Raw genomic sequence first — 57,671 nt, 5'->3', positions numbered from 1 at the left:
TTGACGCCCGAAAGCAGAAATTGGAGCTTGCTAAGCAGTATTAATAATTAAGTTTCGGATTCTTCATCGAAAAGTTGGTTGTAGTGTAAGATGCGAGACTCCTCGAAAATGAACTTCACATTTTCTTCGTGCGATGTCTCGCTGCCGAAGTGTTCCTTGTCCTGCAGGAAATGCGGGACAGGTGAGACCAGGTAGGCGTTTACGCCGGTCACAGGCTCACCGCACGCCCCGAGGAAAGCGAGCAGCCACTAACTTCAATAGCTTCGAAGAAATCAGATGAAAGGGGTGGAATAAGATGATTACAACAACACGATTGGTTCCTATGAAAGAAATGCTGGAGACAGCGAAAAAAGAACACTACGCAGTGGGACAATTCAACATCAACAGCTTTCAATGGGCGGAAGCGATGCTCGAAGCGGCGGAAGAAGAACAATCTCCTATTATCGTAGCCTCGTCCGACAGACTCGTCGATTATTTGGGTGGATTCAAAACCATAGCCACCATGATTAATAGAATCGTAGAGGAAAAGAACATCTCTGTACCGGTTGCGCTGCATCTGGACCATGGAAAAAGTGTGGAACGGTGTAAGGAAGCTATTGATGCTGGATACACATCTGTGATGATCGATGGTTCGCATTTTTCGATCGAGGAAAACATCGAGATGACGAAGCAGGTTGCCGATTATGCCCGCAAGTATGGCGTTTCCGTGGAAGCGGAAGTCGGTACTGTGGGCGGCAATGAGGATGGACTGATCGGCGGCATCAACTATGCCGATCCGCAGGAATGCTTAAGGCTGGTTCAGGAAACAGGCGTTGATGCGCTGGCAGCGGCACTTGGTTCTGTTCACGGCCCTTACCAGGGAGAGCCAAAACTGGGATTTGACGAAATGCTTGAGATATCAGAGCTGACCAATGTTCCGCTTGTCTTGCATGGCGGTTCAGGCATCCCATTGCATCAAATCCATAAAGCCATTGATTTGGGCCACGCCAAAATCAATGTGAACACAGAATGTCTCCAAGCATGGACAAAGGCCGTTCGTCAGGTGCTTGATAATGATAAAGAACTCTATGATGCCAAGGCCATCCTTACACCGGGGAAAGAAGCCGTGAAAGAAACGGTAAAGACCAAGATCAGGGAATTTAAGTCAGACCAGAAAGTATAAATTACTTACTTTGTTCAATCGAAATAAAAACAGATTCTAAGCAGAAAGAAGGCATTGCTATGGGAAACCAAAGTATCTCATGGGGAATCGCTCCTATTGGCTGGCGGAATGACGACATTCCTGAAATCGGCGCAGAAAACACATTGTCTCATTTGCTTAGCGATATCGTAGTGGCGGGTTTTGAGGGAACCGAAGTGGGCGGTTTTTTCCCGGAAGCTCACGTGTTGAACAAGGAACTTCAGCTTCGTAATCTAAGAATCGCTGGGCAGTGGTTCAGCAGTTATATCGTTCGTGATGGGGTGGAGGAAGTGTCACAGGCTTTCCATAAACATTGTGAATATCTAAAGGAAGTTCATGCAACTGTTGCGATTGTATCCGAGCAAACATACAGCATCCAGGGTACAGGGAAAAATGTTTTTACTGAGAAACCCAGCTTTACAGATAAAGAATGGAATCATTTATGTCAGGGGCTCAATGAACTGGGTAAAATTGCAGAGCAATATGATTTGAAACTGGTGTTTCACCATCATATGGGGACCGGTGTCCAAACCCTAGCTGAAGTGAATAGGTTAATGGAAAACACGGATTCCAATTATGTGCATTTGCTTTATGATACAGGCCATATCTACGTATCTGACAGAGATTATATGTCGCTGTTGAATAAACATATGGATCGTATTAAACATGTTCATTTTAAAGATGTCCGGCAAACGGTTAGAGATCAATGCCATCAAGTTGGAAGGTCATTCTTACAATCCTTTTTAGCAGGAATGTTTACCGTGCCAGGTGATGGTTGCATTGATTTTACAAAAGTATATAACAAGCTGCTTGAATCCGATTATTCGGGATGGATTGTTATTGAAGCAGAGCAGGATCCCTCAATCGCACATCCGTTGGAATATGCGTTAAAAGCCCGTAAGTATATAGATAAAGAGTTGCTTCCTTTAAATATGTTATTAATTGAGCCGTAAAAAAGTCTACATATTAAATTTTTACTATTCTTACAATAGGATTAAACCTACAAAAGGGAGGTAGATTTCACGTGAGCTTAAGATTTGGTGTAGTAGGAACAGGGGCTATTGGCAGAGAGCACATTAATCGAATTACCAATAGACTATCCGGTGGAAAGATTGTTGCGGTAACTGATGTGAATCAAGAATCTGCTAAACAAACGGTAGAAACTTATCAACTGGATGCTGTCATCTATCCTGATGATCAGGCACTGATTGCGGATGAGAATGTGGATGCTGTGCTTGTTACCAGTTGGGGTCCTGCCCATGAAGCAACTGTGGTAGCAGCTGTAGAGGCTGGTAAATATGTGTTTTGCGAAAAACCGCTGGCTACGACTGCTGCAGGCTGTATGCGGATTGTGAAAGCAGAAATGAAACAAGGAAAAAAACTCGTTCAAGTGGGCTTCATGCGCCGGTATGATAGCGGATATATTCAATTGAAACAAGTCATTGAAAATAATGAAATCGGTGAGCCATTAATGATTCACGCAGCACATCGCAATCAGGCAGCAGGTGAAAATTACGTTACAGAAACGGCTGTACAAGATACATTGATTCACGAAATCGATGTGCTTCACTGGTTGGTAAATGATGATTATAAAACGGTTCAAGTAACATTTCCGCGTAAAACCAAAAATGCACATGAAAAGCTGCGGGACCCGCAATTATTTACTATTGAAACAAATAATGGAATCGTCATGAATGTCGAAGTGTTTGTGAATTGTAAATACGGCTATGACATCCAGTGCGAAGTTGTGGGTGAAGACGGAATTGCAAAACTACCGGAGTTTCCAAGTGTGGTCATGCGAAAAAGTGAGCGGCTAAGCACCAACATATTAAATGATTGGAAATACCGCTTTATGGATGCTTACAATGTGGAGATCCAGGACTTTATCGATTCCATCGCCAAGTCTGGTGAGCCTCAGGGACCAACGTCATGGGATGGTTATATTGCGGCGGTAACCTCTGATGCCTGTGTGAAAGCCCAGCAAACAGGAGAAAAAGAACCAATTCGTCTTCAGGAACGCCCAGCTTTTTATAGCGAGGAAATTTTGCAAAACAATTAAAGAACATTCTAATCAGGAACTAAAGTAATGAAAGCTGCCACTTAATTGGGCGGCTTTTTGTGTTTTAAGTGCAGAAAGAAAAGGAAATGAGATAACAGTGCCGAAAAAAAGACGAATCGTTGAATAGGAGGCAATATTGATGAGCTTAATCAAGGGGAAACTTGGAATTGGTACAGCTCCGCTTGGAAATATGTTCAGGGACGTTCCGGAGGACGAAGCGAGACAAACGCTGGAAACGGCATGGGACTTGGGAATCCGTTATTTTGATACCGCCCCGTTATATGGAGCCGGATTAGCAGAATTGCGCGTGGGAGAGTTTTTATCCCAACATAATCGTGATGACTATTTCCTGTCAACGAAGGTGGGCAGGGTGATTGAAGATGAAACAGAGGAAAAAGAGGGCATGTTTCAATATGGCCGTAAAAATAAAGTGACGACCGATTACAGTGAAGATGCCATTAAGAGATCGGTCGAGCAAAGTCTTGAACGATTAAAGACGGATCGCCTGGACTTTGTGTATGTGCATGATGTTTCACCCGACTATCACGGTGATGATTGGGTCACACAGTTTGATATTGCGCGAAAAGGGGCATTTCGTGTACTGTCCCGGCTTCGTGAAGAAGGAGTCATTAAGAAGTGGGGGCTGGGAGTCAACCGGACGGAACCGATCGAACTGGCCATGGAGCTGGAAGAAGCTCATCCGGATATCAGCCTGCAAGCGACTCATTATACGCTTTTAAACCATGATCACGCATTGCTTAAGCTCATGCCACGGGCTCTCGAGAAAGATATGAAAATTGTTGTTGGAGCACCGTTTAACTCAGGCGTATTGGTTGGAGGAAGTCATTTCGATTATGGAGATATTCCTGAAGAAATCGCTTCAAAAGCCAACCGAATCAAACAGATCGCCGAAAAGCATGGGGTAAGCGTAAAAGCGGCTGCCCTGCAATTTTCAATGGCACATCCTGCAGTAGCCGCTGTTATTCCCGGCTCTACCCGACCGGAACATATCAAGGAGGATGTAGCTGCATCCAAGGAAGACATTCCTTCTGACTTTTGGGACGAGTTAAGGGACCAAAATCTTGTTTCTCCACGTGCCCCGCTGCCGATTGATCAAAAGGTATAAGTATCTATCAAAAAAGCTTCTCCCAATGAAGAAGGAGAAGCTTTTTTCTGTTAATCTTCCACTTTTTCAGCAAAAGCCTCTGGAATCATTGTAAAGCCTTCGACGACGGTATCCTCTTCTACTTCGATCATGAGATAACGTTTGCCGCTGAGCTCGACTTGTTTGACGTACCTTAGATCCTGCGGGCTAATTGAAATGTTGGCGACTTTTGTATTAATTTTAATGGATTTTGAATTATACTTCGGAACAACGTTGCTTGCTTTAATTTCATAGTTTTGATCATCAATTATGTTTTTAAAGGCTGATTCTACTTTTTCCGAGCTAACGTCTTCCAGGCCGCTCATTGTGAGAACCCGCTCCACATCCTTCGTGTCCAATTTTGGCTGTTCTTCTTCTTCATTTTCTTCAATCATCCGGTGAATTTCCTCGTACACATTGGAGAGGGTGGAGGTATTCAATTGATCACTGGTTACATGTTTGATGATTTCTTCAAAAACGGCTTTGTCATCCTTTGCCGTCATCGTTTCTTCCCCGTTTAATACGTCCTCTATGAAAGAATAATCTGGTTCATGTACTTTCCCTGACGAATACAGAATATGGTTCACATCTGCTGCATTGTCGGTAAAGCAAGGGAATAGGAATCCACCCATTGGTGCGTTGAGATTGATAACGGGATCCAGCACGAAGTTGTACTTGAACTCTTTTTCTACATAGTCAAAAAGCAGTTCTTTTTTTGGTTCCTGAGTGTTATTGATACTGCAAAGAATAAAGGGATGGGAGTAAACTGTATCGTTTGCACTCTCCTCCGCATCAGCCCCACGGCGTTTGCTTGGTTTGAAGTATTCTCCGCGAATAAACGTAATAACAATATCTTTCTCATATTGCCGGTTTAACAGCATTTTGCCTACGATTTGCAGCATGCGCTCTTTCCAGTCTTCCACCTCACTGCTGAGCAAGCCTTGATGCAAGATGAGCTGACTGCTGTTTTCGGCATTCCGCTGAAATTTTAGTTCAAAGAGCTTCTCATCAAGGTTGCCGCCGAGTAATTTCTTGAAGTTAATTAAAAACAGCTCTTGCTGGTCCGGATCCAGCATTTCAAACGGCTGATTCTGATGATGATAAATTTCACTTGTTTCCTTCATAATATAAACATTAAAAATGTTGGAGATCTTGAGAGAATGATTATCTTTTTTAAATTGTTTCCGAATCTGAGCAATATCTTTTTTGTTCATAAATAAAAAACACTCCTAAGCTGCCCTGATTTTCAATTGGAAGGCAGACAGGGCTGTCCACCTTGCGTTCGAATCAGCATTAATTTTAACATAAATTGCTACAGACGAAGGAAAGTGTGGAGGGGATTTTCTCCCGATGGTGACTGAAGTTTCTTTTGTGATACGATAGGATGAATAACTATTACTACTATAATAAGTGCGGTGATGAAAGAATGGAAGATAACAATAGGGACTACTCGACCAATGCCGGTTGTCCTGTAACCAATACATTGGAAATCATCGGAGGACGATGGAAAGGGGTTATTCTCTATTATTTAACCTCAGGACCGAAACGCTTTAACGAACTGCGCCGGCTGGTTCCCAAGATTACAACGCGGATGCTCACGCTTCAGCTTCGTGAACTGGAGAACCATGGCGTCGTCCATCGGGAATTTTATGAACAGATTCCGCCAAAAGTGGAGTATTCACTGACGGAGTTCGGATTAACCTTAAATCCAATTATCTTTGCTTTACGTGATTGGGGAGAGCGTTATAAGGATGAAGTCAGAAGTGTTTCTAAAAAGAACAAGCACCAGACTGCTGAAGAAAGTACAAATAAATAAACGCAAGCATAAACTCCCTGCCAACCGTGCGGGGATTTTTTGGTGGAGAAGTAGGTATAAAAAAGGGTTCTATAACACAAAAATGTGCGTACTTGTTTGGAGTGTATTTATGAATTAATATTGTCACTTATAGAGGGAATTATTGAATGGAAAGGGTGGATCGATATGATCGCTGTACAGGAAAAAAAGAAAGAAATCATAGAGGCATTTCAATTCCGACATGCCACCAAAGCGTTTGATCCAACGAAGAAAATTTCAGAGGAAGATTTTCAATTTATTTTAGAAACAGGCAGACTATCTCCAAGTTCAGTAGGTTATGAGCCGTGGAAGTTCCTGGTGGTTCAAAATCAAGAGCTCCGTGAGAAAATCAGAGCGGTCAGTTTTGGAGCGCAAGGACAGCTGCCAACTGCAAGTCACTTCGTCATTCTTCTAGCACGAAAAAACGCACGGTATGATTCAGCGTATGTCCAGCAACTGCTTAGAGATGTGAAGGAAATACCAGAAGAGACCCTTGCACAAATGAATGGGGCATATAGAAGTTTTCAGGAAAATGATTTAAATTTGTTTGAAAGTGAGCGGGCGCTATTTGACTGGGCGAGTAAACAAACCTACATTGCCCTTGGAAATATGATGACATCTGCTGCTCAAATTGGCATCGATTCTTGTCCGATAGAAGGGTTTAATCTAGAAAAGGTGACCAAAATTCTTGAGAACGAAGGCTTGCTGGAAGATGGTGCATTTGGTGTATCAGTCATGGCGGCATTTGGCTACCGTGCCCAAGAACCTAATCGTGCTAAGATCAGGCAGAGTGCCGAGTCGGTTACTAAATGGATCTATTAATCCAATATCTTTTGAAAGCCTATCACGAAGATAGGCTTTTTCTTTTACTTAGTTGTATTTGTATCGCCAGGCGATATAATTACTCGTCAAAAAAACATTTTATTTAACGAAATGATATAATTGAATAGGTAGATGTCTTTTTAAAAAAGTGCTTCAGTTTTGCGTATCGCTGGGCGATATATCAGGCGATAAGCAAACTTACATAATAACCGACATTTCAAATAGAAAAGGAGGCCCGATATGCGACGCGATATACAACCGAATGAACGTGCTTTCTCCTCCAAGGAAGTCGCGGAAACTGTGGGGATAGCGACTCCCACTGTGCGAAAGTATGGACAAGTCCTGGAGAGGAACGGATACGAGTTTCTAAAGGACGGCGAACGCCGAATCTTTGTTCAATCTGATATCGAAGCGCTTGTAGCGCTGCGCGATACGCCCAACTCTCTGGACGATACAGCCAAAGCGCTTGTGGAGTTGCAGAAAGAAAGATTAAAAGAATCCAATCAAACTGAACTTGCAATAAGTGATACATATGAAACATTACCCCACGATCCCAATCAACTAAAAGAAGCCTTAATGATTGTTTTCAAGGAACTCGCAGCCACCCGTGAAATGAATGTTCAACTGACCAACGATATGTCCCAGCTCAAAACAACCATTTCCCGACTCCAGCAGGACCACCATATTATCAGTTCCACTATTGGAAATGCAGCACAAAAAACGAACGCTAAAATCCAAAAATTAACCGAACAGCAAACGAATCATTATGAATCATTGCTGCAGCAGGAAAAACAAAAAACTGAACAATTAAAACAAGAGATACAATCAATGAGGGACGAACAAAAAAGAGAATGGAATTCCCAAACCGATTTTAATCAACGGTTGGAAGAAGCGCTGCAACAGCGTAAAGGAAAATGGGGGAAGCTTTTTTCTCTATTCGGAAAGTAAGGGTTCTAGGCATATTACCTATTTCCCGAGAAATATCTACAAATTGTGAGTAAATGTCGGCACATATTGACTCCTTTCGAGGAGAACAGAGAAATTTATGCTTCTCATTACGAGAAGCTTTTTCACTTCTAGGAAATAATAGTTGATATTTGTAATTTTTAACAGTACGATTATATTATCCTTAAATCTTAACGTTTATGGGAGAGTAGAAGAAATTGACTAAAGAAGACTTGAAAAAAGAAATAAAAACCGTACGTCAATCGCTATACTTGATTGCTAAAAAAAGTGAAGTTTATTCAAGCAATGAGTTAGTTGAAAAAAGCCAGGAATTAGATAAATTGATTTTTATGTATCAAACGCTTTAATGATGTCTGCCTCCTCAGGGGTGGCTTATTTTTTTTGAGAAGGCATAATAAGATGCCTAGTTGACAGGGGATAAGTAAAAACATTTATTCACAGGATCTACCAATAACTGATGCGGTTTTTGTTCCAGCTGTTCATCTATAGATTTAGGAATGGCTAATTCACCTTTTTTATACACCTTTGCAGGCTTAGTAAACTCTGTTTCCAAGACTGAATCAGGACTAATAATAATTTCGTTCTCATTTAATCCAATTAACACATGATCTTCTACATCGATATTAAATTCCTCTCGCCACGCGATTGGTAATAATATAACTCGTCGTTTATTAGGAATGTAATATTTTTCTGTCTCAATGATCAATGCAGGTCCCCTCCAAGATGTTCGTGTATATGAAATACTACCTTTTATGTATTCATATAAAACTGTAAAAAGGATACAATTTACATAAATGTTTTATATACCTAAAGAACCAAACTTTGTCTATTTTACAGAATTATATCTTTTTTTTCAATTGACTATTTCGCGTATATGAGTTTTAAGTAGGAAAATGGCCGCTTGTTTGATTTTATTAGATCAATTAGAAAGAGCATAAATAGCTAAAAACACAACATTTATCATATAAAAACATTAAGTTTAGAAGTCGATAAGTAAAGGGTAACATTCCGTATATTTGTAATCGGGTTAGGGGTGGAGTTATGGACAACAAGATTATTGATTTATCAAGAGCCATGATGGAAAGGGATTTATCTGATCTTGAATGGCAGCAGCTTGTAGTGGAAGCTATGGGATCAGAAGTAACCAAAGAACAATTTAGTCAGTTTTTGGATAGGAAAAGAGCTTTAAAAAGAAAACCTTTGGGGAAGTGAACGTGAAGAAATAAGAAAATTGAAAAGCAATGTAAAGAAGACCCAAAAAGGGTCTTTTTTTGTGAAATCAAATCAAGCGACGGTTACTTATAGATTTTTTTTGTTGTCCTTTGCTTCTGCTACTCGCTTAACCCAATGGAGTTTGTTATCCCAATTTGCGGCTAGATTTGCCATCCACTCTGCCGTATCGGATAGTTGACTCGGGCATACGCTATAACGCATTTCCCTACCAATGCGGTCACCGGCTACAAGTCCGGCTTTATTAAGAACGTTTAAGTGTTTGACTACCGCTTGTCGGGAGACGGTTACTATAGACGACAATATTGTGGCGGTGGCCTGGCCCCTTTCCGCAATGAGGTTAAGCAGTTCCCTGCGGGTTGGATCTGCCATGGCATTCAACACAATTTCGAAATGCTCATCTGTGGACAGCATCTTATTGCTCCGCACGCTTTCGCAAAACTTCCAGCTGATATACCCATCCTTCAACATTTCCATCAAAGAATTTACGCTGTTCCTCCTGAGCCACGTTAAGGCTGGAAAAGCCACTTTCAATGACACTTAGCATGGTTCCGCTATCCTTTTCCGTCAACATGAACTCAACTAAGGTTGAATTTCCTTCCCGAGGTTCTTTGCCTGGAAATGAACTTGCCCATCGGCAGGCGAGATAATTTGGCGGATCCACTTGTTCTATGATTACTGGAAACTTCCCGTACTTGGTATCAGCCACCACACGTGATCCATCTACATGCACCTTGTCGGGACCTGGTGCGTCACCAACCCACCATGCAGGTTCGTTAACAATTTCCCAGACGGTTTGAATCGAGGCATTTATGAAAATATTTCGTTCAATTCGGTCGTTTGCCATTTTGAGCCCTCCTAGAGGATAATGTTTCGTGCAACCATAAGGTAGCACATATTTATTTGAGGTGCAACTAATAAGTTGCACTTCAAACAAATAAATAACCCATTAAATCAGTTAACTGACTCTAATGGGCTTTTCGTTCTGATCTACCTTTGTAGAGGAATGTTTACCCACTGCCAACAGGAAAATCATGCCGATAATACAAGCCGTGCCCATCCATTGGAAAAATCCAAAGGGTTCTTTTAGCCAAAAGACCGTTGTGAGAACAGCCGCCAGCGGTTCAATGCTCCCCAGCAGACTGGATTCCTTGGGAGTAAGGCTTTGAAGACTTTCAATGTAAAACCAAAAGGCAATCATCGTTCCGAAGATAATCACGAAAACCAAATTTAAAAAGGTTTCAAAAGTGAAGGAGTCTATCTCCATTTGCCAGGGCGGATGGATGAAACTTAATGCAAAGCCGCCGATAATCATGGCCCAGCCCACGATCACGAGTGAATCATATTGCTTCAGCAAGGGGACAGCATATAACGTATAAAAGGCCAGCGATACTCCGGATAAAATACCCCAGACGATGGCTGGTAGCGGCACGGAAAGTTGCGAGATCGAGCCATTGGTTAATAAGAAAAAGCACCCAACCAACGCCAGCGAAACGGTAACCATATCTTTTCTTGTGAAAATTGTTTGTTTACGAAGAAGTAAAAAAATAATAATCATGACCGGTGCCAAGTATTGCAGCAGAGTGGCGACCGCCGCATTTCCATATTGGATGGAAGCCATGTATGTATATTGAACCGCCAACATACCGAGCAGCCCAAAGACAAGCAAGGAAAGGGCTGTCTTTTTGTTTTTCCAAACGCCCAAAATTTGTGAACGGTCCTTTCCAGCATATTGAATTATTAACAGCAAAAAACCGGATAGAAGTAATCGGGTTGTTACCAGCCAGTTTACATCAATTCCTTGTTGAAACAGTTTTTTTGCCACTGTGCCGCCGATTCCCCAAAATATCGCGCCGGTGATTATGAGGAGTAATCCTGTTTTTCTTGCGGGTGCATTCATGATTGATTCTCCACCTTCAACTATCATAATAGTGCTATAATAACTGGGAATTGAGCTTAATAATACGCAGATTGAACGGGAAAATATAAGGATATTGAGGTGGCATCTATGCAGATGAAAAATTTTAAGATTGACCAAAACTTAAAAGAATTAACTCCACATCGGACAGTTGTGCTGCCCATTGCGTGCTACAAAACCACGATTAACCAAAATATCCATGGCTATATTCCACTTCACTGGCATGATGAAATTCAGTTTGTTTTGATGGTAAAAGGGGAAGCAGTCTTTCAGGTAAATGAAGAAAAGAGGTTGGTTAAAGAAGGTGACGGATTATTTATTAATAGTGGGTGCCTGCACAAGGCGGAGGAAGTAAATCAACCTGGCAGTGTGTATATTTGTCTAAACGTTTCTCCTCATTTTGTGTTATCACAAGAATTGTATACGACTTATGTCTATCCCTATGTACAAGCAACGAATTTACCCTGCATCTACTTGGATCACCATGAAACATGGGCGAAGAATAGTTTAGAGGCCGTCACACAGATCTACCAATTAATTCAACAAAAACCCTCGTTTTATGAAATCACGATTACAACGCAACTGATTTTCCTCTGGCAAAACTTAATACTCAATGGATTTCACCTGGAACATGAACAAACGGAAGTGGTAAAAAGTCAGAGGATGAAAAAAATGCTCAACTGGATTCATGAACATTATGGAGAGAAGGTGAAGCTCGACAATATCGCCAAAGCTGGCCAATTGAGCCGTTCAGAATGCTGCCGTTATTTCAAAAAAATATTAAAGAAATCACCTATGAATTACGTGACAGAGTATCGTATCCAACAAAGCCTGATTCTCCTGCAGCAGCAGGAGTCGAATGTGACTGAAGTGGCCTATCAGGTTGGATTTAACAGTACCAGCTATTTCATTGATACTTTTCGAAAGTCTATGAAAATGACACCGTTAACTTATAAAAGAAAAGCTGCAAAAACTCCAAGCTGCTAAAGATCACCGGCTGTAGAAGGTAACCGGCTCCCAGGCCGATCGGCACTCCGGGAACAGCTTGGTCGATCATTTATCCATTACCTGCGCCAATAATGACACATCCATACATAATCAGATCACTCTGTTTCATCGAAAAACCTCCAAACGTATCTTCGTATTGCTGCCAGTATATAAAATGACGTAACGTCAACTTCAAGTCCTGGGGAATGAAAATTTGAAGTCTATGGAAATCAGGCCTTTATGAGTATTTACTTCGAAATTGACAGAGATAAAATTGTAAGTAACCATTATCTGAATCAGCATCGGTTTAATTCATCCATAAGGAGCTTGTTAAAATGGTAATTACATTGTCCATTTTAGTTTTTGTATTAGCGGTGCTTTGCATTTTTCTTTATAAACGGCAAAAGGATGCAAAGGCTCTTCATCAAAAACAATTGAAAAAGATAAAAAGAGAAAAAATTACGGAAATTGAAGAAATGCAGCTTCAGACGGCAGCTACTCTAGAGATCACGGAGGAAAAGCTGCTGCAGGAGAAAAACAGGGAATTGGCCAAAGCGGCAGAAGAGCAAGTAGCCCTAAGGCAATTGTTCGAAGAAAAACTGCTGCAAAAAAACAACTATATCAATCATTTGCTCCGGTATAAACGGGATAAAGGAGAAATCCTCACACATACGTTTCTCGGCATGGTGAAAGAAGAATTTATGGAGAAGGGCATGCTGGATTACGATGACATGATCATCATGGGAAATGTGTTTATACCGCATGCCACAAATGTAACAATGGAAGGCTTCAACTCCCGTCAAATTGACCATTTAATTTTAATGAGAACAGGCATCTTTATGATCGAGACCAAATGCTGGGCAGGGGATGTTCTGCATGGCATTTCCAAAAGAACGGCCAAAGAGTTTTCCTTTATATTGGATAAATTGTTTGGAGATATAAAAGACACGGATGAACGAACCATTGTCGTAAAAGGGATGAGTGATACTGACTCTGCTTCTGAAAAAGAGAATACCCTAAAGATTACACGATACGGGGATGGAAATCCGGATCAGCAAGTGAAAAAGACGGCAGGGAGCCTCTACCACTTTTTAAACCATGAAAACTTACCTTGCCTGTGGGTACAGGGTATTCTGTATTTCGGCTATCCGCAGGATCAAAACAATCGATTAACCAGTTTTGTAACGAATACAGAGGATAGAAACCCTCCATTTATCAGCTCGCAGGAAGAGTTAAAGGGATATTTGGAACAGCAGGCAAATAAAGAGCCAATTTATAGCAAAAGTGATTTAAAGGATATGAAAGAACTGCTATTGAGGATAAATGAAATTTTGTAATAAAAAAAGCCTAACAAAATGTTACAGGATTATGTATTATTTCAATGCTATTTCCAAATGATATGGTATACTGTTAATATCCTGTGAAGATTACACGATTTATTACTTGTAAAAAGCCCCGCTCCAATTTGGATCGGGGCTTTTTTCATAGTTTTTTTATGGATTTATCCATAAAAAAACAGCCTCTTGATCATCAAGAGACTGTTTAAAGCAATTTATGCTTTTTGAACGTTAGCAGCTTGAGCTCCACGAGCACCTTGCTCAACGTCGAAAGTTACTTTTTGGCCTTCGTCTAAAGATTTGAATCCTTCAGATTGAATAGCAGAGAAGTGTACGAATACATCGTCTCCTTCTTCGCGCTCGATGAATCCGAAACCTTTTTCTGCGTTAAACCATTTAACTGTACCTGTTTCCATGTATGTTGCCTCCTAGTGCGTTGCCACACAAATATATTACTATCCCTGCTCAAAGTATTAATTTTCTACACCGAACAAAAATAATTCTACAATCATCATACCAAAAATCGGAAGGTAATGCAAACATAATTATCAATTACCTTTCAAATGACTGACTTTAAGGTTGTGGAAAGTTGCGTTACCATCATCAGAGAATAACGAAATCCCTTCATCCTCAAATCTCGGATAAACCAGATTCGAATGTACCGCCTTCCCATCATCCACAAACACTTCGATACTTGTTTTATCTACGATTACCTTCAGATGAACCTTTTTCTTGGCTGCATCAAAGGGTGCCTTGCTCTCGGTAAACTTGTTTTCTTTATCGGGATGATCTGTAAATGACCGGTTCACATAAGAATACTGATCTGCCGCATTAATTCCCACATCGATGTGACGCTTCTTATCATCTGATTCACGAAGTCTCAGGCCAATATTCTTGGCCTCTTTCCAGTTGATATCGGTCTCGAGTTGATAGACATCTGCTTTCACATCCAGTGTTTTAGAGCCGTCCACTTCAATCTTTTCATAGGTTTTTGTTTCACCTTTTAAATCTTCCAATGCTTTCACGGGCTGGGAGGCCAAATAGTAGGCACCGCCATCTCGGGATATAAGCTTGATCTCACGGGTGACAGAATCCATGCCGTTAAAGCCTTCTTTTAAGGTTGGGGTGTTATGCGGATACGCCCAGTTGTTCATCCAGGCAAGCGCATAGCGCTTTTCGTATGGATCGCTCGCTGCACCATCTTCAAATGTCACGCCGCCGTACCAATCGAAGCCGTGATCAAGCCATTGCGGTTTTTCCTGATCGGGGGCAAAGGTGTTTCCGTCAAAGCTGCCGGTCCAGTAGGCGTATGTGTTCGGTTCGCCAATAGTGGAGCCGTTGGCACTGACGCCAAGCACCCATTTCATTGTTCCGTCATCAGCACGTATCATATAAAGGTCCGGACACTCAAGCACACCAAGATTCTCGGTGGAAAAGCCGCTCGTATACTTCCAGTCTTTCAGGTTGTCCGATTCATAAACACCGATTTTATTTCCTTCAGCTATCGTCATGATCCATTTGTTGTGCTGCGTGTCCCAGATGATTTTCGGATCGCGGAAATCCTTGGTGCCAGGGTTAGTCATAATAGGCATGTCACTGTAGGATTTGAAGGTTTTTCCGTTGTCCGTGCTGTACCAGAGAAACTGTTCCTGCTTGCTGCCGTCTTTTGAAGGCTGGGTAAGGATAGCGATCCAGGCGTTTTTGCCGAAACCGGCAGTGTTTTTCTTATCGATGACGATCGATCCGGACCACGGATCTCCATTCTCATTCGTGTACTTTGGAATAGCCACGCCTTTATCCTTCCAGTGGACAAGGTCTTCAGATACAGCATGCCGCCATTCGGTTCCGTTGCCTTTCGGATAGTCCTTATTATAAAGATAGTAATAGTGATATTTTCCGTTAACGTAGATTGGGCGCTGCGGATCGTTTTTCCAATGGTCCGGTGCAGTGAAATGGTACGCAGCTCTGTGGGATTGCTCGTTTTCCTTTTTCTTTGGCGGGTTATTGGTTGGCTGTTGTATCAATGAATAAAATTCCAGAAGGCTGAGTACCACGAGAGCGATAACGGCCCACAACAGTTTTTTATTATCTATGGCCTTCATATCCATTCACCTTCCTTTCCATGAAATGAAAAAAGAAAATGCCGAGTCGGGCATTTTCTTTTTTCATTAATTAATCCGTCAGCTGACCCTGGTTCAGGATGCTGTCTTTTACAACCGAAGTATGCGGTCCTTTGATGTTCAGCTTGAAGCTTGGCGCAAACGTGGACTTATGATCTTCAAAGAACCCACGGTTGGTCATGTAGCTTGTGACGACCGCGTTGTCGCTGTTCTTTTGAGGGATAACATAGTGAGCATAATTCCACGTAATATCGTTTGGATCAAGGTCCTGGTGAAGTACGATTCCTGTTTTATTCAACGGCTTGAACGGGCCGTCCAGGGAGTTGGCAACATAGCCAAGCATGTAAATATCTTTATTATCGATACCGTCTATCGTCATCTTGGATCCGCGTGCGCTTGTGAAGAGGTACCATTTGCCGTCTTTTTCAAACACGTTGGCACGTTCGATTTCATCGGTTACGGTGTTGGAAACAATAAGTGGCTTCATCACTTTTTTTACTGTGTAATCATCATTGATTTCAATGATTCCGATGGCGCCGTTTGCTTTTTCGGCTGCATCCTTTTTCGGGCTTTGAAGCAGCTTGTTCTTTTCATCCTGGAAGAAGGCATTGCTGTTGCCGTAATAGGCCTGGTTGTAAAGCTGATTTTCGCCCTGATAGCCGGTTTCAGTGCCGGTATTGGCTTCAAACACAAGGTATTTGTGGCCATTGTCTTCCACATAATGCGGATCTCTTAGCGTATGGTTGTCGTTATAGTCACCACCGCCAAATGCTTTTTCTACCGTTTGGTACATTTTGCTGTCTCCGCCCTCGAAGATGGACTTGTAGTCTTCCACGCCATCGATATCCAAGGTGCTGCTGTCCTTTTCAGACACGTTTACTTGTGCGGTGGTCAGCGTTTGTTTGCCGTAATGCTTCGATTCGGGTGTGAACGGCTCACGATTGGTATAGAACAAGCGGATTTTGCCATCAGATGTAAAGGTGGCAGAACCGGACCATTCTTCGGACTGATACTTTAAGTAGCGATCGTTTGCTTCATACTTGTCGTTGTCATCAAACACTCGGCCGGCATTTTTCCAGGCATCGAGGGAATGGTCACCTGCTTTTTTATAGAACATGTAGATGAATGTGTCATTGGCGTTCTTTGGATCACCGGCAAGCCCGAATACGATGTTGTAGCCCTTGTAATTCGCCACCGTTCCGTCAGCGTTCTGCAGCGGCCACGTATCCCACACATCCATTTTGATCAGGTTGCCGTCTTTGTCATACTTCTTGGCAGAGGGGATGTTCTTGATGGTAGAAGCATCGAATTTCGGAACTTCGAACTTGGCATCTCCATGCTGGGAGATCATGTCCTTCATGTCAGAGCGGGTAATCTGAGACGTTCCGTACGTCTCTTTGTAGTCTTTTGTTGCGGTTTCTGCGAAAGCCTCTGGCCCGCCTGCTCCAAAAAGGATAGCGGCGCTCAACGATACGGCTGAAGCCTTTACGGCCAGCTTTTGAAATCTCATTTTGTTTCCTCCTATAGTGTTTTTGCGGTAAACCTGTCATAACCGTGCGGCAGGTGAACCTTGTTTATTACACATTGAATTATAGGACAGGGGCGTCAGGCTTGGATATGGCACATATTGATACGGATTTCGTCTTATATTGATATAGAAAAACAGGAGCAAAAAAAAAGCCCCTTTTGGAGGCTTAAAGCATTTATTGCGATATCGAACGTGCCCAGGATTTCTGGAATTCATGTAGCAGCTGTTCCCGGGTCAGCTTTTTTCCTACATACATTTTCATGGCGGCGCCAAATTCATCCCGTACGCCGACAGGGAAATGAAACCAGTTGGAAGAGAGGGTTTTTCCTTCCTTATAGTGCTGCATGATCTCGGCAGCCAGTGGACCGGGATTTGCAGGCTTAATCGTTTTAAAGGCAGGAATAAACTTGAACTTTTCCGTCATAAAGGCTTTCCCCTTGGAGGATGAAACCATCCAATTCAAGAACTTTTTGGCTTCTTTTTTCTCTTCGGACGAGGCCTGTTTGTTTACCACCCAATAGTTTGGAACACTCACCACGATTGATCCAGTGGATGGCTCTTCATTAATCGGGACGGGCATCAGTCCGAGCTTCATGCCGGGTGCCAGATCATTGATCATGGGCTGAATCCAGTTTCCCTGCAGGATGATGGCCGCATTTCCATTGGCGAAACTGTTGACTTCCACCGTATAGTCGGTGGTCAAAGGGTTTGCCGTACCATATTTCAAGGTCAGGTCCAGGAAATCCAGCACATCATTAAATGTTGGATTGTGGTCAATGCGTGCGGTTCCATTATTCAAACGCTGGATAAAAGTTGCCGGGTCTTTTTGCATGGCAAACGCGATATTCAACAGGTGGACACCCAGCTTCCAGTCTTCATAATAACCGGTCGCAAACGGGGTAATGCCCGCTTTTTTCAATTTTTGGGCGGCGGCGGTTAATTCACTCAATGTTCCGGGCTCACGGGTAATGCCGGCTTTGCGGAATAACTCTTTATTGTAAATCAGTCCGTAGCCTTCGAGATTCATCGGCATTCCATAGATTTTTCCGTTCAATTTGATGGGGTTCAAAGCATCACCGTAGGCATCTTTTACCCAGGGCTGATCAGATAAATCCACCAGGTACTTTCTCCACAGCTTTGCATTTTCGAATCCAGTGTTGGTAAAAATGTCAGGCGCTTTGCCGCTGGCCATCTCTGCTTTCAGGTCTGATAAGGTATCCGCTGCACCGCCCACCGTATGAATCACGATGTGCACATGGGGATTTTTCTTTTCATAGGTCTTGACCATTTGCTCGAACTGCGTGGAAATTTCCACCTTCGGATTTCGGATCGTCAAGGTGACGTCCGGCTTTGAGGGTGTTGGCTTTTCCATTTCCCTGTTGTCAGGGTTTTCGCAACCCGTGAGCGAAAGGCTGATCATTCCAGTTAACAGGATCAAAGGAAGTTTTCTCATCATTCTACTCCTGTCTTTCGCTGTTCCGATATTCAAACGGCGTGACACCAACAACCTTTTTGAACAGTTTGGAAAAGTACTTTTCGTCCTGGTACCCAAGCATCGAGGAAATGGAGTAGATGCTTTCGTCCGTTTCCCTCAGCCAGTATTTGGCCTGATCTGTTTTTAATCGGGCCAGGTACTTGGACAGGGGCATGCCGGTTTCCTGCTTGAACTTTCTAGAGATATGTTCACGGCTGAAAAAGAAACGGTTTGCAAGCTTTTCCAGCGTAATGTCCTCCATATAATAATGATCCACATAGGAAATGATGTCCTGCATGCGGCGGGCGGCTTCCAAATCATCAAGCCGCTGGATGGATCTGAAGTTCTGTTCCTCCATTTCTTTTTGCAGTTTAGGGAAAAGGAGGGGGAGGTGGTCCAAGGATTCGATGATCCCGCTTACCAGCCGGACGGGTATGTCCAGGTGATGGACGAGCCATTCCTCTGCTGCGAGCCATTCTCCGCGCACTGTGATCACCAATCCGGAGTTGTGCTGATGCTGAAGCTTGAAGGCATACCCGAGCCAGCGTTCCAAAAGGTGATCAGCCATATCATCAAGATGAGCGTCAGGCTGATGCATCTGATAGAAAGAAAGAAGAGTCACCTCATAGGTTTCCGCTTCGGGAAGGTAGGGTGCAACCAATTCCAGTTCGGCCGGTTCACCCAGACAAGCTGCTGTCATCACCTGGTTCAGCCGGAGCCGTTTGGCATCTTCAGTGAAAAGAAGATTCTGTTGTTCTTCTTTCCATGCGTTGGCCGCTTTTTCAAGAGTAGCGTTAAAAGCCTCTTCTTCAATCGGCTTCAGCAAATAATCGAAGCTGTTGTTCTGGATGGCTTTTCGCATAAACGCATAATCGTCATACCCGGTGATCATTACCACTTTTCCGGGATAGGAAATGCTGTTCAACCATTCAATGAGTTCAATCCCGTTCATGCCGGGCATTTTGATGTCGGTGAAAATCAGTTCCGGCTCAGCTGTCTCAATGATCTGCCGGGCATCATCTCCATTGCTTGCTTCCAATATTTGAGTTACTCCATTGTTCTCCCATTGTCCCAGGTGTCGGATTACGTCCCGTACATTAAATTCATCATCAGCGATTAAAACTTTCATGGCCATCCTCCTTTCCATCTGTTGGTTCTGACAGGGGGATCGATAGTTTCACAGAGAAGCCTGTTCCTTGTAATGTATCAATCTCAAGGCTTGTGTTTGGCCCGTAATTTAACAGGAGACGGTCGTATATATTTTTCAGACCGATATGTTCATTTGGAAAATCTCCGTCAACCGTGGAGGCGTAAATGTTCTTCCTTAACTCCTGAAGGGCTTCATCACTCAGGGTGGGGCCTTTGTTTTCCACAAAGAGGTATAAATAATCTTGTTCAAGCGTTCCGTAAATGGACAAATGGGCATGATGCGTTTTTTCATACCCGTGTTTAAAAAAGTTTTCCACGAGCGGCTGAACAATCATGCTGGGAATGGTCAGTTGCATGATCTGATCACTGAGCTCGATTGAATAATTTAACGAGCGGCCAAACCGTTCTTGCTGCAGGATAAGGTAGGCTCTGATATAGGCTATTTCGTCCTTCACCATCACCCACTGGTTTGCCTGAATGGAGTATCTCATCATTTTCGAGAGAGACGTCAGCAGCTGATAGACTCTTGGTGCCTTGGACCGGAGGGCAACGGCTCCGATCGATTGGAGGGCATTAAAGAGAAAATGGGGATTCACCTGGGATTTTAGCGCCCTGAGCTGGTTTTTCCGGTTATCGATTTCAAGCTTATATTCACGGTCGATGTGATGATTGATCCGGTGCATCATTTCCTGAATGTGGGTCTCCAGGTGGCCGATCTCGTCTTTTCTGCTCGTATCGAAGGAGACATTCATCTTTCCGCCTTCAATGGACCGGACTTTGTCGCTAAGCTCCTGGATCGGACGGGTGATCCGGTAGGAGATGAAGCCGATCATTAACAGTCCGAGTAGTCCCACACCAAGGCCGATTAAAATGTTGGTGTAGGCTGTTTTCCTTACGTTGGAAAACAAGACATCACTAGGGGTAATCTTCACAAGCTTCCATCCATCGAGCGGCCCTGACAGGGTTTGGGAAAAGACGATATTTTTCTTTGACTTCGGGGCATTCATCTGTCTTTGTAAAGAAGCAGGAACCTCTTTGCCAATGAGGGACCGATCGCTTCCGTACGTCACATGATTGTTGTCATCCATCAACAGAACAGACGCGCCGTTTTTCTGTTCTACTTTTTCAATGATACCGGAGTACGTGCCAGGGGTGATGTCCATCGTCATGATGCCAAGGAACTGACCTGACAGAATATCTGTGATCTTATGGTGAATCGTCAGCACTGTGGTGTTATCGGATTGAGGAACAATGGCTACATTATTGTAGTTTTTCAGCGCATGTGGCGGTTCAATGATGTACTTTTGCTTAGAGTGAAGCAGGTGCTGAACGGGCTTTTCCTTTAAGACGTCCGGTCTGTGTTTCCTTGTGCTGACAATCGCGTTGTAAACGGTGAACGACTCCTGATCTCTGGCGATGTAAAAACGTAGCTGGCGGATTTCCTTTCGCATCAGGTAAAAGGTCTCCAGGCTTTTTTCCATGGAGGACTGATCCAGGTAAATGGAATCTTTGAATCCATGCTGAAATATCCGGAATAAATCAGGATTGCGGTACAGGATATACGGCAGATCCACCAGGTCACTAAAGTACTGCTGAAGTTCCTCCGCGTTTTTCTGCATTTGTGCCCGGCTGTTTTGCAGTTCGTGCCGCTCCACGTTATTTTTGGTTACACCGTAGAGGATGACGACCGTTAAGAAATAAGGAATAAGAATAAAAAGAACGAGCATCATCAGCAGGCGGCTCCGAATGGTTGTCATGCGTGCCCTCCTTTCATATAAAGGCGGGGTTTGTTTTCTGTATGTAAGTCCAACATATACTTCGTTACTATGAAAAGATTTACGCTGATACATAATTTACCCATTTTATAAATCAATGATTCTCTAAGTAAATTGGTGATCTGTTGAGCAAAAAGGGGTCGGCGGAAAAACTAAACAGGCTGCTTCCTTAAAGGAAACAGCCTTCTAGTAGTATTAAACACTCGAATCGGGCATCGTCTTCGATTTAAGCTTCATATTTACAAACATGATACTAACCACGATAAACAACAACCCTACGACCAAATTCAGGGTAATACTTTCATGCAGCAAAAACGAACTGCAAAGGATGGCGATGAGCGGAATCAGGAAGGTGAAGGACCCGACCTTGCTCGCTTCGCCCGAACCGACCAGCGTAAAGAAGGCCAGCCAGCCAAAAGCAATCACAAAGGTAGAAATGAAGAGTAGATTTACGATAAATGGAGTCTCCCATTTGATCATTGACCAACTTTCAAACCCGGTGCCCGCGCCTAACAGGAAGATTCCCCCGATAAGCAACTGTATGGTAACCATCCAAATAGCATCCACCCGGTCACCGGTCTTCTTCACATAAACGGTACCAAGTCCCCAGCCGATGGCGGAGCCAAGCGCGAGTATAATGCCGATTGCGGAAATGTCTCCTGTAAATCCGCTGGCGCTGATGATCGCCACACCTGCAAATCCGAGAAATAACCCGATAATTTTTAAACCGTACATCGATTCCCCAAGCCAAATCCAGCAGAAGATCCCAAGCAGCACAGGCTCAACGAAAACTATGGCGGAGAATAAACCTGCCGGGGCGTACCCGAGGCCTAATGTCTGAAGTCCGTAAAAAAGGATGATGTTAAAAAAAGCGGAAATGAAATAAAAGTGCCACGTTTCTTTAAAACGAAGCTTCTTCAACCGTGGAAGTGCAAAGAGAAGTAAAATAAGGCCGCCCAAAATCGTTCTGATTCCTGCAAACAATAATGGAGGTGTGTAGTTAAGTGCCATCTTGGATAATGGCCAATTGATCCCCCATAATATCACAAGGAATGTAAGCAGAAAGGCGGTTTGAACTCGTGAAAGTTGTTTCATCGTTGTGCCTCCTCGACGTATACGTAAAACATATTACGCCTATCAAAATAAATAACAAGTTAAATGCTCGATCCTCGATGGCCTTCAACATTTCCCGAGAAATATCTACAGATTTTTCATGGATATCGACAGAATTAGAACAGGACCGTTCTGTTCTGCCGTAAAGTTATCCGACATACATTAGTACAAATAGCAACGCATCAATAAGGAGGGCTAAGAATGGACATTATCAATGATTTTGCTCCGTATGTTGGGTTAGCCGTCATTTTGTATGCCATCCGTCAGACATCCAAGGTATCAAACCGCTATATCCCGATTGTGGCGATTGTGCTTGGTGTGCTGTATTCCTTCTGGGAATCAGGCGTATCGCCACATACGACATTGATCGGATTAAAGTACGCATTGCTTGGCATTGGAACAGTCGCCGGTGTAAAATATTTCATAGAGTCATCGGCTAAAAAATAACATTCACGAAACCGCACATAAGTCGCCGGGGATTTCCCTGCGGCTTTTTTATATGTTGTGGGCAGCGTCGGGCTTCATCTCCTTTGTAAAATTTTTGCCGAAACAAGGAGAAGAGGCGAGGGTTTTCGAATTTAATACTATAGGTACTATCACCTAGACAGAATTTGGGGATGAGGGTTATAAGGCTGAAAGTACGGGAATATCCAAAGTATGGTATGCCCGTGAGTAGCCGAATATGAAGGGGGATTCTAATGAGTGTAAACAAAGCCAGGTATGACAGTTATCGTTCTGAACTTGATGCGGTAATTAAGAATATAGAGCACGTAATTGTAGGAAAGAAGCAGATTTCCGAGCTGAGTCTTGTTGCCCTGCTTGCCGGCGGGCATGTGCTGCTCGAAGACGTACCGGGTGTTGGTAAGACGATGATGGTGCGTGCGATCGCAAAATCCCTCGGCCTTCAGTTTAACCGGATTCAGTTTACCCCGGATCTGTTGCCTTCTGATATTACTGGTGTTTCTATCTTTAATCAAAAAGAAATGAATTTTGAATTTCGGCCCGGCCCGTTGATGGGCAATGTGGTTCTGGCCGATGAAATCAACCGTACCTCACCAAAGACACAGTCCGCCTTGCTTGAGTCCATGGAAGAAAAAAGCGTAACCATTGATGGCCACACTCATATCCTTCCCAACCCTTTTTTTGTTATGGCTACCCAGAACCCGATTGAATATGAAGGAACCTATCCGCTTCCTGAAGCCCAATTGGACCGTTTTCTCCTGAAGCTCAACATGGGCTATCCCACTCCAGACGAAGAAATGTCCATACTCAACCTGATGATTCATGACCATCCCATTGATAACCTGAAGCCTGTTGTTACATCCGGGCAGCTGCAGGAGATGAAACAAAAAGTAACGGAAGTCTATGTGGACGACACCGTTAAAAAATACATTATTGATCTGGTCAATCGTACACGGAACCACCGCTCCATTTACCTCGGAGCAAGCCCGCGCGGATCGCTTGCGCTCATGAAGGCTTCCCAGGCGCTGGCGTTTATTATGGACCGCGATTTTGTGGTGCCGGACGATGTGAAATATCTCGCACCATACGTACTGACCCACCGGATCCTTTTAAAACCGGAAGCGCGGTTTGAAGGGGAGTCAGCAGAGTCTGTCGTTATCGAACTCTTAAACCGTGTTCCTGTACCGATTCAGAAAGGTCATCATGCCAGATGAAACGATTAACATGGAAACTGGGCAGCAAGTACAAGACTCTACTTGGTCTGACCGGCATCATGATCCTGCTTGGACTGCTTTTTTCATACGCCATGTTCCAGGGAGGATTTGTAAGCTGGTTTCTGTTTTACAGCATGCTTCCGTTTGTGGCGTATACCATTACCATGGTATTCTATCCGCTTCATAAAATTGAAATCACCCGGACACTGAATAAAGATCTTATGATGGCGGGTGAGGAACTGGTGGTCACGATTGAACTGAAACGCAAGACGCCATTTCCGTTGTTCTATCTGATCATTCATGATGAAATTCCCGCCCCTTTATATAATGAAGCCCTGCATGACGGGGAGGAGGACCAGATTCATTCCCGCGTGCTGTTTTTTCCGTTGTTTAAAAAGAAGCTGGTCTATCTATACCGAATTAAGCCGGTACCAAGAGGCATATTTGAGCTGAACAGCATTTCGCTCCGGACCGGGGATGTTTTCGGTTTTGTTCAAAAGGAAATCAAGGTCCATCTTAGCGACCGGGTTTTTATCTATCCGCGCTACCAGGAAATTGAGCATCTGGAGATGGATAAACACCTCCAAAACGGGGTTCAAAAGTCAGGGAGAAATTCAATGACCGATTATACGTCAAGCGTGAGCGTCAGGGATTATGTGCAAGGTGACCGTCTGTCCTGGCTGCATTGGAAGGCAAGCGCACGCTCCAATAAATTGGTCACAAAAGTGTTTGAACACCAGCGCAACAACGATTATGTCATCGTGCTCGATCAGTCCGTGCCGAGCTATAAAAATAACGACTCTCTATTTGAAAAGGCGGTTTCGTTTACTGCCTCCATCACCCATTATTCGGTGCAAAAAGGAGCATCACTCGGCCTTCACAGCAGCCGCAGCAATCAGAGGGTGCCGATGAATACCGGTACTGACCATGAATGGCGGATTTTCCATGAGCTGGCAGGGATCCAGCCCCATCTTCAGGAGCCTTTTTACGAATGGCTCCGGCGCGAGTTTAAGGATGGCCGGCTGGAGAGCCGGACGGTTGTGGTCATCTCTCCGCTGCTGGATGATGTGATGATGAAGACACTGGAATTGGTTTCAGCCCGACAGGCGAATGTGATTTTCTTTTACATGTCACCGAATGACAGACTTCATCCGCAGGAATTAACCTATATTCACCGTTTAAACAATGGTTCAATTCCGACCACAGCCATTTATGGGCCTTACTTCAATGAGGCGTTAAAGGCAGGTGCAAATCGTGCAAGCATTTAAAGAAAAACGGCCGCCCGCGCTTTATTCTCTTGTGCTTTATTTTCTGGGTTTCATGCTGCTGTGGGAGTGGCTCCGGCCGCTGAACCAGATTTCATCAACTGAAGACACCCACGTCTTTGTGATGTTTACGGCGTTTTTGTTTTTGATCACCTATTTTCAATTGCCGTTGTGGATCTCATTTCCCATTAAATTCGTTGCCCTTTTGTATGCACTTCATTCCCTCTACTATCCGGATCTGTTTCTTTCCTTTCAATGGGTTCCACATCTGCTGGGAGATATCCAGGCCAACACGGCGATGATCTGGAGCCGGAGCTGGGCCGAATTGTCCTCGATCACCCGGTCACTGCTGTTCCTCGTTTTGCTTTGGCTTGTAAGTTATCTGATGAATTACTGGCTCATGCAGACAAAGCGGATTTTTTTGTTTTTGTTCATGACCGTTTTTTACATTACCGTTTTAGATACGTTCACTCCGTATGATGCGAAGGTGGCAATTGTCCGGACCGTATTTATCGGACTTATTCTCGTCGGAATTCTCCGGATCATGAAGATTGTGGAGAAAGAAGGCTTTTCCCTGATGAAAGGCCGGTTTCCGGTGATGTGGATGGTGCCGCTGACTGTAGTGATCGCTCTGTCGTCCACATTGGGGCTGCTCGCTCCAAAAGCGTCTCCGCAATGGCCGGATCCTGTACCATTTCTTTCTGCGTTGAACAACTCGGATGAGGACATTCCGGGAAATGGCAACTCGTTTGGCCGGATCGGCTACGGCACCAACGACAGCCGGCTCGGCGGTCCATTCAAGTTTAATTATGATGAAGTGTTTACGGCAAAGGTGAAAGAGCGCCATTATTGGCGGGTGGAGACGAAGGATATGTATACCGGAAAAGGATGGGAGAGTTCCGAGCGGGATGAACCGCTGTTTCTGAACCGGGACCATGTGGAATACAACGCATTGGGCTCTAACCTGATTGAACCGGGCGGGGCGGAAATGGAAAAGCAAAAAGCCTCCATTAAAATGACCAAACGGTATCCGTTTATTGTTTCCCCCGGGGTGATTACTTCGCTCCGTGCAAGGGAAGATGTGAATTTTCTGATGCATCCCCAAACCGGAAAAATCAATACGTTCAGCCAGAACCGTTCGACCGAACTGAAAAGCTATCAGATGGATTATGAACTGCCGCAGTATGACGAAAAAAGGCTGCGCGAAAGCGGGGGAGATTACCCGAGATATGTTTCCGGCCTTTACCTCCAGCTGCCGGCAGAACTGCCAAAACGAGTAAAGAAGCTGGCTGCCAAGGTGACCAGTAAACTCGACAATCCGTACGACAAGGCAAAAGCTGTGGAAAATTATTTTGCCCTCAACAACTTTGGCTACGATACGGTAAACGTGCGGGCTCCAAAAAGAGATGAGGATTACGTTGACCAATTTTTGTTCAAAGCGCAAAAGGGGTACTGCGATAACTTTTCTTCCGCTATGGTGGTAATGCTGCGGTCCGTCGGCATTCCGGCCCGCTGGGTGAAAGGATTTACGTACGGTGAATACCAGGAAACGAACAAAGATTACAAAACCTACAAAATCACTAATGCCAATGCCCACTCCTGGCCCGAAGTTTATTTTTCAGGAGTAGGCTGGGTGCCTTTTGAACCGACCCGCGGTTTTTCCAACCCGAGTTCGTTTGAAGAGGAAATTCAAAGCGCTGCCGCTCCTGCTGATCCTGCAGTTCCAAAAGACAAGAAAAAGAACGAGATGAAACCGGAACAAAAAGAGCAGGGTTCGGATAAAGCGGCAAAGAAAAGCGATTCCGGCGTGAACATCGCCGGTTTTGTGACACTGTTCCTTGTGTTGGCAGCTGTGCTGATCGTCGTTTTATTCCGTAAAAAATGGCTGAGACAGTATTACATCTGGAAGTTCCGCCGGCAAAAAGGCACAGGTACCTTCGCAAAAGCGTACCACGGTCTTTTGTATCTGACTCAGCTGTACGGTTTAAAGCGCGACCCGGCTTTCACCCTGAGGGAATATGCCGCCTATGTTGACCGTTCTCTTGATACGAAAGATATGAAAGTCTTGACCTCTGCGTATGAATCACTGCAATACGGAAGGCGGGACAGCACGGATTACTGGAACGAAACGAACCGAAAATTGTGGGAAAATTTAATTAAAAAGCTGCGGGGTTGACCGTCTGACAAGCCATTGTTAGAATGTGCTTAAGATAGTAAGCCGTATATATGATTCACCTTCGTATATCCTCGATAATAAGGATCGAGAGTCTCTACCGGGCCGCCGTAAATGGCCTGACTATGAAGGCAGGGTTCTTGATGTATAAGCCGGAATTCTGCCTTTGTTTTTTTTGTTGAAAAAACAGAGTCGGGATTCCGGTTTTTTTATAGGCAAAAGGATATGCGGGGGTAAATATTGCAAATACTACGGAAAGATCAATAGATGGGGTGACAGAATGAATTTAGCCAATGAGATGATTGTCGTTTTAGATTTTGGGGGCCAATACAATCAGCTGATCGCAAGACGTATTCGTGATCTTGGCGTATACAGCGAATTGCTTCCGCACACAACTACAGCAGAAGAAATCAAAAAGCTGAATCCGAAGGGAATCATTTTCTCCGGCGGTCCGAATAGCGTTTATGCGGAGAATTCACCGTCCGCGGATGAAGCCATTTTTGACCTGGGCATTCCGGTACTCGGAATTTGCTACGGCATGCAGCTGATGAGCCACCACTTTGGTGGAAAAGTTGAACGCGCCAATCACCGTGAATACGGAAAAGCAGAAATTACGATTGTGAACGAGTCCAAGCTGTATCAGGAGCTTCCGGAGCAGCAAGTCGTATGGATGAGCCACAGTGACCTCGTTCTTGCACCACCTCAAGGGTTCGTTACCGATGTAACAAGCGTTTCCTGCCCGGTTGCCGGGATGAGCGATGTTTCCCGCCATCTGTATGGCGTGCAGTTCCACCCGGAAGTGCGCCACAGTGAATACGGCAATGAACTGCTTCGCAACTTCATCTTCTCAATCTGTGAGTGCGAAGGCAATTGGACGATGGAAAACTGGATTGAGGACGAGCTTCAAAAAATTCGTGAACAGGTTGGCGACAAGCGTGTTCTCTGTGCGCTTTCCGGCGGTGTGGATTCTTCCGTTGTTGCGGTATTGATTCATAAAGCAATCGGCGACCAGCTGACTTGTATTTTTGTGGATCACGGACTTCTTCGAAAAGGGGAGGCCGACAGTGTGATGAAAACGTTCAGTGAAGGTTTCCACATGAACGTCATCAAGGTCGATGCCAAGGACCGTTTCCTGAACAAGCTTAAAGGTGTTTCTGACCCTGAGAAAAAACGTAAAATCATTGGCAATGAATTCATTTATGTATTTGATGAAGAAGCAAGCAAACTGAAAGGTGTGGACTATCTTGCCCAAGGTACGCTTTACACGGATATCGTGGAAAGTGGAACAGCTACGGCTCAAACGATCAAGTCTCACCACAATGTTGGCGGGCTTCCTGAAGATATGCAATTTACATTGATCGAACCATTGAATACCCTCTTTAAAGACGAAGTCCGCAAAGTGGGAACAGAGCTTGGAATTCCTGATGCGATTGTTTGGCGCCAGCCATTCCCTGGACCGGGTCTTGGCATCCGTGTTCTTGGTGAAATTACGGATGAGAAGCTTGAAATCGTGCGCGAATCCGACTTTATTTTGCGTGACGAGATCGCCAAAGCAGGTCTTGAGCGTGATGTATGGCAGTACTTTACCGTTCTTCCGGACATCCGCAGCGTAGGTGTTATGGGTGATATGAGAACCTACGATTACACGATCGGTATCCGTGCCGTTACATCCGTTGACGGAATGACGTCCGATTGGGCGCGTATTCCGTATGAAGTGCTTGAGAAAATTTCCACACGTATTGTGAACGAAGTAGACCACATCAACCGCGTGGTGTATGACATTACGTCCAAGCCACCGGCAACAATCGAGTGGGAATAACAGCAAAATACGAACGTTAGATAATCTTACCAGAAAAATATTCGGAAATAGATTGACGAAACGTGTAGCTATTTGTATAATTTCCATGTATACAGTATAAAAGTCACAGGATCAAAGCTTTTGACCGCTTTAACCGTGAGTGCTTAAGTCATTCGTATAAATTTGGGAATATGGCCCAAAAGTTTCTACCAGGCTGCCGTAAATGGCCTGACTACGAAGGTACATGGAAATGTATAGGTGATTTGCAGCAGCTGCAGCAGATTTATCATATCTTTTTCCGTTCCCTTTGTATGTTAGCTCAAGGCAGAAATAAAAACGCCTTGAGCTTTTTTGTTTTTTCATATTAGAGAAATCAGGGGGATGAACATGAAGAATTACTTCAACTTCGACAAGCATGGTACCACGTACCGGAAAGAATTTATCGCAGGACTGACAACGTTCCTGTCTATGGCGTATATCCTTTTTATCAACCCGTCCGTGTTGGGTGAAACGGGCATGGACAAGGGTGCCGTATTTACCGCAACAGCTCTGGCTGCGGCATACGGAACGTTATTTATGGGGCTTGTGGCCAAATACCCGATCGCACTTGCGCCGGGAATGGGACTAAACGCGTTCTTTACGTTTTCCGTTGTGCTTGGCATGGGGATTCCTTGGCAGACCGCCCTTTCAGGTGTTTTGTTATCCGGACTTATTTTTATTGCGATCACCATTTTTAAAATTCGTGAAACGATCATCAACGCGATTCCGGTTGAACTAAAATACGCAACCGCATGCGGAATCGGTTTGTTTATTGCTTTTATCGGTTTAAAGAGTGCAGGAATTGTCGTATCCAATGAAGCAACATTTGTAGGGCTTGGCCACTTGACGAAGCCGGATACACTGCTTGCGATTTTCGGATTCATCGTAACGATTTTGATGGTTGTCCGCGGTGTGCGCGGCGGGATTTTTTACGGAATGGTTATTACGGCTGTTGTCGGCATGATCTTCGGACTGATCGATACACCTTCCAAAATTGTTGGTTCTGTTCCGAGCCTTGCGCCAACGTTTGGCGAAGCGTTCACGAACTTCGATAAAGTCTTTACGCCGCATATCATTGTCGTTGTGTTAACATTCTTCTTCGTTGATTTCTTTGATACGGCTGGAACGATCATGGCAGTAGCGAGCCAGGCCGGAATCATGAAAGACAACAAGCTTCCGCGTGCAGGACGCGCGTTGTTGGCGGATTCATCGGCGATTGTGGTTGGTGCAACTCTTGGTACATCATCCACCACCGCTTACATCGAGTCAGCCTCCGGTGTTGCAGCGGGCGGACGTACAGGTTTTACTTCTGTCGTAACGGGTTTGTTCCTATTATTAGCGTTGTTTTTCTCACCACTGTTGGTAGTAGTCACCCCAGCTGTAACCGCTCCGGCCTTGATCGTTGTCGGTGTGCTCATGGTTGGTGTGCTTGGCAAGATTGAATGGCAAAAGCTTGAGATTGCTGTACCGGCATTCCTGACGATCATCGCAATGCCGCTCACGTACTCAATTGCCACAGGGATAGCGCTCGGGTTTGTCATGTACCCGGTAACGATGCTCGTGAAGGGCCGCGCCAAAGAAATTCACCCGATCATGTATGTATTGTTTGTCATCTTCGTTTGTTACTTTGCTTTCTTGGTGGAGTAGGAAGATAAGTGAGGAGCCCGGACAGCTGTCCGGGCTTTTTTTGTTATGCTGGTGTTTATTACGAAAATGACTTGAATGGTGAGTAAATGAGTTATTTCCGTGAGTAATAGCCTTAAAACGGTGAGTAAAGGATCCATTTCTGCGAGTAAATCTTCAAAAATGGTGAGTAACTAACCAAAATCCGTGAGTAAACCTTTCTAATAAGCAATGTGCTCCAAAAATCATCTGGAAAACACTGTATTAAAAAACAGGAAATAGGGAAATAGTCACATAGTAGCTGGATTGCTCTTCTGACCTACACTTTTCCAGCTTTTTTTCTTACAATATAGAGTAGGAACTAACTAAAACTATTAAACTAGGGGACGGAAAATAAATGGATTATCGCCTTCAAGCAACACAGCAAACACCCGCGTATATTATGTACTTGCTCGACATCAGTGCCTCGATGAACCAGTTGATGGATGCGGAGAACCACCAGGAAAAAAGACGGATCGATGTCGTGACGAGCGCGCTGAACTCAGCCATCCGTCAGATGGTGTTCCGTTCAACAAAAGGAAGCCGGCTGAGCCCCCGCTATAAGGTTTCGATTCTGGCCTACAGTGACAATGTTTTTGATGTACTCGGCGGCATTAAGAGCATTGATGAGCTTGCCCGCATGAAGCCGCTCGATAATGTGCAGACCCAGCGTCTGACAAATACGGCCAAGGCATTTTCCGCTGCGGAAAAAATTCTGCTTCAGGAACTGGACAAGATGCAGGATTGTCCGGCACCATTAATTTGCCACATGACTGACGGTGCTTATACAGGAGAGGATCCTGAGCCGATTGTGAAGCGGATCATGAATCTTACCGTGCCTGATGGCAAAGTGCTTGTGGAAAATATTTTTATATCTGACGAAATTTTGTCCAAGCCTATTGAGAATTCGAAAAAATGGCCGGGGATCATGTATGAAACCGTGCTGGATGAAGACTACGGCAACAAGCTGAAGCGTCTGTCGAGCCCGCTGCCGGAAAGCTACCGTGAAATGATGATCGAAACCGGCTATAAAATTGAACCGGGAGCGCTGATGATGCTGCCGGGAACGAATGCCGATCTGGTTTCTCTTGGCTTTCAGATGTCTGCCGCCACACCTGTACGATAAAAAATCCAACCGGTTTGAGGTGAGTTCATGTACACGTTCTACAGTGACCAAAAGAAAGAAACGCCGGTATCATCTGTGTACCGGGATCCTTTTTCGATACGATATGGCTATGCCCGGGCGAACGAGACTCAGGAAGCAGACGATTTCGGACAGGATTTTCTCGCATTTGAAGTGAAGGAGAGAAGCCTTGTGTTTGCCGTGTGCGACGGGGTCAGCCTGTCGTTTTGCGGAGATTTGGCTGCACGCTTTTTATCCGAAGAGCTTCTTCAATGGCTGGTAAGCCAGACGCCTGAAGAGTTAAAGGACGGGTCCTTAATCAAAGAAAAACTGACAGAACACCTGGGGGAGCTGACGGCCAAAGGGACAGAGGCGATCAGAAGGCACCGGCTGCCGGGTTCGATGCCGCCCATCCTGAGGGAAGTGCTGGAGGAGAAGCGGACAAATGGCAGTGAGACGATGTTTTTGTGCGGTCGGATCGACATGGCCGATGATATCACGCATAAGGCTCACGTTTTTCTCGCTTCATCTGGAGATTTGCGGCTCAGGCTCTGGGGTGAGGCTGAAGAGATTTCTAATCCGCACATCACTTCGGATACGAAAAAGCGCTGGTCCACTAAAGACGGCATCATCGGCGGGGAGATTCAAATCGCAACGGGAAGCACGCTTAAAGACACACGGCGGATTGCGGTTTATTCGGATGGATTTTCAACGATCGACGGTTTGAACACATTGCCTTCGACCGATCAGCTGCAGATTCTTGTGAAAAAGTCGCTGCAGTCCCCATTAAGTGATGATCTTTCCTTTTTGGATATAGCCTGGTAGGAGGAAGAAGGATGGAAGATATTATTTTGACGTTTATACATAATGACCAGGAGCGGGATTTGCGCCTGCCCAATCATCTGGAAAGCAAAAAAATCGCCGAGGCGCTACACGAGTGGCTCGGTTTTGAACGGGGCTGGGGAGAGGAGCCCTATGACCTGGAGTACTCGTTTAACCAGAAGAACTGGTTCCGGCTGGAGAAAAAGAAATCGCTGAGCGAGGCAGGTATCTGGGACGGAGCATTTATGCGATTTTGCCGGGAAGGACAGTCGTCTCTCCCAAAAGAAGATGACTTTGTTGCCGATGACGATACAGAAGAGGATCAGGCTCAGGTTCAGGCCGAAAGCGGCTATGCCTGGAAGATTATTGAATAGGAGGGAACGGGATGAGAAAATCGCCGTATTTTAAACGGGCACCGCGGCTTAAGCTGGCCATGCCGTCAGGAAGAATGGTCGTCCACCGCCCGAAAGCGGAACCGAGCGAACCGAAGTTTTCGTTCGAGTCGATGATCATACCCATCTTTCTGACACTCGCCACGGTCGGGATCATGTACTACATCTCAAAAACGATGTACAACAGCGCGAGCTATGCCATTTTTATGATGGCGATGAGCATACCGATGCTTGGCTCATACCTTGCGACAATCGTGATCCATTTCAGGAAAAAGAAAACGTACCGGCTGGAAGTGGAACAGCTGCACAACGAATATTACAAACAGATCAAAAAGCATCATGCCGAAATTGAAGATTTGAAAAACAGGCAGTCCCAGTTTTTGCGGGACAAAGATCCGAACCCTCAGGATTGTGTACGCAGGATTGCCGACCGCAAAAGCTCGCTCTGGGAACGGGCGTATAACTCTGAAGACTTTATGGATTTGAGGTTTGGCCTTGGCTCCCGACCGTTTCAGATGGAGATCGAGGTGCCGGCGCAGGATGGGTATGACGTGAACCCGCTGATTGCTGAGGCGCAAAAGCTTCAGACCGACTACCGGGAGCTTCAGAATGTGCCAGTCTCCATTCCGCTGCAGGAAAAGCGCGTGGTCGGATTGGTCGGGGACCGCGGAGATATCCTTGAGATGGCCCGTGTGCTGGCGCTTCAGCTCGTCACGCACCAGTCGCCGGAAGAGGTCAAGCTGGTTACCGCTTATACGGAAAATGAGAGTGAGCAGTGGGGCTGGATGAAGTGGCTTCCGCACGTGTGGGATGAAGACCGCGAACGCCGCTATGCAGCAGAAGGAAAGCTCATGGCCCAAAAGCTGTTTGAGCGGCTCTACAGCAAGCTCAATATCCGCCGTCTCGAGCAGGAGGGAAAAGACAACACTGATGTTATCCACATTCCCGAGTATGTGTTCTTTTTGCCAAGCCTGGCGCTGTTGGAGGATGATTCCCTCCTGCCGCTCATTTTAAAGCAAGGGGACGCGATCGGTGCGTCTGCCGTGCTGATGGCTCCGACAAAGGAAGCCCTTCCGATGGAGTGCGAGCTTATTGTGGAAGTGCGGGACGGTGTGGCCCAGCTCTATGAAACCTTCTCAAATGACGAGGATGAAGTGGTTTATTTTACCGGTTCCGAAAAAATTGCCATTGATCATTTCTCGCTCATTGAAGCGCAGAACATGTCACGGATGATTGCACCGCTCAGGGTGAAGCAGTCTTCGGCCGGCGTGATTCCAAAAGTGCTTTCCTTCCTTGATATGTACGGTGTAAAAAAAGTGGAAGAGCTTGATGTGATCAACAAATGGAACGAAAACCGCTATCCGGACACACTGCCGGTTCCGATCGGTGTAAGAGAAGGGCGTAAACCGGTTTATTTGAACATACACGACAAGATTGAAAAGAAGGGGCATGGGCCACACGGATTAATGGCGGGTACGACCGGTTCCGGTAAGAGTGAGGTCATCCAGTCGATGATCCTTTCGCTTGCGGCCACTTACCATCCGCATGACATGGCATTCATGCTGATCGACTATAAAGGCGGCGGAATGTCCAACACGTTTCAGGGACTGCCGCATGTGGTGGCGACCATCACGAACCTGGAGGATCCGAACCTGATCAACCGGGCCAAAATATCGCTTCGCGCCGAGCTTGAACGTCGGCAGAAGCTGTTCAACCGTGCGGGCAACATCCAGCATATTGATGAATACTTCAAGTCCGAGTGGAAGACGAAGGAACCGCTGCCTCACTTGTTCATTATCATTGATGAATTTGCCCAGCTGAAAAAGGACCAGCCAGAGTTCATGGACGAGCTTATTTCCATTGCGGCGATCGGACGTACGCTTGGGGTCCATCTTCTGCTGGCCACCCAAAAGCCGGCAGGAGTGGTCGACGATAAAATCTGGAGTAACTCACGGTTCCGAGTTTGTCTGCGCGTGCAGGATGACAATGACAGCCGGGAGATGATCAAGATTCCGAACGCCTCGAGCATCAATGTGCCGGGCCGTGCCTATTTTCAGGTCGGAAATAATGAAGTACTCGAATACTTCCAGTCCGCGTGGAGCGGTGCCGGCTATCATCCGGAAAACGATGAGGAAAACAATATCGTCACCATTTCAGAAGTGAAGCTCGATGGGACGGATGAAGTGCAGAAGAAAATTAAAACCGACAGCAAAACGGCGGAAAAGCAGATTCAGGTGCTCATCCGTTATATGAAGGAAGAAGCAAAAAAGAACGGGGTTCAGCCGCTTCCGGGTCCATGGCTGCAGCCGCTTCCGGAAAACTTGCCAATCACCCATCTGGTCGAAACAGACAAGTGGACGTCAAATACTTGGAATGAGGAAGGCAAATGGATGGAACCTGCCGCCGGTATGATTGACGACGTGGAAAATCAGGATCAATATTCGCTCCATATTGATTTGAAGGAAGGGCACCTGATGGCATTTGGCATGCCGGGAACAGGGAAGACAACGTTTCTGCAGTCGGTGCTGCTGTCGCTGTTCCATCATCACGGTCCGCGTGATCTGTACACCTATATTATTGACTTCAGCCGGCGGATGAAGGACTTTTCCCGTTTTCCGCAGGTGGGCGGTGTGGTGCATGAAGAAGATACCGAAAAAATACCGCGGCTGTTCCGTTATTTCTTGAAGGAACTGCAGGTGCGCAAAGAGCTTTTTTCCAATGAAGGCGTCAGTTCTCTGGAAACGTACCGCAGCATCACGAAGAAATCGCTGCCGGTGCTATTGCTCTGCATTGATGGCTATCACCGGTTCCGTTCCACGTTTGAGTTTGAAAATGAGAAGCTCGAAACCATCCTGCGAGAAGGAGCCACATACGGCATCCTCGTGTTTGTGACGGCGAACCAGACCAATGACATGTACGAACGCTATCGAAGCAATTTCACGTCCATGGTGGCGTTCGAGCTTGCGGATCCGACCGACTATTACTATGCGGTCGGACGGCCGAACTTTGAAGCCGTCAACCTTCCGGAGGGCCGGGGCTTTGTGAAGGGCCACAATCCGCCGCATATTTTTCAGGCGATGCTTCCTTACAATGGCGGCAGCGAGCTTGAGAAGGTATCCTTTATCCGCGAACTATCAGGAAAAATGATGGAGGAAGCGAAGAACGAGCGGGCCAAGCCGATCCAGATGCTGCCGAGCGAAATTTCGCTCAACCAGCTGCTTGATGAGTTTCCGCCTGCCGATACTAAGCTTTTGCCGTACGGTATTGATGTGGAAGATCTCGATATTCAGTCGCTGGATCTGGATGACGCGGACAATGTCTTTGTGACGGGGCGTGTGGAATCCGGCAAAACGTCACTGCTGCAGTCCCTGACCTTGTCAATGATGTACCAGTACCGACCGGATCAGATCGATCTCTATTTGATTGAAATGGAGCCGCAATCCAAGGGAATCATGAGCATGGCCAGCTTTCCGCATGTTAAAGGGTATGCCACTGATTTTATGCAGGCGAAGGAGCTGTTTAACGACATCGCCGCTAAAATGGACGAGCGCAAGACCGACAGCCTTTGCTTTGGGTGGGGAAGCGGCCAGGAAGACAATGCGTACTCGCCAGTCGTCATTGTGATCGATGATGCAGAAAATTTCATGCAGCAGATGAACATGGATTTTGAAATCAAGGATCACTTGGAAAAGCTGACGAGAGAAGCACGGCAGAAGAACATTCACTTTATGATGGCCGGTTCGCTTACGAGCATGAACAGTTATATGCATGATGCGTGGTTCATGAACATCAAGAAAAAGTTTGCCGGATTCCTGCTGGGCTCTACCTTAAGCAACGACCTGTACTTCTTTAACATGCGTCTTCCGCACGCGGAGACCGATAAGGAGCTTCCTGCAGGTGACGGCTATATTATTAAAGGAAAGCATACGAGGATCAAGGCGGCCCTTCCGTTTATCTCCGCCGAAGAACAGCACCAATGGGAGTCTATAGTCCGTGAGAAAAACCAAGTTTTAGAAATGTAGGAGTGGTCAGGCAGGTACATGTGTACCAAATTGCATAGGAAAAAAGGATGAAAAAGGGTTTCGGATGTTTCTAACTGGGTAAATGTATTGTATATTTGCCTCATAATGGAAAAAAAGGAGATGAAATGAATGTCAGTAAGAATCCTCGTAACACCAGAAGAACTAGAAGCTATCGCACAAAAATTCAGAAGCGGATCCGACAACAGCCGCCAGCAAACACAACAGCTTTACCAGGCACTTCAATCACTTGAAGGGAAATGGGATGGAGCAACGAAAAAACGCTTCTTCGACCAATTCGAACAATCTCGCCGCCATATGGAGGCTTATGTACAGTTACTTGACAACATCGACCAAGAGCTTCGCCAAATCGCAACTCGTTTCCGCACAGTCGACGCACAATAAGGAATCGGTTGATTTCAAGCAAACCAGAAAGACTAGTCAATTCCTTTGGCTGGTCTTTTGTTTTGGGAGTTTCCTGGACATTCATTTGGATGGGATGGGAGCGATTCTGCTCTTTGAACCGGCCTATTATATTGCCGCCTTCGTATACAAATGGAATAGACTGCTTGCAAGGCTTGCCATGATTGTCGTTTCATTCCTCTTTTTTCTTTTGCTCGGATTGGCCATCGATGGCATGGGCAAGACCGCCTGAGAGATAAAAGGGTGTGTATTATTGAGCGCGGGTTTTGTAAAATAATACAGAAAGCAATAGATTCATGGTTTATCATTGTCGAAAAAAGAGAATGTATATCATTGGCAATTACATAGCCTAATGGTCTCAGGGATAGGAGTTTGGCATTATGAGTTTTCAGCCGGAAGTTGGCGAAAGCATTCGCCTGTTTGGAAGGAGATATACGTTCCCCAATCACCCCGCTGTTGTGGGAATTGATATTCCTTACGGACAGGAAGGGCGCCAGGGTACGGTCTACCAGATCAAAGAAGAGAATACGAGAAATAAAGCGGCACTGAAGGTGTTCAGGGACCGGTTTAAAAATAAGAATCAGGTCCGCCTATCCGAACAGCTTAAAAACTATTCTTCCTTTTACGGGCTGTCTGCCTGTCTGCGTTCGGTGATCGAGGAAGACGAGCATGCGAGGCAGGTCGGCCAGTATGACGACTTGAACTATGCCTTGATCATGCCATGGATCGATGGTCCTACATGGGCCGACATTCTGATGGGTGAGCAGGCACTGTCCAAAGATACCTGTCTTCGTATTGCCTGCTTGATGGCTTTTCTTTTAAAAGAGCTGGAAGAGGCAGGGGTGGCTCATTGTGACCTGTCATCAAGCAACGTGATGCTGCCGTTTCTTGAGGAAAGTGCCCGGCCCATTTTTGCCGATATTGAACTGATTGATATCGAGGAGCTATACGCACCCGAATTGGACGAGCCCAAAGCCCTGCCGGGTGGATCGCCCGGATATGCGGCCAATTATGTGAAGGTTGGCATCTGGTCAAAGGAGGCCGACCGTTTTGCGGGAGCGGTTTTAATCGCGGAAATGGCATCCTGGCACGATAAGGAAGTACGCAGTCTGAAGGCAGATGACTTCAGTTATTTTGATACCGATGAGATGCAAAGCGACAGTGAACGCTATAAAAAGCTTAAAGGTGTTGTTGGAAAGACCTTGGGTGAAAAGGGTGAGGCGCTGTTCGAACAAGCTTGGAAGAGTGAGAGTTTGCAAGAATGTCCTTCATTTTCACAGTGGTACGAGGTTTTTCCCGAGAGTGTGAAAAGCTTTGTGATGAACAGCCATGAACGATATATGGCTTCGAAAAAACCTTCCGTGCCGCTCGGTGCCATGAGCCTGGACACCCTTCTGCAAATTGCCGCAGCGTTTGAAGGACTGGGCAATAAAAAAGCGGCGCGCAGTGAGTACCAATACATCATGCAGCAGTTTCCTGAACAGAAGTCGGTCGTTGAAGAGCTGCAGATGCTTCTGAGTGATGAGGAAGAAAGCCGCCGGCCGGAGCTCGTACCGTTGCATTATCTGGAGGCAGCCCAGCATTTTGAAAAACTCCGGGATTGGAATACCGCCCTTATTTTTTATACGCGATGCACCCAGCTGCCTTCGGCTGACTTTACGACCAAGGAAGAGCTGTCGATCATTATCGAGGAAATTCAAAATCAGATCAGGGCAGAGGCGGAGCAGCAGTCCACTGCGGAAAAGCTGAAGCTGATCGCCAAGGAACGGGAACAGGCAACAGCCGCCGCACTCGCTGAGCCTCTTGAAGCGCATAAAACGGAACGGCAGAAATTCAATGCAAAAGTATTCTTTTTCCGCCATTGGAAATGGATGGCAGGGGCCGTTGCCGCCGTCTGTCTTGGTATCGGACTATATTATCTGTACGAAGCAGCTCAGGAGAAGAAATGGAACGATTACATAAAGCAGGGAACCGAAGCGTTTTCTGAACGGAGATACAGTGAGGCCGAACAGTATATTCAAAAGGCGATCGATAAAAAGCCGACTGAAGATCTTTACACGAAAATGGCAACGATCTATATCAGCCAGGGGCAGAACCAGCAGGCCATTCAGTACATGAATGACTTGAAATTCAAGAAGGAACTGTCTTCAAAGAATACCGTGGCCAACTATTTGATGGGCCGCGCCTACTTTTTGGAGAAGGATTACAACGCCGCCATTCCTTATTATCAGGGAGCATACAAGGATAAAAAGAACAAATACCACCAGGACGCCATCCGTGACCTGGTTGTCAGCTATGCGTCCATTAACCAGCTGAAAAAAGCGAATGCGCTGGTGGAGCAGCTGCAAGGGAAGGACAATCAGTCCAAGGCGTTTGTGGCCTATCTAAAAGGTGATCTCGCCACCAGACAGGGGAAGAGCTCGGAGGCAGCGGATTTCTTTGAACAATCGGTGGATTTGGATCCGGGAAACAAAAAGTACGCCAAGAAGCTTGTTGAAGCTTACATCACCAACAATAAGACGAACCAAACGGATGATGCCACAAAGGTAAAAACATACGAAAATGCGATTACGATGGCGAACGGACTGCTTCGTGATGATTATACGAATATCGATTACCTGAACATGACCGGCCAGCTCTACTATGAATACGGATTATATGCTGAAGATAGAAAGCAAAAGGCGAAAAGCCAAAATTTATATAGAGAAGCCTTGAACTCGTACAACCAGGTGATTGACCTGGGAATTCAGGAGAAAACAACGATTCTCAATATTGGCATCCTGTACGAAAAAGTCGGGGACAAGAAAAAGGCAGAAAAAACGTACAAGCAAGTCATCAAGCTGAATCCGATTTACGGCCACGCCTATTTTATATACGGAATGTTTCAGATAAAAGAAAAGAACTACAAACAAGCATTGCCGCTGCTGAAAAAAGTGATTCAAATCAACGATGACGCAACCGATGTGAGCCTCGCGAAACAGCGCATCAAAGAAATGGAATCGAAAAAGGTTTTGATCTAGGGAGGGACAACCATGGCAGATCAGGAAAATGAAAGTTTTTTAAGCCCGAAGGCGAAGAAGGTAATGCTCACATCTTCTGCCGCCTTACTTGTGGCGCTTGCCGGTACGGGAACGTATTACTGGCAAACCCAAAAGACGGAGACCGCCAGCGTGGAAACCGCAAAATCAGAAAAGAACAAGGGCAAACCAGCCAAGGACATCACACTCAATACCGATGACAACCAGGTCAAAGACGACAGGGACAACCAGCCAAAAAGAAGAGTAACCGAAATCTCCCCGGACAACACCGGTGACGGCTTCGCCCTGACCGACGACACCGACAGCCCGGTATACCTTGTGGATGCATCCAACCCGGATGAGCCGATTACTCAATTGTTTGTGGATCAGGATAAGGTTGTGATCCCAACACCGCCACCGCCGGAAATTCCTAATACGGATCCAACGATTCCAGGATTGAATCCTGGGAATGAGGTGGATCCAGACAACCAGGGAGATGAGACGGTTCCTCCGGGGGATAATACAACTAACCCAGATGACGGAACGACTCTTCCTGATGATGGGTCACCCCAGCCTGGTGATGGAACAACCCCTCCTGACAATGGAGATCCGACAGATCCAGGAACGCCAACTGATCCAGGCACTCCGACAGATCCGGGAACGCCAACTGATCCAGGCACCCCGACAGATCCAGGGACGCCAACTGACCCTGGCACCCCGACAGATCCAGGGACGCCAACTGACCCTGGCACCCCGACAGACCCAGGAACGCCAACTGATCCGGGCAACCCGGATAATCCAGGGGGAGAAGACCCGGGCAGTCAAATTCCGGATGTGGCCCTTGTTGTTCCTGAGTCGTTATACGACCGTCTAACCAGCTATAGTGCGAACAACGACTTTTATAATGTGATGTACTATGGAAAAAAGGAAATCAAACCAGAAAGCGAAAAGTATGCTGACCTTGTTGCAATGGTGATCGATGCCGCAGCAGAGGCCAAAGCAAAAGCGTTCGAAGATCACTTCATGACATCAGACAGCTTAACCAGCTTTCAGATGATCTCATCTCTTAATGATGAAGGAAATGAAGAGCTTGCAAAAATGAAAGAAGAGATCAGGTCAGAACTTTTCTCCAAGTTTGCCGAACGGGAAATCTCTATATATAAGAGCAAGCCAGTTGATCCAGAAAATCCCGGTGAAGGAAACCAAGAGCCGGATCAGCCGCAGCCGATGGATGCTGAAAAAGCTCAGCAGGTTCTATACTACGTCGGTAAGTACAATGTCCAAAACCCTGGCAAGGACTTGAATCCGAACGAGTATAGTGAAGTTGACCGTGTAGTGATGGAAGCTGCTCTAAAGGAACAAACCGATAACTTGGCGGCTGCTTTAAACAAGTTTCAAATGCTCGCTCAATTCTCTCCGACATATGCCGAAAGTGCCAAAAACCTTAAGGATGGACTAATGGCAAAGCAGGTTGAAAAAGCGAGAGCTGGCTTAGATCCAAGGGAACCTGGACAATATGAACCCCTCCCAGAGGGTAAAGAACTTGAAACCCTCAAACAATTGCTAGAGGAAGGAAAATATGCCCAAGTCATTGAACAGGGCAGCCTATTAATCGGGACTAATTTGCCAATAGGACACCTCAAGAAAGTGATGGGGGATGCGGCACAGGGACTTTTAGAGCAAACAGATCTTCTTGCCAGCAACCCTGTAACCTATATAGATAAGAAAGATCAGATCATCAACAATTACCGGATACTCACAGAGGTATCCAATGTTCCGGAAGATGAAGATCAAAAAGCAGAGTCACATTTAAATGCCTACCTCTTGATGCTTCAGGCGATGAACACGGCATCTAAAGAAGGTGCTTCCATTGATGATTTGAGCGAAGCCGTCATCGTGGCATCCGAATCCGTTGGGAGATGGGAGACAGGTGCATCTGCCGGCAAGTTGAATGAGTTGGCAACACAACTGTTATCATCCGCTAAAGATTTGGATGACGTGAAAAAAGAAGAAAACGTCTATGAGCTGTTGAGCACAACACCTCATGTAAGTGATGATGTGACGAAAACAGCCTTTGACCGCAAAAAGGCCTTGGCCTATTCAAGAAAAGCTTCAGATTTATTAACTGCAGGACATTATGAGGAATCCATTTTCTATGCCAGCGAATCCAACCAGTTGTACAGCAAGGAAGGGCTAAACAAAGATACACTTGGAGCTGCTGCGAATGCTTTATTTGAACAGCATCCATCAGGAAGCTTTGATGACTTGGTAAAAGTCTATCGCACGATTGCCAGCGCTACCGGCATGCCGGATGATCAAAAGAGTAAAGCTGTGGCAAGACAGGAAGCGATCGACAATTACAAAAAAGCGAAGACTTTCACGGAGAGTGACCGTGAAAAAGCGGTGTATTACTTTGATAAGGCGGCTGACAGCCAATGGATGGCTCCTTTAGTGGACGCTCAACTCCAAGAGCAGGCCACTCGATTGCTGAGTGAAGCGAACACTCTAAAGGCAACAGGCAAAGACAAGGATCTTGAAATGGCCGTTCGATACTATAAAACACTGCTCGTCACAAAGCACGTGAATCAAAGCACACGAGACAAGGCGCAAAGTGCGATTGATGAACTGAAGAAGAAATCAACGCCAGCATCCGATTCCGATGTGGAAAAAGATAAAACGCCTCAGGAGAAACCAGTAAAACGTTCTGAGCCGAAGAAAGAAGTAGAGAAACCGCAAGCGCAGGATCAAAAGGAAACGTCTGAAACACCAAAAGCGGAGCCTTCTCCATCTGAAACATCTCAAACAGAAACACCAAAAGAAGAGGTATCAGAGGAAGAAGCACCAGCTGCGGATGCAACAGATAGCACTCCGGTAGAAGAGGAAGCCCCTCTCCCAGAGTCAGAACAAGCGGTACCGTAAATATAGCAAAAAGCAGCAGGACCACGAAGGTCCTGCTGCTTTTTGTTTTTATGTATTAGTCACAGAGATCAAAATCGCAGCAATCCAGGCTTATTGACTTTTTGCCTGACTGCTTTTTTCGGTTTTTTGCTTTTTTTGGAATAGAGATAATACGTGCCAGCGCTGATGACCGACCCTGAACCGATCAGGGAAACACCAGCGATCACGTTTCCAAAAGCAAGCACCTGAAAACCGGCAACCAGTAAGCTCAATAGTGCAACAAGCTGAAGAATAAACATTCCAACCATCCTTTCCTAAGAAAGTTAACTGAGTGCTTGGCTCAGCCAATCTGCCATAAACCATATGAAAAAGCACTGCCCGACTCCGCTCATGGCTCCGGTCACTACCCTTAATGTATTGGTGCTTTCCCTCCAATTCCATTTTTGGGACAGGCCATCTGCCAGCATGGGAACCTGAAGAAGGAGCGCGATCGCAAAGCTGTGCAGCTGCGGAACAAAATAGAGGAAAGGAAGCAACAGGTAAGAGCTATAAAGTGCGGTGCACCGTGCACACAGGGCCATCGGTTTTCCGGTGATTTTCAAACAGCGTTCCGGCTTCCGGTGGCACGGGACGATAGCGAGCAGTTCTTCCTTACTCATCGGCCGGTCCCTGTTGAATTTGCTGGATTCGTTCCAGGATTCTGCGTTTTCTGTAGAGCATCATGCCCGTTTCAGCCACTTCATCAATAGTGGACTTGTTGATAAACGCCCCGAAAACAATCCCTGCTACAGGCACCATTTGAAACAATTTTTTCCACCCGAAGTTGTCCCGGTAGGCAGCGATGACTTCCCGCCAACCCTGAAGCTGGGAGATGGCCTGGCGGTTCCGCTCGCCATCCGTCATGGATAGTTCTTCTAAAATCGCGCGTTTCCCTACATAATCCGAAGAAGCGAATTGCAGGCATTTGATGATGAAAATCCGTTCCTCTTTGCTGTTGGGATTATAGCCGTAGGAGATCGCAATTTCCTGAAGGGTTTTCAGTGACAGGCCGAGAATGATAGGAATATCGATCCCTAATGTGAACAGCCCGCCAACACCGGTTGTTGCTCCTTGTACGGCGGCCATTTTGGTACGGCTGCTTTTAAAATAAGAAGCGGTCTGGTCCATGGCGCCAAGTGGAAGGTTTGCGATGTCTGATGGAGCGAATTCCTCCAGCAGGATTCCTGTTTCTTTAAATTTTTTTAAGATGGATTTCCCGCTGACGAGATACTTGCCGCCTGTTTGAACATAGCTTCCAATCTCATCGAGGATTTGAAGCGCCTTGTCCTGCAAAAATTTTGGTGTGATTTTATCGAGAAGCTTGAAAGGGATCCGCCCAAGCTTTTCCCAAAACCATAAATCCTTTTGATCCTTTTCCCATTTCTCAACACTTTCCAATTCCTTCTGCAAAAATTCAAGAGACTCGATCGTAAACACTCCTTCATAACCTGTACCCTTATAAGGTTCTGTTTATATTTTAATATGTATTGTCATACGTGAAAAGCGGGGGGAGGATTCACATTTTAGTTTAACCGCAATTTGGCAACGGGTATTAATTGGAAATGAGACCCAGTGAGAAAGCTGTCATACAAGCAGCTGCCGGTCGATAAAGTAGTAGGAGTCAACGTTGTCTTGTCCTATACAATGAATACGATTAGCCACCAACCTGTAAATGCCTTAAAATAGAGGTAAGTACAGTAAGGAGTGAAAACAATGAGGAAAACGATCCTCACTTTCATTGTTCCTTTTCTGCTCTTAAGCTTGCCAGGCTGCAGTTTATTGGACTCAGGCAGCCCTATTGAAAAAAAAGACACACCAGGCAATGCCCTTACTCGAGCGGCGGAGAAGAATAATGAGACAGCCGATTTAAAACGTCTGGAGCTCAGCGGCTACAGCCGAAGGATCGGTGCTACGCTAACAAGTCCCAAATACAAAGAATTCAGTGTGAATTCTTCCTTTATGGTTACGGGAAGAATCAATAATACAAAGCGTTTAAAATCAAGCTATACGCTGATTACGATCCGCAGTGAAAAAGACGGAAGCCATTTTAAGTATTTGGCACCCATCGAAAATGGACGGTTCAAGCAAAAAGTCCAGCTGTTTAACGGGAAAGGCAAATATGATGTTAAAATCAGCCTTCCGAGCGATGAAAGCAAGGATTATTATTATGACTTGGCTCAAATGAACGTAACCAACGTGAACCCGGAAGTAAAACGCGATGTGCTGTACACGCAAAATGCGTATCAGCAGAAATTGAAGCTGAACTCTTCCATTGATGGCTACATGAAAAAAGACGGAAATGTGGATATCAAGGGATCCATCGATGATGATAAAGCGAAGGATTTGCTGGTGGAAATGTCCAAAGGAACTCAAGTCACGAAAATTATGGTTCCTGTTGAAAACGGACATTTTGATACTCAGGTGCCTCTTTATTTTGGTGAGGGCGTTCATACCCTGAAAGTCATGACACCTGCATCTAACGTGGCCAATTATTATAACGAGGCTGCTGAACTGAAAGTAGATAACACATCCGACACCATTTCCCAGCCGATCGAGTTTTCAAAGGAATACAGCGAGCGAGGATTCACACTGGAGTCTCCTGCTGCAGGCGGAATAAAAACCGATCTGGATTATGAACTTAAAGGAAAAATTGATTCGAACGCTCCGTTTGCCAAAGATACAGACACCGTGTTTGTTCAAACCAAAAAGGGATCGCTTGAAGCCATGTACGCTGTCCCTGTGAAAGGCTACGCGTTTGATGGAAAGTTTTATCTTCGGTTCGGCCCCGGAAAATATGATGTGAATGTGTTTGCGCCGGAAATTTCCTCGGCCAATACAAGCGTTCAGCATTTTGTTGGCATTGCCCATTTTACGATGGAAAACGACAACCAGCATGATGCCCGTTACAGTCTCCCGTCAAGAGGCATACAATCGGACGATATGGAAATCGGCAGGCTGTCGGCTCAGTTAATGGCCAACCGGCACAACGACAAAGACAAAGCAAAAGCCGTGTACGAGTACGTAGCCAAGAACATTCAGTATGATGTCAATAAGCTCGACAAACGGTCCTTTGCTTTTGATGACAGTGCGCTTAAAACCCTTCATGAGAAAAAAGGGGTCTGTCAGGATTTTTCGTATTTGGCGATTGCTCTGCTGAGGGCAGGCGGGTTGGAAGCAAGGATGGCCATCGGATATGCCGGCCAGGACCATGCCTGGATAGAAACAAAGGTGGACGGCCGCTGGCTCACCATGGATCCGACCTGGGGTTCTGGCTATCTTCAGAACGGCCGCTTTGTCAGGAATTACACCTTGAAATATTTTGATCCAAACCCCGAGGAATTTAAGAAGTCCCATACGAAGTCTGGAATTGAGTATTAAGGTAAGCCCGGGACTCAGGTCTCAGGGCTTTCTTTATTTTTTAATAACGAGTAGAGTAGGAATTGTGAACTTAAGGGAAAATAAGGCGAGAAAGGTGTGAAGAACGATGATGCGGCATGAAGATTTGACACTACATACCGACAAGTACCAGATCAATATGATGTATGCTCATTGGAAAAACGGTACACAAAATAAAAAATGCGTTTGCGAAGCATTTTATCGCAAAAACCCGTTTGGCAATGGCTATGCTGTATTTGCAGGGCTTGAACGTATTGTTTATTATTTGCAGAATCTGCGCTTTACAGAAGAAGATATCAATTATTTAAAAGAACAGGAAGAACAATATGAGGAAGGATTTCTTCAGGAACTGAGGGAATTCCGGTTCACGGGAAGCCTGGCTTCCGTTCAGGAAGGGAGCATAGTCTTTCCAAGAGAGCCGCTCCTCAGGATCGAAGCGAGAATTTTTGAAGCTCATCTGATCGAAACGGCTCTATTGAACTTCATGAATTACCAAACCTTGATCGCGACCAAAGCGGCAAGAATTAAGCAGGTGGCACCTGAAGATTACTTTATGGAATTCGGATCGCGCCGCGCGCAGGAAGCGGACGCTGCCATCTGGGGAGCAAGAGCGGCCTATATTGCCGGTTTTGAAGCTACCTCCAATTTGTTGGCAGGCAAATACTTTGGGATTCCGACCAAGGGCACTCACGCTCACTCCTGGGTACAAAGCTTTGAAACGGAAGAAGAGTCTTTCCGAAAGTTTGCCGAAGCTCTTCCGGATCAAAGCACCTTGCTCGTTGACACATACGATACGATGAAAAGCGGAATTCCAAATGCCATCAAAATTGGCCTGGAATTGAAAGAAAAAGGGAAGACACTTAAAGGCATCCGCCTCGACAGCGGGGATCTTGCGTATCTTTCCATTCAGGCGAGAAGAATGCTGGATGAAGCCGGATTGACGGATACGGTCATCGTTGGCTCCAACGATCTGGATGAAGAAGTAATCTCTGAGCTGAAAAGCCAGGGTGCTACGATCACTTCCTGGGGCGTGGGAACCCAGCTCATTACAGCTGCTGACCAGCCGGCACTTGGCGGAGTGTACAAGCTTGTTGCCCGTGAAAGCAATGGCGAGTATGTTCCAACCATAAAAGTATCAGGCAATGTGGAAAAAGTGACAAACCCGGGCTTCAAGACGGTATATCGTATCGTAAACGAAGACACAGGGAAAGCCGAAGCGGATTACATTGCGATGGTAGACGAAGCCCTTCCGGAAAAAGACATCTACCTTTTTGATCCGGTGGAAACCTATAAAAGCAAAACCATCCATAACTACCGAGCGGAAGAACTGCTCAAGCCGGTCTTTAATGAGGGAGAACTTGTTTATGACTTGCCGCAGGTGGATGAAATCAAATCCCATTTCCGCAGCCAGATTAAGATGTTCTGGCCTCAGCACATGCGAAAGCTGAATCCGCAGACCTATCATGTGGACCTCAGCGAAAAAGCATGGACTACAAAAATGGAGCTCCTTAAAGAAGCAACCAAATAATTATTCCAAGAGCCCGGTCGTTTTCATCTGCGGGCTCTTTTTTTATTTTGATAAAAAGGGTTGACCACTCCTGAAATCGCTGGTATAGTAGTAAACGTTGCTGCTTTTGATACACACTTTCCTTCAAAAAAACATTGAAAAAAGTTGTTGACTTAGCAAGCAGGATTTGATAAGATATTCCTTGTCGCCAACGAGAGCGACGGAAACAAACAGTTCTTTGAAAACCAAACAAAAGCCAGAGTAAGTCAGGGATTTTACAATCCCATCAATTTCTTATTTTTAAACATTAAGAGCTATATCAAACACTTTATTGGAGAGTTTGATCCTGGCTCAGGATGAACGCTGGCGGCGTGCCTAATACATGCAAGTCGAGCGAATGACGAGGAGCTTGCTCCTCTGATTTAGCGGCGGACGGGTGAGTAACACGTGGGTAACCTGCCTGTAAGACGGGGATAACTCCGGGAAACCGGAGCTAATACCGGATGATAACGAGAAGCGCCTGCTTCTTTTTTGAAAGTCGGTTTCGGCTGACGCTTACAGATGGGCCCGCGGCGCATTAGCTAGTTGGTGAGGTAACGGCTCACCAAGGCGACGATGCGTAGCCGACCTGAGAGGGTGATCGGCCACACTGGGACTGAGACACGGCCCAGACTCCTACGGGAGGCAGCAGTAGGGAATCTTCGGCAATGGACGAAAGTCTGACCGAGCAACGCCGCGTGAGCGATGAAGGCCTTCGGGTCGTAAAGCTCTGTTGTCAGAGAAGAACAAGTACCGGAGTAACTGCCGGTACCTTGACGGTACCTGACCAGAAAGCCACGGCTAACTACGTGCCAGCAGCCGCGGTAATACGTAGGTGGCAAGCGTTATCCGGAATTATTGGGCGTAAAGCGCGCGCAGGCGGTTTCTTAAGTCTGATGTGAAAGCCCACGGCTCAACCGTGGAGGGTCATTGGAAACTGGGAGACTTGAGTGCAGGAGAGAAAAGTGGAATTCCACGTGTAGCGGTGAAATGCGTAGAGATGTGGAGGAACACCAGTGGCGAAGGCGGCTTTTTGGCCTGTAACTGACGCTGAGGCGCGAAAGCGTGGGGAGCAAACAGGATTAGATACCCTGGTAGTCCACGCCGTAAACGATGAGTGCTAGGTGTTGGGGGGATCCACCCTCAGTGCTGACGTTAACACATTAAGCACTCCGCCTGGGGAGTACGGCCGCAAGGCTGAAACTCAAAGGAATTGACGGGGGCCCGCACAAGCAGTGGAGCATGTGGTTTAATTCGAAGCAACGCGAAGAACCTTACCAGGTCTTGACATCCTCTGACCACTTGAGAGATCACGCTTTCCCCTTCGGGGGACAGAGTGACAGGTGGTGCATGGTTGTCGTCAGCTCGTGTCGCGAGATGTTGGGTTAAGTCCCGCAACGAGCACAACCCTTGACCTTAGTTGCCAGCATTCAGTTGGGCACTCTAAGGTGACTGCCGGTGACAAACCGGAGGAAGGTAGGGATGACGTCAAATCATCATGCCGCTTATGACCTGGGCTACACACGTGCTACAAGGGGTGGTACAAAGGGTTGCGAAGCCGCGAGGCCGAGCCAATCCCAAAAAGCCACTCTCAGTTCGGATTGTAGGCTGCAACTCGCCTACATGAAGCCGGAATTGCTAGTAATCGCGGATCAGCATGCCGCGGTGAATACGTTCCCGGGCCTTGTACACACCGCCCGTCACACCACGAGAGTTTGTAACACGCGAAGTCGGTGGGGTAACCTTTTGGAACCAGCCGCCGAAGGTGGGACAGATGATTGGGGTGAAGTCGTAACAAGGTAGCCGTATCGGAAGGTGCGGCTGGATCACCTCCTTTCTATGGAGACATGAGCACTCAGGTGCCTCATGAATCTTACTCTGAGCATTTGTTTGGTTTTGAGAGAACTTCTCTCTATATATGGTGCATGGGCCTATAGCTCAGCTGGTTAGAGCGCACGCCTGATAAGCGTGAGGTCGATGGTTCGAGTCCATTTAGGCCCACCATACACATTCTAATAAAGACAAGATGGGGCCTTAGCTCAGCTGGGAGAGCGCCTGCCTTGCACGCAGGAGGTCAGCGGTTCGATCCCGTTAGGCTCCACCATTAGACAATGCTGTTGACATTTTCTTTTTTAGTCGGTATTATATAAAAGTTGTCTCTTGAAGGCAACACCGATGAAATGCACGTCATGTTCCTTGAAAACTAGATAACGAAACATCCAAACAAGCCAACTAATTCATTAGTTGTGCGCTGATTTAGTGATTTTTTTACGATCTTACGATCGTGTTAAAGGTTAAGCTAGAAAGGGCGCACGGTGGATGCCTTGGCACTAGGAGCCGAAGAAGGACGGGACGAACACCGATATGCCTCGGGGAGCTGTAAGTAAGCGTTGATCCGGGGATTTCCGAATGGGGGAACCCACCATCCGTAATGGGATGGTATCCATATCTGAATACATAGGATATGAGAAGGCAGACCCGGGGAACTGAAACATCTAAGTACCCGGAGGAAGAGAAAGCAAATGCGATTTCCTGAGTAGCGGCGAGCGAAACGGAAACAGCCCAAACCAGAGGGCTTGCCCTCTGGGGTTGTAGGATACTCTACATGGAGTTACAAAGGAACGGGGTAGATGAAGCGGTCTGGAAAGGCCGGCCAAAGAAGGTAACAGCCCTGTAGTTGAAACTTCGTTCCCTCCTGAGTGGATCCTGAGTACGGCGGGACACGTGAAACCCCGTCGGAATCCGGGAGGACCATCTCCCAAGGCTAAATACTCCCTAGTGACCGATAGTGAACCAGTACCGTGACGGAAAGGTGAAAAGCACCCCGGAAGGGGAGTGAAAGAGATCCTGAAACCGTGTGCCTACAAGTAGTTGGAGCCCACTAACGGGCGACAGCGTGCCTTTTGTAGAATGAACCGGCGAGTTACGATAACATGCAAGGTTAAGCCGAGAAGGCGGAGCCGCAGCGAAAGCGAGTCTGAATAGGGCGCCATAGTACGTTGTCGTAGACCCGAAACCGTGTGATCTACCCATGTCCAGGGTGAAGTTCAGGTACCACTGAATGGAGGCCCGAACCCACGCACGTTGAAAAGTGCGGGGATGAGGTGTGGGTAGGGGTGAAATGCCAATCGAACACGGAGATAGCTGGTTCTCCCCGAAATAGCTTTAGGGCTAGCCTCGCGGCTAGAGTCCTGGAGGTAGAGCACTGATTGGATTAGGGGCCCCCACAGGGTTACCGAATTCAGTCAAACTCCGAATGCCAGAGACTTATCCGCGGGAGTCAGACTGCGAGTGATAAGATCCGTAGTCAAGAGGGAAACAGCCCAGACCATCAGCTAAGGTCCCAGAGTATACGTTAAGTGGGAAAGGATGTGGAGTTGCCCAGACAACCAGGATGTTGGCCTAGAAGCAGCCACCATTTAAAGAGTGCGTAATAGCTCACTGGTCGAGTGACTCTGCGCCGAAAATGTGCCGGGGCTAAACGTATCACCGAAGCTATGGATTGTACCGTCAGGTACAGTGGTAGGGGAGCGTTCGAAGTGCGGCGAAGTCAGACCGGACGGACTGGTGGAGCGCCTTGAAGTGAGAATGCCGGTATGAGTAGCGAAAGACAAGTGAGAATCTTGTCCATCGAAAGCCTAAGGTTTCCTGAGGAAGGCTCGTCCGCTCAGGGTTAGTCGGGACCTAAGCCGAGGCCGAAAGGCGTAGGCGATGGCCAACAGGTTGAAATTCCTGTACTACCTCCTTTCCGTTTGAACGACGGGGGGACGCAGGAAGGTAGGGAGAGCGCGCGAATGGAAATGCGCGTCTAAGCAGTTAGGTTGATTGTGAGGCAAATCCCGCAATCGTGAAGGCTGAGCTGTGACGGCGAGGGAAATTACAGTACCGAAGTCCCTGATCCTACACTGCCAAGAAAAGCCTCTAGTGAGGAAAGAAGTGCCCGTACCGCAAACCGACACAGGTAGGCGAGGAGAGAATCCTAAGATGATCGGGAGAACTCTCGTTAAGGAACTCGGCAAAATGACCCCGTAACTTCGGGAGAAGGGGTGCTCTGGTAGGGTTTATCGCCCGAGAGAGCCGCAGTGAATAGATCCAAGCGACTGTTTAGCAAAAACACAGGTCTCTGCGAAGCCGCAAGGCGAAGTATAGGGGCTGACACCTGCCCGGTGCTGGAAGGTTAAGAGGAGGGGTTATCCCTTAGGGGAGAAGCTCTGAATTGAAGCCCCAGTAAACGGCGGCCGTAACTATAACGGTCCTAAGGTAGCGAAATTCCTCGTCGGGTAAGTTCCGACCCGCACGAAAGGTGTAACGATTTGGATACTGTCTCAACGAGAGACCCGGTGAAATTATAGTACCTGTGAAGATGTAGGTTACCCGCGACAGGACGGAAAGACCCCATGGAGCTTTACTGCAGCTTGATATTGGATTTTGGTACAGTTTGTACAGGATAGGTAGGAGGCTGAGAAGTCGGAGCGCCAGCTTCGATGGAGGCGTCGGTGGGATACTACCCTGACTGTAGTGAAATTCTAACCTGGAACCGTGATCCGGTTCGGAGACAGTGTCAGGTGGGCAGTTTGACTGGGGCGGTCGCCTCCTAAATCGTAACGGAGGCGCCCGAAGGTTCCCTCAGAATGGTTGGAAATCATTCGCAGAGTGTAAAGGCACAAGGGAGCTTGACTGCGAGACCTACAAGTCGAGCAGGGACGAAAGTCGAGCTTAGTGATCCGGTGGTTCCGCATGGAAGGGCCAACGCTCAACGGATAAAAGCTACCCTGGGGATAACAGGCTTATCTCCCCCAAGAGTCCACATCGACGGGGAGGTTTGGCACCTCGATGTCGGCTCATCGCATCCTGGGGCTGAAGTAGGTCCCAAGGGTTGGGCTGTTCGCCCATTAAAGCGGTACGCGAGCTGGGTTCAGAACGTCGTGAGACAGTTCGGTCCCTATCCGTCGCGGGCGCAGGAAATTTGAGAGGAGCTGTCCTTAGTACGAGAGGACCGGGATGGACACACCGCTGGTGTACCAGTTGTTCCGCCAGGGGCATAGCTGGGTAGTTACGTGTGGACGGGATAAGTGCTGAAAGCATCTAAGCATGAAGCCCCCCTCAAGATGAGATTTCCCATCACGTCAAGTGAGTAAGACCCCTTAGAGATGATGAGGTTGATAGGTCTGGTGTGGAAGCGTGGTGACACGTGGAGCTGACAGATACTAATCGGTCGAGGGCTTATCCGTAAAAACAAAAGCGGAATGAACCGCTTATATCCGACAAGCGTTGGAGACCCTGACAAGAACACGGTTTTGGTGTTCGTCGGAAGGGGCGAAACGACCTCGAGGATAGGGTTCATGAAGCTGGACGTTATCAGCACGTTTGGATGAAGTTATCTAGTTTTGAGGGAATATGCCTCAAAAACAAAAGATTTGTCAGCGACAAGAGATTCGAGGAAGCAAAACGACGACTCTCCGGAGTGTACTTTACCGTACATGAGGAAGAGGAGGAGTGAAGCGGACGAAGAAAATCGCCGTTGATCACAAATCGATAGATGTCTGGTGGCAATAGCGAAGAGGTCACACCCGTTCCCATACCGAACACGGAAGTTAAGCTCTTCAGCGCCGATGGTAGTTGGGGGCTTCCCCCTGTTAGAGTAGGACGTTGCCGGGCAAAAAGGGCGGGACGAATGAAAATTCGTTCCGTTCTTTTTTTATGTTCTTTTTTTGTTGAAATAGTGTTTGTGAAGTCAGAATTGAACCGAAATTAAAATAATTGAACCAAAACAGTATTTAATTGAACGAAAGCTGGTTTTTGGCCAGGCTGAAAGCAAATAAATATATAATAATTGTGCAAAACGCTCTCATAATTAGGAAAGGAGCAATTCAGACTTCTTCCCAGCCACATGCCGCGCCAAATATCCCACAAAACCCCAACTAAACATAATCCCACCACCTCCCTCATATATTGGTGTAATGGTGATCCCATTCAAAACCGTAAAGAGGGATAGCTCAATGAAAATTTCGATTAAAAGTGTAAATGTAGATGCAATCATGATGAAGGGTTCTCTTAACATCGGTAAAACGCTCATAATCAAACGTTATTCCTTACAAAAGGAAGCGAAGCAAAATAGCCAAAACCCGGGTGAATCCCAAACCCAGGGGCCATCATCAGCCTCAAAAACGCCGAAAACAACTCCCGTACAGGCTGACAACGATAATATTAAAAAGCAGTCTGAAGAAATGGCAGCCGAGCTTCTGGCGAATGCCTGCCGTCTTTACTACATGGCAATCATGCTGGTCTCCAATCCTTAAACGGTTTTAAAATGCACCACAACGAAAAAACGACCCAGAGGGCTCCACACAGGCCTCTGGGTCTTATTCAAAATAGTCGTAGATTTTTACTTTTTGATTTTCTTTTTCCTGTTTCAGGCGCTGGAGGCGCACATAAAGCAGTCCGCGATAGTAGCCGGCATCCAGCGGTCGGTCTTCTACCGAATGGGGGAGAGGAATTTCCCGTTCGATCGGACCTGATACAATTTCCTCGGTAACACACGTAAATTTTTTTATGGAAAAATCGATGTTTCCTGTGACCTTCAGGGTGCGGTAATGTACGTACAGATTCACATCTTCAATATTTTTTACACCTGGGAGATTAATTAAGCAGTAAATTTCATCTTTGTTTTCATATATATTAACTAGAGGCCCTTGGTTTGCTAATCCAAATTCTTTAAAGTCTTCAAAGAAGTCCTTACCGAGTACCTGGTCGGCATACTTTTTCCATTCGTTTCCCTTGCCCCATGAAGGATTCATAGCTCTCACTCCCTTGCCCTGACAGTATATGCAGCTTTCGCCCAGTGGTGAAACGTTGGAGAGATGAAGGAGGTTCAATGAGATGGACCAAGACCTGTACCATATTTTACAGCAGCTTCAGCAGCAAATTATTGAACTGCAGCATGAAAACCAATCCCTGAAAGAAGCGTTAAGCAACATCAAGCCTGTGAATATTGAAAACATTAATTATAAAATTCAGGAACTGCATGTCAAAGAGCTCAAGGGCACCCTCAATATTGGACTAACCGGAGAGGCCCATCTGGAGGATATGGAAACGATCATTGATGAAATTCAGCAGGAGGGGATTCATCAGCAGCATCAGACCCAAGATGAACCTGAATAAGGTAAGCTTAAGGATAAATCCAGTCCTTAAGCTTTTTATTTACAATAAAAGAGTGCCGTAGTCCGGCACTCTTTTTTAGCGGGCATTCAGCAGGTAGCTGAATTTGGTCGCGTGCTTGATTTCGTCTGAGAAAGGACGAAAGAAGGTATCCCGGATGGTGGGATCCTGTGTCATCAGATACGCATCACGGTATTTTTCATAATCAGCAAGTTCATCTTCATATGCTTCAAACAGGCTTTGACGGAAGTTTTGGATTTTTACCGGACGAATCTTGTAGTTCGGCTGCTTACCTGTTATAGATGTGTAAAGACGGGTAAACAACTGTAGATGTGTCTTTTCATCTTTGGCCGCATCCAATAAAACTTTCCGACTGTATTCGTTTGGCGCCTCTTTCGCCAAACGTGTATAGAAATCAACAGCTGTCGCTTCACCAATAATGCTCGACATTAACACATTTAACAGCTGCTGATAAGATTGCTGCTGCTGGCTTTGCTGGGCCTGCTGCTGACGCTCTGCCTCGTAGGGGTCGTAATAATAATGGGTTTCTTCAAACGGTGGTTGGGGTGCTTGATAATAATAAGGGTACATGATATCAATTCCTTTCCCGAAAAGCTTTTATAACCTATGAAGAAACATGGAAAATGTGCCTATCCAACTTGATGCGGATGATAGAAATTACTGGATAAATCTTCATTTTTCAACCAGCGAAAAACATGGTAAATTACTTTTATGGCATCATAATGGACAGGCTAAAGAAGGAGTGTAAATGATGTTGGAAAACGGCTTCGTGATGATTGGGATTATTCTTCTGATTAATGTGGTATATGTCTCATTCTTCACAATTAGAATGATTTTGACATTAAAAAATCAAAGATACCTCGCAGCATTAATCAGTGTGTTTGAGGTTATTATTTATGTCATCGGTCTTGGACTTGTGCTGGACAACCTGGATAAAATTCAGAACCTGATTGCGTATGCTCTTGGTTATGGTCTTGGCGTACTCGTCGGCATGAAGATTGAAGAAAAGCTGGCACTCGGATATATTACAGTTAATGTTATTACCACAAATATCTCAGCAGGCTTGCCGAATGAAATCAGGTCAAAAGGATATGGCGTAACGGACTGGATGGCCTCAGGGCGGGAAGGACAGCGAATGATGATGGAGATCCTGACATCGCGAAAATCGGAATCCAACCTTTATGAAATCGTTAGAGCACTGGATCCAAAGGCGTTCATTATTTCTCATGAACCAAAGGCCTTTCATGGTGGATTCTGGGTCAAAAGCATACGGAGGTAGGCATGGATAAAAAGCCGAAAAAGAAAAAGTTTGAAGTACAACCCGGTGAGACGATCTCTGATTGTTTGGACCGCATGGCCGGGGAAGGCTATTCTCCCGTACGCCGCATGGAAGAGCCGGTGTTTAAAGAAGTGAAGAAAAATGGGAAAACGGTTCAGGAATATCACGAACAACGCATCGTTTTTGAAGGAAAATTGCAGTAAAAACCGAACATTAAATTGTCAGAATATATTATTGTTCGACTTTTTGGTTGACATAGGAGAAGACCCTTCGTTACAATAAGGGTGAC

At 46.0% G+C, this 57,671-nt stretch carries 50 protein-coding genes, 2 tRNA genes, 3 rRNA genes and 3 riboswitches (2 of these 58 cut by a window edge); of the genes, 38 read left to right on the top strand and 17 right to left on the bottom strand.

Features of this window, described 5'->3' with window-relative positions; translation table 11 throughout:
* From iolD to DMO16_RS14420, 5 genes are all read left to right on the top strand, one after another.
* Positions 1-44, top strand: the 3' portion of a protein-coding gene (iolD, locus tag DMO16_RS14440; RefSeq protein ID WP_129478293.1) for a 3D-(3,5/4)-trihydroxycyclohexane-1,2-dione acylhydrolase (decyclizing). 1,867 nt of this gene lie to the left of the window's left edge; only the last 44 of its 1,911 coding nucleotides appear in the window; its start codon lies off the left edge, out of view; it ends in the stop codon at positions 42-44.
* Positions 45-295: 251 nt separating this feature from the next.
* Positions 296-1,162 (top strand): class II fructose-1,6-bisphosphate aldolase, encoded by an 867-nt coding sequence (gene fba, locus DMO16_RS14435; protein ID WP_129478291.1) that lies wholly within the window; start codon positions 296-298, stop codon positions 1,160-1,162.
* Positions 1,163-1,221: 59 nt separating this feature from the next.
* Positions 1,222-2,133 carry a myo-inosose-2 dehydratase gene (gene iolE / locus DMO16_RS14430; RefSeq protein WP_129478289.1) on the top strand — a complete coding sequence of 304 codons (912 nt, stop codon included), beginning with the start codon at positions 1,222-1,224 and terminating at the stop codon, positions 2,131-2,133.
* 71 nt (positions 2,134-2,204) lie between these two features.
* Complete coding sequence (locus DMO16_RS14425; protein WP_129478287.1) at positions 2,205-3,239, top strand: Gfo/Idh/MocA family protein; 1,035 nt, start codon at positions 2,205-2,207, stop codon at positions 3,237-3,239.
* A gap of 136 nt (positions 3,240-3,375) precedes the next feature.
* Positions 3,376-4,365: an aldo/keto reductase gene (locus DMO16_RS14420; protein WP_129478285.1), complete on the top strand. Its 990-nt coding sequence runs from the start codon at positions 3,376-3,378 to the stop codon at positions 4,363-4,365.
* Between the two features lie 50 nt (positions 4,366-4,415).
* Here DMO16_RS14420 and DMO16_RS14415 read toward each other — a convergent pair whose 3' ends face one another.
* Positions 4,416-5,597: a DUF4317 domain-containing protein gene (locus DMO16_RS14415; RefSeq protein ID WP_129478283.1), complete on the bottom strand. Its 1,182-nt coding sequence runs from the start codon at positions 5,595-5,597 to the stop codon at positions 4,416-4,418.
* Between the two features lie 212 nt (positions 5,598-5,809).
* Here DMO16_RS14415 and DMO16_RS14410 point away from each other — a divergent pair, with 212 nt between their 5' ends.
* The 4 genes from DMO16_RS14410 to DMO16_RS14395 all read left to right on the top strand — a co-directional run bounded on the left by DMO16_RS14410 (position 5,810) and on the right by DMO16_RS14395 (position 8,352).
* Entirely contained in the window at positions 5,810-6,199 is a 390-nt protein-coding gene (locus DMO16_RS14410; protein ID WP_129478281.1) for a winged helix-turn-helix transcriptional regulator, read from the top strand.
* A gap of 165 nt (positions 6,200-6,364) precedes the next feature.
* Positions 6,365-7,039 carry an NAD(P)H-dependent oxidoreductase gene (locus DMO16_RS14405; protein ID WP_129478279.1) on the top strand — a complete coding sequence of 225 codons (675 nt, stop codon included), beginning with the start codon at positions 6,365-6,367 and terminating at the stop codon, positions 7,037-7,039.
* 240 nt (positions 7,040-7,279) lie between these two features.
* Positions 7,280-7,987 carry a hypothetical protein gene (locus DMO16_RS14400; RefSeq protein WP_129478276.1) on the top strand — a complete coding sequence of 236 codons (708 nt, stop codon included), beginning with the start codon at positions 7,280-7,282 and terminating at the stop codon, positions 7,985-7,987.
* Between the two features lie 215 nt (positions 7,988-8,202).
* Positions 8,203-8,352: an aspartyl-phosphate phosphatase Spo0E family protein gene (locus DMO16_RS14395; RefSeq protein WP_082635927.1), complete on the top strand. Its 150-nt coding sequence runs from the start codon at positions 8,203-8,205 to the stop codon at positions 8,350-8,352.
* Positions 8,353-8,408: 56 nt separating this feature from the next.
* On the opposite strand, the gene DMO16_RS14390 is transcribed toward DMO16_RS14395, so the two are convergent.
* Positions 8,409-8,711, bottom strand: a complete 303-nt coding sequence (locus tag DMO16_RS14390; RefSeq protein ID WP_129478274.1) for a hypothetical protein — start codon at positions 8,709-8,711, stop codon at positions 8,409-8,411.
* A 335-nt stretch (positions 8,712-9,046) separates the two neighbouring features.
* Between DMO16_RS14390 and DMO16_RS14385 the strand changes: the two genes are divergently transcribed.
* Positions 9,047-9,217 carry an anti-repressor SinI family protein gene (locus DMO16_RS14385; protein ID WP_240482462.1) on the top strand — a complete coding sequence of 57 codons (171 nt, stop codon included), beginning with the start codon at positions 9,047-9,049 and terminating at the stop codon, positions 9,215-9,217.
* 87 nt (positions 9,218-9,304) lie between these two features.
* On the opposite strand, the gene DMO16_RS14380 is transcribed toward DMO16_RS14385, so the two are convergent.
* From DMO16_RS14380 to DMO16_RS14370, 3 genes are all read right to left on the bottom strand, one after another.
* Positions 9,305-9,649 (bottom strand): ArsR/SmtB family transcription factor, encoded by a 345-nt coding sequence (locus tag DMO16_RS14380; RefSeq protein ID WP_061975542.1) that lies wholly within the window; start codon positions 9,647-9,649, stop codon positions 9,305-9,307.
* Between the two features lies 1 nt (position 9,650).
* Complete coding sequence (locus tag DMO16_RS14375) at positions 9,651-10,082, bottom strand: SRPBCC domain-containing protein (protein ID WP_129478272.1); 432 nt, start codon at positions 10,080-10,082, stop codon at positions 9,651-9,653.
* Between the two features lie 111 nt (positions 10,083-10,193).
* Entirely contained in the window at positions 10,194-11,135 is a 942-nt protein-coding gene (locus DMO16_RS14370; protein WP_129478270.1) for an EamA family transporter, read from the bottom strand.
* A gap of 108 nt (positions 11,136-11,243) precedes the next feature.
* Between DMO16_RS14370 and DMO16_RS14365 the strand changes: the two genes are divergently transcribed.
* Both DMO16_RS14365 and DMO16_RS14355 read left to right on the top strand, forming a co-directional pair.
* The gene (locus DMO16_RS14365; protein WP_129478268.1) at positions 11,244-12,140 is read left to right on the top strand and encodes an AraC family transcriptional regulator; all 897 of its coding nucleotides are present in this window, start codon (positions 11,244-11,246) and stop codon (positions 12,138-12,140) included.
* A gap of 335 nt (positions 12,141-12,475) precedes the next feature.
* Positions 12,476-13,477 carry a nuclease-related domain-containing protein gene (locus tag DMO16_RS14355; RefSeq protein WP_129478266.1) on the top strand — a complete coding sequence of 334 codons (1,002 nt, stop codon included), beginning with the start codon at positions 12,476-12,478 and terminating at the stop codon, positions 13,475-13,477.
* A 215-nt stretch (positions 13,478-13,692) separates the two neighbouring features.
* Here DMO16_RS14355 and DMO16_RS14350 read toward each other — a convergent pair whose 3' ends face one another.
* The 7 genes from DMO16_RS14350 to DMO16_RS14320 form a co-directional block, all read right to left on the bottom strand.
* Positions 13,693-13,893: a cold-shock protein gene (locus DMO16_RS14350; RefSeq protein WP_061975552.1), complete on the bottom strand. Its 201-nt coding sequence runs from the start codon at positions 13,891-13,893 to the stop codon at positions 13,693-13,695.
* Positions 13,894-14,025: 132 nt separating this feature from the next.
* Entirely contained in the window at positions 14,026-15,579 is a 1,554-nt protein-coding gene (locus DMO16_RS14345; RefSeq protein ID WP_129478264.1) for a glycoside hydrolase family 32 protein, read from the bottom strand.
* A gap of 70 nt (positions 15,580-15,649) precedes the next feature.
* Entirely contained in the window at positions 15,650-17,107 is a 1,458-nt protein-coding gene (locus tag DMO16_RS14340; RefSeq protein ID WP_129478262.1) for a glycoside hydrolase family 68 protein, read from the bottom strand.
* A 193-nt stretch (positions 17,108-17,300) separates the two neighbouring features.
* On the bottom strand, positions 17,301-18,578 hold the full coding sequence (locus DMO16_RS14335; protein ID WP_241840574.1) for an ABC transporter substrate-binding protein: 1,278 nt from the start codon (positions 18,576-18,578) through the stop codon (positions 17,301-17,303).
* A gap of 4 nt (positions 18,579-18,582) precedes the next feature.
* Positions 18,583-19,728, bottom strand: a complete 1,146-nt coding sequence (locus tag DMO16_RS14330; RefSeq protein ID WP_129478258.1) for a response regulator — start codon at positions 19,726-19,728, stop codon at positions 18,583-18,585.
* Entirely contained in the window at positions 19,709-21,505 is a 1,797-nt protein-coding gene (locus DMO16_RS14325; protein ID WP_129478256.1) for a sensor histidine kinase, read from the bottom strand. Before DMO16_RS14325 ends, DMO16_RS14330 begins: the two co-directional genes overlap by 20 nt.
* 213 nt (positions 21,506-21,718) lie before the next feature.
* Positions 21,719-22,618, bottom strand: a complete 900-nt coding sequence (locus DMO16_RS14320) for a DMT family transporter (RefSeq protein ID WP_061975561.1) — start codon at positions 22,616-22,618, stop codon at positions 21,719-21,721.
* Between the two features lie 219 nt (positions 22,619-22,837).
* Between DMO16_RS14320 and DMO16_RS14315 the strand changes: the two genes are divergently transcribed.
* The 14 genes from DMO16_RS14315 to DMO16_RS24615 all read left to right on the top strand — a co-directional run bounded on the left by DMO16_RS14315 (position 22,838) and on the right by DMO16_RS24615 (position 43,964).
* Positions 22,838-23,083 (top strand): phage holin family protein, encoded by a 246-nt coding sequence (locus DMO16_RS14315; RefSeq protein WP_061975564.1) that lies wholly within the window; start codon positions 22,838-22,840, stop codon positions 23,081-23,083.
* A 251-nt stretch (positions 23,084-23,334) separates the two neighbouring features.
* The gene (locus DMO16_RS14310) at positions 23,335-24,312 is read left to right on the top strand and encodes an AAA family ATPase (protein ID WP_061975566.1); all 978 of its coding nucleotides are present in this window, start codon (positions 23,335-23,337) and stop codon (positions 24,310-24,312) included.
* Complete coding sequence (locus tag DMO16_RS14305; RefSeq protein WP_129478254.1) at positions 24,309-25,580, top strand: DUF58 domain-containing protein; 1,272 nt, start codon at positions 24,309-24,311, stop codon at positions 25,578-25,580. Before DMO16_RS14310 ends, DMO16_RS14305 begins: the two co-directional genes overlap by 4 nt.
* Positions 25,567-27,753 (top strand): DUF4129 domain-containing transglutaminase family protein, encoded by a 2,187-nt coding sequence (locus DMO16_RS14300; protein ID WP_129478252.1) that lies wholly within the window; start codon positions 25,567-25,569, stop codon positions 27,751-27,753. The genes DMO16_RS14305 and DMO16_RS14300 overlap by 14 nt, the downstream gene beginning before the upstream one ends.
* Positions 27,754-27,794: 41 nt before the next feature.
* A riboswitch (purine riboswitch) is annotated at positions 27,795-27,896 on the top strand.
* Between the two features lie 134 nt (positions 27,897-28,030).
* Complete coding sequence (guaA, locus tag DMO16_RS14295; RefSeq protein ID WP_129478250.1) at positions 28,031-29,569, top strand: glutamine-hydrolyzing GMP synthase; 1,539 nt, start codon at positions 28,031-28,033, stop codon at positions 29,567-29,569.
* 132 nt (positions 29,570-29,701) lie between these two features.
* Positions 29,702-29,803: riboswitch (purine riboswitch) on the top strand.
* 132 nt (positions 29,804-29,935) lie between these two features.
* Positions 29,936-31,234 (top strand): NCS2 family permease, encoded by a 1,299-nt coding sequence (locus DMO16_RS14290; protein ID WP_129478248.1) that lies wholly within the window; start codon positions 29,936-29,938, stop codon positions 31,232-31,234.
* 373 nt (positions 31,235-31,607) lie between these two features.
* The gene (locus tag DMO16_RS14285; protein ID WP_129478246.1) at positions 31,608-32,375 is read left to right on the top strand and encodes a vWA domain-containing protein; all 768 of its coding nucleotides are present in this window, start codon (positions 31,608-31,610) and stop codon (positions 32,373-32,375) included.
* A 27-nt stretch (positions 32,376-32,402) separates the two neighbouring features.
* Positions 32,403-33,197, top strand: a complete 795-nt coding sequence (locus DMO16_RS14280) for a hypothetical protein (protein ID WP_129478244.1) — start codon at positions 32,403-32,405, stop codon at positions 33,195-33,197.
* Positions 33,198-33,208: 11 nt separating this feature from the next.
* Positions 33,209-33,568: an EsaB/YukD family protein gene (locus tag DMO16_RS14275; RefSeq protein WP_129478243.1), complete on the top strand. Its 360-nt coding sequence runs from the start codon at positions 33,209-33,211 to the stop codon at positions 33,566-33,568.
* Between the two features lie 11 nt (positions 33,569-33,579).
* Positions 33,580-37,608 carry a type VII secretion protein EssC gene (essC, locus tag DMO16_RS14270; protein ID WP_129478241.1) on the top strand — a complete coding sequence of 1,343 codons (4,029 nt, stop codon included), beginning with the start codon at positions 33,580-33,582 and terminating at the stop codon, positions 37,606-37,608.
* Between the two features lie 129 nt (positions 37,609-37,737).
* Positions 37,738-38,010: a WXG100 family type VII secretion target gene (locus DMO16_RS14265; protein WP_061975586.1), complete on the top strand. Its 273-nt coding sequence runs from the start codon at positions 37,738-37,740 to the stop codon at positions 38,008-38,010.
* An 85-nt stretch (positions 38,011-38,095) separates the two neighbouring features.
* Positions 38,096-38,260 (top strand): hypothetical protein, encoded by a 165-nt coding sequence (locus tag DMO16_RS24355; RefSeq protein ID WP_164988931.1) that lies wholly within the window; start codon positions 38,096-38,098, stop codon positions 38,258-38,260.
* A gap of 148 nt (positions 38,261-38,408) precedes the next feature.
* The gene (locus DMO16_RS14260; RefSeq protein ID WP_129478239.1) at positions 38,409-41,048 is read left to right on the top strand and encodes a tetratricopeptide repeat protein; all 2,640 of its coding nucleotides are present in this window, start codon (positions 38,409-38,411) and stop codon (positions 41,046-41,048) included.
* 12 nt (positions 41,049-41,060) lie between these two features.
* On the top strand, positions 41,061-43,964 hold the full coding sequence (locus DMO16_RS24615) for a hypothetical protein (protein WP_241840573.1): 2,904 nt from the start codon (positions 41,061-41,063) through the stop codon (positions 43,962-43,964).
* A 68-nt stretch (positions 43,965-44,032) separates the two neighbouring features.
* On the opposite strand, the gene DMO16_RS14250 is transcribed toward DMO16_RS24615, so the two are convergent.
* From DMO16_RS14250 to DMO16_RS14240, 3 genes are read right to left on the bottom strand one after another with little or no spacing between them, the layout of a single operon-like run.
* Positions 44,033-44,242 carry a hypothetical protein gene (locus DMO16_RS14250; protein ID WP_129478237.1) on the bottom strand — a complete coding sequence of 70 codons (210 nt, stop codon included), beginning with the start codon at positions 44,240-44,242 and terminating at the stop codon, positions 44,033-44,035.
* Positions 44,243-44,266: 24 nt separating this feature from the next.
* Positions 44,267-44,602, bottom strand: a complete 336-nt coding sequence (locus DMO16_RS14245; RefSeq protein ID WP_129478235.1) for a DUF2085 domain-containing protein — start codon at positions 44,600-44,602, stop codon at positions 44,267-44,269.
* Complete coding sequence (locus tag DMO16_RS14240; protein ID WP_129478233.1) at positions 44,595-45,419, bottom strand: EcsC family protein; 825 nt, start codon at positions 45,417-45,419, stop codon at positions 44,595-44,597. Before DMO16_RS14240 ends, DMO16_RS14245 begins: the two co-directional genes overlap by 8 nt.
* A 276-nt stretch (positions 45,420-45,695) precedes the next feature.
* Between DMO16_RS14240 and DMO16_RS14235 the strand changes: the two genes are divergently transcribed.
* From DMO16_RS14235 to DMO16_RS14200, 9 genes are all read left to right on the top strand, one after another.
* Positions 45,696-47,360, top strand: a complete 1,665-nt coding sequence (locus tag DMO16_RS14235) for a transglutaminase domain-containing protein (RefSeq protein ID WP_129478231.1) — start codon at positions 45,696-45,698, stop codon at positions 47,358-47,360.
* A gap of 109 nt (positions 47,361-47,469) precedes the next feature.
* On the top strand, positions 47,470-48,906 hold the full coding sequence (locus DMO16_RS14230; protein ID WP_061975608.1) for a nicotinate phosphoribosyltransferase: 1,437 nt from the start codon (positions 47,470-47,472) through the stop codon (positions 48,904-48,906).
* A 307-nt stretch (positions 48,907-49,213) separates the two neighbouring features.
* Positions 49,214-50,761, top strand: a 16S ribosomal RNA gene (locus tag DMO16_RS14225).
* A 90-nt stretch (positions 50,762-50,851) separates the two neighbouring features.
* Positions 50,852-50,928, top strand: a tRNA-Ile gene (locus tag DMO16_RS14220).
* Between the two features lie 24 nt (positions 50,929-50,952).
* A tRNA-Ala gene (locus tag DMO16_RS14215) sits at positions 50,953-51,028 on the top strand.
* A 188-nt stretch (positions 51,029-51,216) separates the two neighbouring features.
* A 23S ribosomal RNA gene (locus DMO16_RS14210) occupies positions 51,217-54,155 on the top strand.
* Between the two features lie 15 nt (positions 54,156-54,170).
* Positions 54,171-54,299 carry a hypothetical protein gene (locus DMO16_RS25195; RefSeq protein ID WP_277873757.1) on the top strand — a complete coding sequence of 43 codons (129 nt, stop codon included), beginning with the start codon at positions 54,171-54,173 and terminating at the stop codon, positions 54,297-54,299.
* Positions 54,300-54,466: 167 nt separating this feature from the next.
* Positions 54,467-54,582 (top strand): 5S ribosomal RNA (gene rrf / locus DMO16_RS14205).
* Together the 16S, 23S and 5S rRNA genes with 2 tRNA genes alongside form the textbook arrangement of a ribosomal RNA operon.
* A 341-nt stretch (positions 54,583-54,923) precedes the next feature.
* Positions 54,924-55,223 carry a hypothetical protein gene (locus DMO16_RS14200; protein ID WP_129478229.1) on the top strand — a complete coding sequence of 100 codons (300 nt, stop codon included), beginning with the start codon at positions 54,924-54,926 and terminating at the stop codon, positions 55,221-55,223.
* Positions 55,224-55,286: 63 nt separating this feature from the next.
* Here DMO16_RS14200 and DMO16_RS14195 read toward each other — a convergent pair whose 3' ends face one another.
* Complete coding sequence (locus tag DMO16_RS14195; RefSeq protein ID WP_129478227.1) at positions 55,287-55,721, bottom strand: Hsp20/alpha crystallin family protein; 435 nt, start codon at positions 55,719-55,721, stop codon at positions 55,287-55,289.
* A gap of 82 nt (positions 55,722-55,803) precedes the next feature.
* Between DMO16_RS14195 and gerPC the strand changes: the two genes are divergently transcribed.
* Positions 55,804-56,085, top strand: coding sequence for a spore germination protein GerPC (gene gerPC / locus DMO16_RS14190; RefSeq protein WP_061975022.1), 282 nt, complete (start codon positions 55,804-55,806; stop codon positions 56,083-56,085).
* 75 nt (positions 56,086-56,160) lie between these two features.
* Here the strand turns inward: gerPC and DMO16_RS14185 are convergent, their stop codons facing one another.
* A complete protein-coding gene (locus DMO16_RS14185) occupies positions 56,161-56,673 on the bottom strand; it encodes a ferritin family protein (RefSeq protein ID WP_061975019.1) in 513 nt (170 codons plus the stop codon).
* 181 nt (positions 56,674-56,854) lie between these two features.
* Here DMO16_RS14185 and DMO16_RS14180 point away from each other — a divergent pair, with 181 nt between their 5' ends.
* Positions 56,855-57,382 (top strand): DUF2179 domain-containing protein, encoded by a 528-nt coding sequence (locus tag DMO16_RS14180; RefSeq protein WP_061975017.1) that lies wholly within the window; start codon positions 56,855-56,857, stop codon positions 57,380-57,382.
* Between the two features lie 2 nt (positions 57,383-57,384).
* Entirely contained in the window at positions 57,385-57,585 is a 201-nt protein-coding gene (locus tag DMO16_RS14175; protein ID WP_129478225.1) for an NETI motif-containing protein, read from the top strand.
* An 80-nt stretch (positions 57,586-57,665) separates the two neighbouring features.
* Positions 57,666-57,671, top strand: a riboswitch (purine riboswitch); it runs 96 nt beyond the window's last position.

The organism is Fictibacillus sp. S7 (assembly GCF_004127935.1).
GTDB classification, from domain to species: domain Bacteria; phylum Bacillota; class Bacilli; order Bacillales; family Fictibacillaceae; genus Fictibacillus_C; species Fictibacillus_C enclensis.
The sequence above is the reverse complement of the archived record's forward strand: the minus strand, read 5'-3'. Positions and strand labels throughout refer to the sequence as shown.

Coding starts and splice junctions, on each gene's coding strand:
- fba (WP_129478291.1), top strand. CDS start 296: ATGATTACAACAACACGATTGGTTCCTATGAAAGAAATGCTGGAGACA.
- iolE (WP_129478289.1), top strand. CDS start 1,222: ATGGGAAACCAAAGTATCTCATGGGGAATCGCTCCTATTGGCTGGCGG.
- DMO16_RS14415 (WP_129478283.1), bottom strand. CDS start 5,597: ATGAACAAAAAAGATATTGCTCAGATTCGGAAACAATTTAAAAAAGAT.
- DMO16_RS14410 (WP_129478281.1), top strand. CDS start 5,810: ATGGAAGATAACAATAGGGACTACTCGACCAATGCCGGTTGTCCTGTA.
- DMO16_RS14405 (WP_129478279.1), top strand. CDS start 6,365: ATGATCGCTGTACAGGAAAAAAAGAAAGAAATCATAGAGGCATTTCAA.
- DMO16_RS14400 (WP_129478276.1), top strand. CDS start 7,280: ATGCGACGCGATATACAACCGAATGAACGTGCTTTCTCCTCCAAGGAA.
- DMO16_RS14385 (WP_240482462.1), top strand. CDS start 9,047: ATGGACAACAAGATTATTGATTTATCAAGAGCCATGATGGAAAGGGAT.
- DMO16_RS14380 (WP_061975542.1), bottom strand. CDS start 9,649: ATGCTGTCCACAGATGAGCATTTCGAAATTGTGTTGAATGCCATGGCA.
- DMO16_RS14375 (WP_129478272.1), bottom strand. CDS start 10,082: ATGGCAAACGACCGAATTGAACGAAATATTTTCATAAATGCCTCGATT.
- DMO16_RS14370 (WP_129478270.1), bottom strand. CDS start 11,135: ATGAATGCACCCGCAAGAAAAACAGGATTACTCCTCATAATCACCGGC.
- DMO16_RS14365 (WP_129478268.1), top strand. CDS start 11,244: ATGCAGATGAAAAATTTTAAGATTGACCAAAACTTAAAAGAATTAACT.
- DMO16_RS14355 (WP_129478266.1), top strand. CDS start 12,476: ATGGTAATTACATTGTCCATTTTAGTTTTTGTATTAGCGGTGCTTTGC.
- DMO16_RS14350 (WP_061975552.1), bottom strand. CDS start 13,893: ATGGAAACAGGTACAGTTAAATGGTTTAACGCAGAAAAAGGTTTCGGA.
- DMO16_RS14345 (WP_129478264.1), bottom strand. CDS start 15,579: ATGAAGGCCATAGATAATAAAAAACTGTTGTGGGCCGTTATCGCTCTC.
- DMO16_RS14340 (WP_129478262.1), bottom strand. CDS start 17,107: ATGAGATTTCAAAAGCTGGCCGTAAAGGCTTCAGCCGTATCGTTGAGC.
- DMO16_RS14335 (WP_241840574.1), bottom strand. CDS start 18,578: ATGAGAAAACTTCCTTTGATCCTGTTAACTGGAATGATCAGCCTTTCG.
- DMO16_RS14330 (WP_129478258.1), bottom strand. CDS start 19,728: ATGAAAGTTTTAATCGCTGATGATGAATTTAATGTACGGGACGTAATC.
- DMO16_RS14325 (WP_129478256.1), bottom strand. CDS start 21,505: ATGACAACCATTCGGAGCCGCCTGCTGATGATGCTCGTTCTTTTTATT.
- DMO16_RS14320 (WP_061975561.1), bottom strand. CDS start 22,618: ATGAAACAACTTTCACGAGTTCAAACCGCCTTTCTGCTTACATTCCTT.
- DMO16_RS14315 (WP_061975564.1), top strand. CDS start 22,838: ATGGACATTATCAATGATTTTGCTCCGTATGTTGGGTTAGCCGTCATT.
- DMO16_RS14310 (WP_061975566.1), top strand. CDS start 23,335: ATGAGTGTAAACAAAGCCAGGTATGACAGTTATCGTTCTGAACTTGAT.
- DMO16_RS14305 (WP_129478254.1), top strand. CDS start 24,309: ATGAAACGATTAACATGGAAACTGGGCAGCAAGTACAAGACTCTACTT.
- guaA (WP_129478250.1), top strand. CDS start 28,031: ATGAATTTAGCCAATGAGATGATTGTCGTTTTAGATTTTGGGGGCCAA.
- DMO16_RS14290 (WP_129478248.1), top strand. CDS start 29,936: ATGAAGAATTACTTCAACTTCGACAAGCATGGTACCACGTACCGGAAA.
- DMO16_RS14285 (WP_129478246.1), top strand. CDS start 31,608: ATGGATTATCGCCTTCAAGCAACACAGCAAACACCCGCGTATATTATG.
- DMO16_RS14280 (WP_129478244.1), top strand. CDS start 32,403: ATGTACACGTTCTACAGTGACCAAAAGAAAGAAACGCCGGTATCATCT.
- DMO16_RS14275 (WP_129478243.1), top strand. CDS start 33,209: ATGGAAGATATTATTTTGACGTTTATACATAATGACCAGGAGCGGGAT.
- essC (WP_129478241.1), top strand. CDS start 33,580: ATGAGAAAATCGCCGTATTTTAAACGGGCACCGCGGCTTAAGCTGGCC.
- DMO16_RS14265 (WP_061975586.1), top strand. CDS start 37,738: ATGTCAGTAAGAATCCTCGTAACACCAGAAGAACTAGAAGCTATCGCA.
- DMO16_RS14260 (WP_129478239.1), top strand. CDS start 38,409: ATGAGTTTTCAGCCGGAAGTTGGCGAAAGCATTCGCCTGTTTGGAAGG.
- DMO16_RS24615 (WP_241840573.1), top strand. CDS start 41,061: ATGGCAGATCAGGAAAATGAAAGTTTTTTAAGCCCGAAGGCGAAGAAG.
- DMO16_RS14250 (WP_129478237.1), bottom strand. CDS start 44,242: ATGTTTATTCTTCAGCTTGTTGCACTATTGAGCTTACTGGTTGCCGGT.
- DMO16_RS14245 (WP_129478235.1), bottom strand. CDS start 44,602: ATGAGTAAGGAAGAACTGCTCGCTATCGTCCCGTGCCACCGGAAGCCG.
- DMO16_RS14235 (WP_129478231.1), top strand. CDS start 45,696: ATGAGGAAAACGATCCTCACTTTCATTGTTCCTTTTCTGCTCTTAAGC.
- DMO16_RS14230 (WP_061975608.1), top strand. CDS start 47,470: ATGCGGCATGAAGATTTGACACTACATACCGACAAGTACCAGATCAAT.
- DMO16_RS25195 (WP_277873757.1), top strand. CDS start 54,171: ATGAACCGCTTATATCCGACAAGCGTTGGAGACCCTGACAAGAACACG.
- DMO16_RS14200 (WP_129478229.1), top strand. CDS start 54,924: ATGAAAATTTCGATTAAAAGTGTAAATGTAGATGCAATCATGATGAAG.
- DMO16_RS14195 (WP_129478227.1), bottom strand. CDS start 55,721: ATGAATCCTTCATGGGGCAAGGGAAACGAATGGAAAAAGTATGCCGAC.
- gerPC (WP_061975022.1), top strand. CDS start 55,804: ATGGACCAAGACCTGTACCATATTTTACAGCAGCTTCAGCAGCAAATT.
- DMO16_RS14185 (WP_061975019.1), bottom strand. CDS start 56,673: ATGTACCCTTATTATTATCAAGCACCCCAACCACCGTTTGAAGAAACC.
- DMO16_RS14180 (WP_061975017.1), top strand. CDS start 56,855: ATGTTGGAAAACGGCTTCGTGATGATTGGGATTATTCTTCTGATTAAT.
- DMO16_RS14175 (WP_129478225.1), top strand. CDS start 57,385: ATGGATAAAAAGCCGAAAAAGAAAAAGTTTGAAGTACAACCCGGTGAG.